Here is a 57,671-nt window from a genome sequence, read left to right as displayed (position 1 = left end):
TCGGTCGATCCGGGGTTGGTGGAAACGGAATTTAGCGAAGTGCGCTTTCATGGGGATACCGAACGCGCCAAAACGGTTTATCAGGGTTTAACGCCGCTGACGGCTCAAGATGTAGCGGAAGTTGTGTTATTCTGCGTCACCCGTCCGGCCCACGTCAATATCAGCGATGTCATTTTAGTCCCAACCGATCAAGCAACAACCACCTTGGTTCATCGCATTACTCAATAATGCGATCGCAGCCTCTGCAATTAGACAGAGAAAGGCGATCGCGCCATCCTGTATCCTGACCTTGGGTAGTAGTACCAATTAAACTAACTTATGGAAACTCCCAAACTTCTCGTTGATTGTCAATGTAAAAATGCTGAAGGTCCCCTTTGGCATCCTCAAGAACAACGTCTCTATTGGAGCGATATTCCCCAAGGTCGTTTATTTCGCTACGATCCAAAAACCCAAACCTCAGAACAAATCTATCAAGGTGAATCGGTCGGTGGATTTACCATTCAGCAAGATGGCTCTTTGTTACTGTTTAAAACGAAAGGAACCATCGAACGCTGGAAAGACGGCAAAATTACCACCTTATTTCCTGAAATTCCTGAAGAACAAGAAACCCGCTTTAATGATGTCATTGCCGATCCAGTCGGTCGCGTCTTTTGCGGTACGATGCCAGCACCCGATCGTTTAGGTCGCCTCTATTGTCTTGACCTCGATGGTCTGCTGACATTGGTTTTAGATGAGTTGAATGTCTCCAATGGGATGGCCTTCTCGCAAGACCGACGCTATCTCTACCATACCGAGTCAGAAGCCCGGATTATCTCTCGGTTAGATTACGAGATTGCAACAGCTAGCCTCAGCAACCGCCAAGTCGTCCTCACCACCCCAGAAGATGAAGGCGTCCCCGATGGGATGACGCTGGATGCAGAAGGTTATATTTGGTCTGCACGTTGGAATGGCGGCCATTTATTCCGCTATGCACCGGATGGGACAGAGGTGATGCGAATTCCCTTTCCTGCAAAGAAAGTAACAAGCGTTACCTTTGGCGGCCCAGAGTATACGGATATGTTTGTCACCACTGCGGGGGCTGACGATCGCGCCAATGAAGGGGAAGGCGCAGGCGCTGTCTTTCACTTAAACCTGGGAATTCAAGGGGTTCCCGAATTCCTCTCGCAGATTTCGGTGTAACGCCTGATTGACTGACAATCACTGCTAAAGTTGGGTGAGCGTTAGCGTCACTCAACAGCAGCCAGGGTTGGGTTGGGTTTCGGATCTCAACCCAACGCGACTATCTTCTACTGGGAGACTAACCGAGACATCGGAATTTCTAAAGCAAACTCAGCCCCTTGTCGGGGGACAGAATGGCAGGTCATTTTTCCCTGATGTCTTTCAACTACAATTTGATAGCTAATCGCTAAACCCAAACCCGTCCCTTTACCCACAGGCTTAGTCGTAAAGAACGGATCGAATAAGCGACTTTGCAGAGATTCGGGGATACCCAAGCCATTATCTGCAATCCGAATTCTAACGTAAGGGGAGCAGTGTTCGGTATCAATGCAAATGCGGGGAGTAAATGAGCGATCGCCTTCTGCTAAATGCTGGTGAAGCTTCTCCTCCAACGAATCAATCGCATTTGAGAGGAGATTCATAAACACCTGATTTAATTGTCCGGCATAACACTCCACCGAGGGCAACGCGCCATAATTTTTCACCACTTCAATCGCAGGGCGATCGCCTTTAGCTTTGGTGCGATTTTGCAGAATCATCAACGTGCTGTCAATCCCCTCATGAATATTCACCGCCTTCAACTCCGCCTCATCCATCCGCGAGAACGTGCGTAACGAAGCCACAATCTTTTGAATGCGTTCGCTACCCACCCGCATCGAGTCTATAAGCCTGGGTAAATCTTCCATCAGAAAATCGAGATCGATATCAGCTTGTCGATCTTGAATGGCTGGCTTGGGGGTCGGGTAATGTTCTTGATAGAGTTGAATTAACGCCAATAGGTCGCGAGTATACTCATCGGCATAGGTGAGATTGCCATAGATAAAATTCACCGGATTATTAATTTCATGGGCAACCCCTGCCACCAATTGTCCCAAACTCGACATTTTTCGCTTTGAATCAGTTGCGACTGCGTGCGCTGTAACTCCTGTAGCGTTTTTTCCAAATTTTCCGCTTGTTGGCGCAAGGCAACTTCTGCTTGCTTGCGGGCGGTAATATCGCGCAAGACCACTAAATATTCTGGGGTTTGTTGCTTCGTGCGCTCAGAAATGACAATTTCCACCGTGCGTTCAGTCGCATCAGATCGTTGCAAGCTTTGTTCGCTGCGGTGTTGCCATTTGCCGGAAAACAGGTTTAAATTCGGCAGTAATTGAGTTAAAGACTGTCTGAGTAGTTTATTTTTCGGAATCCCAAACAGGTGAGCCGCCGCCGCATTCGCTTTTAAGATTTTACCCCCTTCATCCACAACCACAATGGCATCTGAGGCATCTTTAAACAATTGTTCGGCTTGTTCTCGCGCTTGAGCGATCGCATTCACTTGCGGTAAGGTTGTCCAACAGGCGATCGCCACCCCCACCAACACCACCGTCATTAGTAGCAGAATTAAGAGATGAGCATTCGTCCAGCTTCCCATCCCATCCAGGATCGCCCGCACAAACCAACCCACGGCAGTAGCGCTGCAAATCAACACAATCAGCGTGCTGACTTGCCATAAAATCGGATCGGCAATGGGGATAAACGACTGACGGCGGTAGTAGCGCCGCCACCACTCCGGATGAAACAGCGCCCAGCGGATCTTGCGGATCGCCCCATCAACTCCCAAAACTCCCAAGGGAAACGCTAACCCCAACAACAGGCTTTGCCAACTCCACGCCCACCCGCCAACGACTAACACCACCATTTCCACTCCCAAAAAGCCTAGCGCCCAATGCGACCATAACGCCTCTGGCTGACGGCGGTTTAACCACACCCCCCAGTGAACCGCCATCATCGAAATCAGGTAGCCTGTACCCGTAATCATCACCACCTGGCTAAGATTTCCCCATACCAAACACAAGAGATTGAGGCTTAAGGTAAACAGCAAAGCCGGTCCTAAAACGCCTTGGCGGGAAGAGACGCTGAACACGGGGGAGGCGTACCCATCTAGCGCTAGTTGATACAACACGCGCGGGGAATTCGACACGGCTGTCGCCGAACTCATCAGACAACAGGAGGCTAACAGAAAGGTGACAATGGTTCCGGCGGCTTCTCCCCAAAAGGGTTGGGCGGCTGCGGTTAAGTTCAGAAAGGCACTATCGGCAACTTCTGCCCCGGCTGCCATTCGCATCAAAACCCAGGAACCGCCAATATAGACTACGGGTAGCAACCCGGCGGCAAATTTGAGAGATTGCAGCGTTTGTAAGGGGCGACGGCTATCGGCGACAAAGGAGGAGGCGGTTTCGCAACCATAGGCCGCATAAACTGCGACAAAGTACCATTGGCACCAGTCGATGAAAGAGAAGTGAGGCGTTGCTGGGGGCAAAAGGCTAGGGCTGTTGGGAATTAAGGTCAGCCATCCTATACCCTGAAGGCAAAAGGCTAAGATAAAGCACAGGGCCGGTAAGACCAAGAATAGGTGTAGGATGCCCAAAGCCCGCGCCCCGCTGAAGGCAACAATAAAGGGTAAAAGGGTAAAGCCGATGCGTAAGGGCAGATCCGGGGGGTCAAACCCTAAAGGTCGCAAATGGGTATGAATTAAGTCAGTGAGAATAAAGGCATTCATGGGGGGAACGGATACCCACCCCAAAAGATAGCCGATCGCACTATATCGAGCCAGAAAGGGATAATCTTTTAATAAACGAGCCGCGTAGTTGGGAGTCCCGCCAGACATTTGCGGCCAGGCTTCTCCTAAGTGTTTGATTTGAATGTTGAGTAAGATACCTGCGATCGCAGCCGGTATCCAAACCCAAATTGCTTGAGAACCCAAGGCGGCGTGCATGGCGGGTGCAGGTCCTAACCACAGGAAAAGACCGCTTAAACCAAAGCCCCAAGTTTCTAGCAAACTTAAACTCCGAGGCAAGCGAGCAACTGAATTAAACTGGGGAAGCATCTGACTCGACATAGGGCGTTGATCGATAAACTCCCGCAATGGGGATGGAGACAAAAGGTAGCAATACTGAGGGAAAGTACAACCTGAATAATAGATGCACCCCTGATGAACGTCGCCCGGTTGGGTCTTCAATCCTACAATTGGCTTTGAAGAGCAACTGTTCAGCAAAAACTTTGCACGCGCCTTCAAAGTCCCGCCTCACCTGATTGACAAAACTGTTGAAAGCCTGGGTTTCGTATGAAAGCCTGGGTTTCGTACCTACTTTACCGGGTTATTCCCAACTTTGCCATTGAGACACCCAATGTTGAATAAACTGATTAATTTGTTCGCGACGGGTTTCAAAGTTATAGGCAATCCAAATTAAGCTGATGCCAACGGCTAAACCGACAACCCATTTGATAAATGAGTAGTCAAAAATGAGAATGACTAATTGATAGAAGATATGAAGGATAAATGTGAGGGTGCCAACCAAAAGAAAAGCTCGGACTCGCAAACTTAACCCGGCAAAAATCGCGAGTAAACTGAGAATTCCCGGTGTGATTCCTCCTCCGGGTTGAGTGAAGAGGGCGGTGAAACAAATAAGGCTGCTGCCCAAGAGGCGGATAAAGTGACGTAGCGGTCTGTACGTCGGTTGATTCAATAGAGAATCAACTTGGGCAATGTACAAAATACAGCATCCTAACGGGACAATATACCAAATGGGATGGGTTAAGCTCAAGGTTGCAAAATAGCGCCAGGATATCCATAACAACAGTAGGGTGCTGATGTAGGTATAGCGGATTTGTTGGTTATCCCAGGCGAGAAAGAGATAGAAAATGACTGCGATTAACAGGCTGATGGGGTAAAATTGGGCGGGATTTTCGACGATGCCAATTAAGGGAACCAAGGTGGCAGCTAGTTTCCACGGGCGGTTGGACCATCCCCAATTTTGCCAAGGCAGGATATATAAAAAGTAGGCGAATAGAGAGGCGATCGCCACTTTCCAGGGAACTAAGGGGCCGGCTAATAATTGAGCGAGGGGGGTACTCAACCAATAAATTCTCAGCGCTAAGGCTTCTAGAAAGCCGAAATAGACCCAGATTTCGCCCCCTTTGAGGTGGGGATGGTTGCGTCCCTGAAACAGGGCATACTGGACGAGGAATGCCCCTGTCCCAAAGCCGAGCATTAAGGTGGCTTCAATGGGATAAAAGGAGGCGATCCATAGGATTAAGCTACTCCAAATCCAATGGACGTGGGTGGCTGTTCGCAGTTCTGTCTCGGAAAGGGTTAATGCTACCCTGAGCCAAGGGGAGAGAAGGCGATAGAGGTAGAGGATCGTGGTTCCTAAAGCGGCGATCGCGACTAACCCATCTCCGAGGTTTCCTCCCGGTTGTTGGGCAAGCTGATAGAGTAGAAGTTCGTAAGCCCCAATGGATATTCCTACCATTCCCAGGTAGACAAAGGGCTTGAATTTGCGCCGCCGCCGCCCTAAGCTGATGACGATTAGGGCAATTCCCAAGGTGGTGAACCCCGTCCAAGCAGTAATGCTACCCCAACGTAAGATGGCTCCGAGTCCGGCATAAATTAGGGGTAAGATATGCAAGCTGGGAAATAGGGGGTGTTCGGGGTGGCGATGGTACCACCCACTGGCTAAGGCTTGAATCAGCAAACCGAGGATAATATTGGCAATGGCGATCGCTAAAACCGATTGTCCGACAAAACCCAGGATTTGAACGGTTAGCAGTTCTAACGTCCACCCCACACTATAGACGTGCCAAGCGGCGGGCGATCGCCAATATAACAGCATCATACCCACCAACAACAGGGCAAGGGCTGCGATCGTTCTACTGTTGGGCGAGAAGAGATGGGCGAAGACTTCGCTATAAATGCCCCAAGAATGAAGGGTGGCGATCGCCAGTAGCGCAGTTAATAGGGCAATCTGCCAAAGTTGGGCGGCTTTGGCGTAGGCTTGTTGAATGGGGGTGGAATAGCGGATGAGGGATTGATGGATGATACCTAGAATTAGGGTGGCGATCGCGCCGACAATCAACCAATCCCATTGACGCACAAACGGGGCTTCCCAGAGGAGGGTTGCTACAAATCCTAAACTAAACCCTACAGAAAGGGTGGCTGCTAAGGTATTTCTTAAATAGCGCGTCTGGATCGACACGAGTAGGGTAGCGATCGCGAACCCGGCGATCCGCAGGGAAACGGGGAAAAATAGCGGAACTTGCGCCACCCCGCAGACTAAAATACTGGCATAGAGGAATAAGGGCGATCGCGGTAATTGCCAACTGCGATAAGCGGTAATTCCCATTGTCACCATTGCGGCGACTCCCAATAGGGTGGGGTTGATTTCTCCCCATTCGGGAAGCGCTTGTCTGGGTAGAATAATTAACAACGTCAGCAGGCTAGGACAAAGAGCGATCGCCCAACCATCCACCGCGAAAGCATAGATCGATCGGGGAAGGCGTCGGGCGATTTGATAGCCTTGGGCCAGATAGCCATACAATAGCCACAACCCCGTTAGGATAAAGCTCAGAGTCACCATCCAAGCTGAAATCGAACTCACCCAGGCTTCAGCTAAGAATGCACCGAGGAAACCTAAACCTAAGCCAACCGCGATCGCGCCTGCATATAACGCTTGCAGATATTGCGTATTCACCAACATCAACCCAAAACCTAACCCCAAACTGACTAAGCGCAGTCTCGGTTCTTCTAGGGTTAAGAGTTGCGCCAGGATAATCGCGATCGTACTATATTGGCTGGCGGCTTGAGTTCGCAGGCGGTTGAAACTCGCAACCATCGTCAAACCAATCGGCGCTACCCCCCACAACAAGCAATGGGTAAAACTGGCTTCCTGCTGACACAAGGTACTGGTAGACAAATAGGTCAAAACCGCCAAACCTAACCCTAAATGCCATGCACTCGCGCGCCAAACGCCCCCGTCTCCAAACGTGCTAAACGCCCATTCTGCTAGCATTAGCCCCAAAGTGACAATTAACCAGGTTTGACTGGGAAGGCTAGGGAATGCTGCATTAATACCGGAAAACAAAGTAAGCAAACCTGTAATATGCGTCAGGTAAACTAACGTTTCTCCCCGTTGCTGGCGGGCGGGAGAGGTTGGGGTTGCCAGATAGCGTTGGGTGACGCTATATAAAATCAGGGTTGAACCGAACAGATTCATCGCCTGTAGGGTAGCCACCCAGGAACTTACCAGCGTTAATGTCAGACCCAAAATTAGCGTCAACCCTTCCCCAAAGTTAACTAACCGGGTTTGTTGTTGTCGGTCGAGTTGGGCACAACCCCACGCACTTAGGGCAAGATAAGGTAAAAGGGCAATTCCCCATAAAGCTTCAGGATAGCTAGTGAGTTCTATTATCCGGTTTTGGAGCGGATCGGGGAGAATTCGCCACAGGAGGAAACAGGCTTGCAAACCCGTCACCCACAGGAAGAATAAGTCGCGACGCCGCCAAGCCGTAACCAGGCGAGTAGCGAAGAACCAGGCGGCTAAACCGCTGACAGCGATGGCTTGCAGGGGAATATCCCCAACCGTGACAACCCAACCCAGAAAGATGAAGACGCCACCCACGGCTTCCCAATTCCAGATACCGAGATGCGGTAATGGACGTTCGGCGGGAGGTTGACGTTCTACCCGTATTAAGAGAAAGCCGCAAAGGGCGATCGCCAAACCTAGATAGCGGATATCCCATTGGGCAACGAATACCGCCCGCCCTAAGAGGATTAACAGGGCATAAATGACTAAAAATGCTTTTTTAATCGGCAGACGCCCAGAAGCGTTTCTATCGCCATCTACAGGGGTTTCTCGACGGGGAAGAAAGCTGCCTAGGGCAGTTCCGCCCACCCCTAAGTAGACAGCAACTCCGGGCCATTGAGGAATAGCCCATCCCCAATGCAAGAGGCTTAAACCCAGATGACCGAAGGGGATAGGGGGTAAGAGTTGTAGGCTAATTCCGACTAGACTCGCAGAGGCGATCGCGATCGCGCCCCAATTCCAGGGAGACTGCCACAAGCCAAAGGTATCCATCGCCCAGAAATTGACGGGAATCAGTAACAGGGTAGCCAGTCTCAGGGTTTGGGCCGTTAAGCGTAAATTCGCCTGTCGATCTGCCCACAAACTAATTAACCAAAAAACAATCGTATATCCCCACAACACGCCATATTGTCCGACCGCCGGAAACCGTTCCCACTGACTGGCAGCTAAAACGCCGGAGGAGACAACCACGAGAAAAACGCCCAGAAATAACAGCCAGCGAACGCTGAGTTCTGCCATCAACGACTGCACCATCTGCGCTAAGAAGCTGGGTTTGGGTGCAGTCGCCACCGTCGGTTTAACGGGTTTAGACGGGCGCGAACGGGGTGGAGGCGAGACAACCTCAAGGGGTTGGGGTGGGGTAACAACTTCCGGTAGCGGACAAGTGAAATGCTGGCGACACAAGCGCCTGACTTGGAAATCGTCAATTAACCCCAGTTGCAACCAAGCCTCAAGTCCGGTGAGGATTTCGGGACGATCCGCTTGAGTTGCAATCTCAATTTTGATCGAGGGATGGTGAGGAGAGGACATTGGGAATTATCCGATAGGACAACATCGAGGATGAAATTCCGGCTAACGTTGCTTAGGTTTTCTTACAGGCTGTAAGATTTTCAGCATGGCTGGCGAGTTGCCATTGCAATAGCCTGGGTGTGTCACTTTTCCTGAGTGTCCTCGGAAAACCCCAAAACTCTGGAAGCAATCGGATTAATTTAAGCTGCCGAGTGGCCTAGCACTTTATACACTTGGCGCTGTTCAAATAATTCCACCAAATCGGTATTAATTTTATTTTTGCCCGCTTCGGCGCGGAGGATGTTGAGAACGACATCGACGGGGAGACGCCGCTTGTAAGGGCGATCGCTCGCAGTTAGGGCATCATAAATATCAGCAATGGACATAATCTGCGTTTGGATGGGAATCTCATCTTGCACTAAGCCGCGCGGGTAGCCGCTACCGTCGAGTTTCTCATGATGCCCGTAGGCAATGTTGGGGACTTGTTTGAGGTGCTTTGTCCAAGGAATGCGCTTGAGGAATTCGTAGCTGTGGGTAACGTGGGCTTCAATAGCTAGCCGTTCTTGGGGGGTGAGGTTGCCTCGCGGCACCATGAGTTGCGCCATTTCCTCTGGAGTGACTAAGGGTTTGAGTTGCCCGTCGATATCCCGGTAGGTGGATTCGGAAAGGGCGACGAGTTCGGCTAGTGCGGCTTCAGAAAGGGCCTGAAATTCTCGCGTCTGGATGGCTTCGGGTTCGTTGAGGTCGAGTAATAAGTCCCAGTAGCGATTCAGTTGGGTAATGCGAGATTGCAATTGGCTTTCTAAGGCGCTGAGTTTCTGGCAATGCAAGCATTGTTGCGTCTCGGCGGGCGAGTGGATGGAGTTGAAGGGATGCTCGATGAGATACTGGAATTTGCTGTGGGCGCATTCCATTTCGAGGGTGCGTTGGGCTAGGGCAAAGCGATGGCGGATGACATCGAGTTGTTCGGGATAGAGTTTTTTGCGCTTGCCTAGGATGGCTTCGGGGACGCCGATTTTACCGAAGTCGTGCAGGAGGGCGGCGTAGCGAATTTCTTGGATTTGGCGATCGCTAAAATAAATGGATCGTAAGGGGCCCGCGTTGACGCTGGTTGCTTCTAAGCTTAGACCGACGGTTAATTCTGCAACTCGTTCGGAATGACCGTAGGTGGTCGGATCGCGGGCTTCAATGACTTGAATGGAGGCTTTGACAAATCCTTCAAAGAGATTTTCAATACTTTCTTGAAGTTGGTTGCGTTCGATGGAAATGGCGGCTTGGGAAGCCAGCGATCGCACGATGTTTTCTTCCCATGCTGAATAAGCTTTTGTCCGTAATAGGGTATTTTCTTCGGTTAAGGCAACATTGGGTTGAATTTTGCGATTGATCAGTTGCAAAACCCCGGTGATTTCTCCTTCTTGATTTTGCATCGGTAAGACTAACACCGAGCGCGTGCGGTAGGAAAAATCGCGATCGAAGTTACGATCGAGTTGATAGGGGACGGTTTTTGGCAACTCGTAGGCGTCTGAGATATTCAGGCTTTCCCCGGTAATGGCGACGTAGCCTGCCAAGCTAGCTGGCGTTAGCGGCATGGCAAATTCGCGAAAAGAAGCGGCCGGAATGGAGTCATTTTGGGCCGTTTTAAACACCAATTTGGGCGATTCATCGCTGCGATCGACGAGGTAAACACTGCCCGCATCGCTACAGGTAATTTCTCGACTTTTGGACAAAATTAGGTTTAATAATTCTTCCAAGTCATGGCTTCCTGACAAGGCAGCCCCAATTGAGAGAAGTTGCTCAATTAATTCAGCTTGTTCTGCGGATTTTTGGAGAATTTCCTGATGGTGAATTGGCGAGATTGCAGGATGAAGCGCATCCATTTCGGTGTTCCTTCTAGGGTTGTGCTTGCTTTCAAACTCCCTCGGACGGGAATCGATCTCAACCGAGGTTAGGCGCTAGTTCATTTATGACCGATCGCGTCCGTAAAAGTCACGTCTTTTGTTCTATCTTTGAGAAATCTTTGAAATTGCGATCGCCATCGATCGGCAATTTCCCGTAGCGCCACTCGTTCTGGGGAATCAAGTTTTTTAAGAAGGCTTAAAATGAGGGTCATGCGACCTGGAAATTGGGGTTTTTCTAGGTAACGGTTGAGAACGTTCTCAGAGAAAATGCGAAACAGATCGGTCGTTTTCCCTGTGCGATCGCGGAGATGAAAGGTACAATTTTTACAAGATTCGCTCATGCGATTGATGGAGTTGGCAGCCGCCCCATTAGTTTTAGAGGTTCAGATTTCTCTATAGTGGCTATTCTCCCACGTCAATGACGTTGTTGATAAAGCTAGGTTGAGCGCGTCAAGAAAAGCACTACAAGGTTGGGGGAAACTCTTTTTCTTTCTCCCCCTCTTTTGAACTAGAGGGGCGATCGCCAAGTGCGAGTCAAAGGCCCTTCAGCTTGTCTTCAGCGTTATGGCTACAGCTATATCCCAACGGGCTTGCATATTCCTCTACCCCCTGTTAGAACTTTTGTCAAAAATTCAGTATCGTTTGCTACTGTTTTGTGAAGTTATCAAACAGTTTCTTGACTCAGGCGCTCAAAAATTCGTAGTCTTTGTTACAGAAATATTTGTATTTTTGTCCATTTGTACCCTGCTGTTGTTGAGGAACGTCTCGATGAAACTGTATGCAGATCGCGTCACAGACCCAAAGCCTTTATCCTTTGCTGGGGGAATGCGGTTATTTCAGCCTCAATTCACCGCCCGCCCCGAAGTCTCTCCTAACCAGTGGGTGAAGTTAACGCAACCCCTGAGCGACTACAGCGACGATGAAGCGCTTTTGTTGTGCCAGCAGTCTGCAACCGAGTGGGTCGTCTGGATTCCCGGTTATGGGGAAGCGATCGTGCATCAGAGCGAGTTCTGTTAACCCATGCGGTTCTGTGCGTTTGGCGAATCGCCCCCATCGAATTCCTAGGAATGCAAATGCGATTCCCGAAGGGAGCGCTACGCGAATCGCCAACGCTCCAAAGTTCCATAATATTTTCAACCCGATTAGAAAAATTAATTAGCAGAATTACGAAGTATTATCGGTCAGAATGTAGAGAAATGAAGGTTTTTGGGGGGGCGATCGCCGATTATAGTAAACTTTAAAAGTAGCTCAATTGAGATGGAAAATGGCTTCTCAGCAACAAAAACAGACGAATAATCCCGAACGCAAATCCTTACCTTCTCCCACCCACCCCAACCAAGGACTCTCCCTCGCTTCTACTCCAGCGTACCGCTTACCCAACGACAGACCTGTGGCTAGCAATCAAACCGTAGAAGATTCCGACCAACTGATGGGTTATCTCGATTAGTCTTGTCCAAACCGCCTGTTGGTTTGGCCAGCAAAGCTGCGTAAAATAGGGAAGTTTTCCCAAGCTTTCAAGATGTTAGGAGGTGGGCAATGCCCGCAGCAGTTGGCGTGATTCAGACCATTGGGTTTCCTGCTATCTTGGCGGCGGCAGATGCTGCCGTTAAAAATGGACGAGTTACGCTAGTCTATTACGATATTGCGGAGAGCGGTCACTTTTATATTGCCATTCGCGGGAGCATCTCAGAAGTGAAGCCCGCGATCGCAGCCGGAATTGAAGCCGCTGAAAAAACCTTTGGTGGAGAGGTTGTCACCCATTACATTGTGCCCAACCCTCCAGAAAATATTGTTGCGGTTTTACCGATTGAGTATACGGAACAAGTTGAACCGTTTAGAACCTAATTTCATTCCTGCTGAGATAGCTGAAAAGGGAAGTAAGGCTCGTACAATAATGCTTGGGTTTCTCACGCTTAATTAATCAGGAGAAAGGAATGTCCATAGTTGCCGTTGGCTCGATTGAAACAAAGGGGTTTCCGGGGATTCTGGCTGCTGCTGATGCAATGGTCAAAGCCGGTCGAGTCACTTTAGTCGGTTATATTCGGGTCGGGAGCGCTCGCTTTACCGTGATTATCCGGGGCGATGTCTCGGAAGTGAAAACGGCAATGGATGCCGGAATTGCGGCTGTAGAAAAGACCTACGGTGCAACCTTAGAGTCTTGGGTGATTATTCCGCGACCCCACGAAAACGTGGAATGCGTTTTACCTATTGCCTTTAGCGAAAAAGTTGAACCCTTCCGCGAAGCTGTCGAACAGTTCCGCATTCCCGGACGCGGGGCCTAGAATTTGCGGGAGAAATGTCCAATTCTCTCCCGCAAAAATCGGTAAAATATGACGGTTGTATACGGCGACACGAGCGTTGATAGAGCGTTATACTCTGCCCGAAATGGGCGAATTGTGGACAGAAGCCTATAAACTCAAGACTTGGCTGCAAGTCGAGATTGCAGTTTGCGAGGCGCAAGCGGAGTTGGGATATATTCCCGCCGACGCAGTAGAAGAGATTAAGGCAAAGGCGAACTTTGACCCCAAACGGGTTCTAGAGATTGAAGCGGAAGTTCGCCACGATATGATTGCCTTTCTCACGAATGTGAATGAGTATGTGGGGGATGCAGGTCGATACATCCATTTGGGGTTAACCAGTTCGGATGTGTTGGATACGGCTTTGGCGCTTCAGATGGTGGCGAGTTTGGACGTGTTGCTCGGACAACTCGAACAACTGATCCAAGCGATTCGCTACCAAGCGCAGCAACATCGCGATACGGTGATGATTGGGCGATCGCACGGCATCCACGCCGAACCGATTACCTTTGGCTTTAAGCTGGCGGGTTGGCTGGCTGAAGTGTTGCGCCATCGCGATCGCCTTTGTCGCCTGAACTCGCAAATTGCAGTCGGGAAAATTTCCGGCGCGGTGGGTACCTATGCCAATATTGACCCCAGAGTGGAAGCGATCGCCTGTGCCAAGTTGGGGTTAGAACCGGATACGGCCTCGACTCAGGTGGTTTCGCGCGATCGCCATGCCGAGTTTGTCCAAACCCTGGCCTTGCTTGCCGCCTCCATCGAACGGTTTGCTGTGGAGATCCGCAACCTGCAACGCACGGATGTTTTGGAAGTAGAAGAGTATTTTTCTAAAGGTCAAAAAGGATCTTCTGCCATGCCGCACAAGCGCAACCCGATCCGCTCGGAACGCCTAACCGGGATGGCACGGGTGATCCGAGGCCATGCCGTCGCCGCGCTAGAAAATGTTGCCCTCTGGCACGAACGCGATATTTCTCACAGTTCCGTTGAACGGGTGATTCTGCCAGATGCTTGCATTTTAATGCACTTTATGCTGGTAGAAACGGCAGATTTGATTAAGCATCTGCTGGTGTATCCCGAAAACATGAAGCGGAACATGAACCTCTACGGCGGTGTGGTGTTCAGCCAGCGAGTTCTCCTCGCCCTGGTGGAAAAAGGCATGAGTCGCGAAGAGGCTTATCGCGTGGTTCAAGGATGCGCCCATACTGCGTGGAATCAACCGAATGGCAATTTCCAAGCCTCGATCCAGCAAGATCCGCAAGTGACGCAATACCTTTCCCCAGAGGAGATCGAACAATGTTTCGATCCGCAGCATCACTTAAAACACTTAGACGAGATTTACCAGCGTTTAAGCATTTAAGGCTAACGAGAGGCAGGTGTAGCGGGGGCTGCATCTGTCTGTTTTGTTTGGGGCTGAGTTTGACGAGATTGGGGTAAAAACCGATAGTAAAGGAAAAGATCTTTGTAAGGAATGCTAGCAACGTCTGTCTTGAAAAGGCGATCGCAGCTAAACATTCTAGTTCAGTAAATTTACATACCTTAGTATCCGTCATCAGGATAACCGCACATTAAAAAAGTTGCCACTTATTTTTTGTGACCTCCGCAGTCTTGATTTGAGGACAATTCAAAGATCCAAAGGAGGCGAAGTATAAAATAATTAAGAGGCGATTGAGCTAGATTTGGGATTAAAAAGAGTGAATAATCCTGCGAGTATAGGCGAGACGCCTGCATGTTTCTATCTGCGTCTCCGTACATTCTCTTAGAGAAAACTTGTATTAATATCTCAGTAAAATTACGACGATCGCCCTTACGAGGCAGAAGACACTAAATTCATTCTCGATAAAAAGGCCCGCAAGCGATCGCTTTGAGGGTTCGTCAATACCTGACGTGCATTCCCCTGTTCTTCCACTAACCCCTGGTTGAGGAAAATGACCCGATGCGCCACTTCCCTAGCAAACTGCATTTCATGCGTCACCACCACCATCGTCATCCCTTCTTCGGCTAACTGCTTCATCACCATTAGCACTTCCCCGACTAATTCCGGATCGAGGGCGCTGGTGGGTTCGTCAAAGAGGAGGATTTTAGGACTCATACAGAGGCTACGGGCGATCGCAACTCGCTGCTTTTGTCCCCCCGATAATTGTTCTGGGTACGCATTCGCCTTCTGGGATAAACCCACCTTTTCTAGGTAATGATGCGCCAATTGCAAACTCTCGCGGCGGGATTTATTCTGCACCTTCTGGGGTGCTAGCATCAAATTTTCAACGACGCTGAGGTGGGGAAACAGGTTAAACTGCTGAAACACCATGCCAACTTGCGATCGCAATTCCCGCAACTGGTGCGTCTTCAAGTTCGGTCGCGATAAATCAATATTATTGACAATTAACTGACCGCCATTAATCGTTTCCAGACGGTTAAAACAGCGCAGCAACGTACTTTTACCGCATCCAGATGACCCAATCACAGCGACAACCTCGCCAGTGCGAATCGTTCCGCTAACGCCGCGCAGAACCTCTAATTCGCCATAGCTTTTATGCAAATCTGTAAAAATAATGGCAGGGCGGGAATCTTCCATGCTCGAAGTTGGGTAAACCTGTGCTGCTCTAAAAGACTATCCTAGCGGTAATTTGTCAAATCGTATTGGTTGGTACAATTTGTTAACTTTATTTCCCGACACACTAAAAAACAGAGTAGTTTTTTCTTGACTGCCGATTGTCAAAATCCCTTTTATTTGATCGCAACTTGATAAAAAATGCTGAGATTCACTCGTTCGCGCTTTGTACGCCGTCTCGTTCCCGGCTTAGTCGCCCTTTCAATTGTCACAGCTTGCGGAGGGAACCAAACCCAAACCGGACAAGCCGGAGGACAATCCCTCACCGTCGCTACAGAACCCGCCTTTCCTCCCTTTGAGTCGCAGGGGGCGGGCGGCGAACTTGAAGGCTTTGATATTGACTTAATGAACGCTATTGGCGAAGCCGCAGACTTGAATATCCAATTCCAAAGTCTCCCCTTTGATGGGATAGTCCCCGCCTTACAAGCCGGACAGGTGGATGCAGCCATCAGCGCCATGACCATTACCCCCGAACGCCAGCAAACCGTTGATTTCTCCCGACCTTACTTTAAAGCAGGTTTGGCGATCGCCGTTCGCGAAAACAACACCGACATTCAAGGCTTTGACGACCTCAAAAATAGACGCATCGCCGTCCAAATTGGCACCACAGGCGCAAACCAAGCCAAAAACCTCGAAGGGGCAACAATCAGCACCTTTGACTCCGCCCCCCTCGCCCTGCAAGAATTAGCCAACGGGAACGTAGACGCCGTTATTAACGATGCCCCCGTTACCCTATACGCCATTGAAAGCGGCAACCTGCAAGGCTTAAAAGTCGTGGGTCAACTGGTGACAGAAGAATACTATGGAATTGCCCTCCCCAGAAACTCCCCCAACCTCGAACGGGTGAATCAAGGCTTGACCGAAATTAAAAACAATGGCACCTATGCTGAAATTTATCAGAAATGGTTTGGGGTAGAACCGCCCACTCTACCGGAAACTGCACCCACAAACTAACGCTATCCTGAGTTGGGTTGAGTCGCGCCAAGCTGAACCCAACCTCAGCCAGCATCGGGTTTTTGGAGTCAATTTAGGCAATCTACTTTTTCAGCTTAATTTATTAATCGAGATAAAATCGTGTGGGAACCTCTGCAAGTTATTCGCGACGCCTTACCTAACCTGCTGTTAGGAGCAATTGTCACCCTTCAGTTAACCGCTTTCAGCACCGTTTTAGGGATGATTGGCGGGTCTTTAGTCGCTATTGGTCGGTTGTATGGCCCAGTCCCGCTAAAATTATTGATGCGAGTGTATGTAGACTTTTTCCGAGGAACGCCCCTACTCGTTCAGATTTTCATGATCTATTTTGGGCTGCCTTCCCTATTGCGAGAACTGGGTTTGCAATTCACCTTTGACCGTTTTCCCGCTGCGGTTTTAGCCCTAACTTTAAATAGTGCGGCCTATATTTCTGAGATTGTGCGCGGTGGCATCCAATCTATCGAAAAAGGACAATCGGAAGCCTCGCAATCTTTAGGCTTAGGACCAATCCAAACCATGCGCTATGTTATTTTCCCCCAAGCTTTACAACGAATGCTACCGCCCTTGGGAAATGAATTTATCACGTTACTCAAAGATACCAGTTTAGTCGCCATTATCGGCTACGAAGAGTTATTTCGGCGCGGTCAATTAATTGTTGCTAGTAACTACCGTGCTTTTGAAATTTACGCAGCCGTAGCGCTGGTTTATCTCTGTCTAACGTTACTTTCTTCGCAAGTCTTTTCTTTCCTCGAAAAATGGATGAGTCCTACTTACCGCGCCCAACGAAAAGCCCGGTTACAAGTTAACGAGTAGTGTTAGGCTAAAACCTATAAATTGGCTGAAACTCGTTCATTGCGTACGCAAGTTAGGTAAACTGACAATTAGCAGTCGATTGATTACCTCAGACTCTGAAAAAATTGCGCGATCGCTTTCAGCCTTGAGTTTTTCGCGTACCCACAAAAAGGGTTGGGTCAAGACTAGCACGACCCAACCGATAGGAAAGGCTATGCCATTAGTGCAACAGTTGGGCGGATAGCTGGTGATGAACTTCTTGGACTTGTTCGTCTAGATCCTGGCTGGTATCGAGAGAGGTGACGTAGTGGCGTTCCTCGGCGGTGTAGGGTTCTAGGGCAGCCAGTTGCGATTCTAATAGGTCTGCGGTGGCATCGGCAATATCGCCGGTACGCTGTCTGAGACGTTCCCGCAAGACTTCCACAGGGGCGATACAGTTGATGAGGCGGAGGGATAAGCCTTGTTCTTTAGCGCCGGCGATCGCCTTTTCTCGATACGCCACGCGATCGTACTTGGCATCTAAGATCGCGTTAAACCCTTGAGACGCCAGGAGCAAACCCAACTCTAAAAGGCGATTATACGTCTTTTGACTCATTTCTGGCGTATACAGGTCATCGCCTCCCCGTTGGGTGAGGGGAATTCCGGCGAGGTGTTTGCGAACCGCATCAGAACGGAGGTGAATTGCGCCTAATTTTCGGGCGAGTTTCCGCGCTACGGTACTTTTACCGGAACCCGATACGCCCGACATCAGGATAACCTGACCTTGTTTTTGTTGGGTATATTCCCAAGCGAGTTTGTAATACTCCGAGGCGGTTTGGCTGGCTTTGGCTTTTTGGGGTTCGGGAACCGCCGGATCGTCGAGTAAGAAAGAGGTGACTTTTGCCCGAACGTAGGCTTGGCGACTCAGGTACAGGGGGAGGAGTTGCAAACCTTCCCAGTCTCCGGTTTGTTCGATATAGGTATTTAAAAAGGCGTTTCCTAAATCTTGGCGTCCCCGCGCTTCCAAGTCCATAACGGCGAAGGCGACATCGTACATGACATCGACAAAGCGGAAGGGTTCGTTGAATTCAATACAGTCAAATAAGACAATTTTGTCTTGCCACAGGCTAATATTGCGGGCGTGTAAGTCGCCATGACATTCGCGGATGCGATGATTTTGAATGCGAGATGCAAAGAGGTCTTGACGTTCGGCAAAAAAGCGATCGCTATAGTCTTGAGTTTGGTCAAACCATTGTTGCGTCTGCGGGCCGCCAATGTATTTCTGGCTTTGTTCGTAGTTTTGATCGAAGGCTTCGCGAATTTGCGAGACTTGACCAAAGCTGCGGATATAGTCGTTGGTGGCTGATTTCGCATGAAACTCCGCCACGACTTGCCCCAAGCGCTGCATCAATTCTTCGGTGAGTTCATTTCGCTCAAACATCCCGCTGAATAGGGCTTCTTGGGGAAATTGGCGCATTTTCACAGCATATTCAACGACCTCCCCCTCTCCTTCGCCGAGGTAAAAGCGATCGCCATCTTGAGAAATCGCCACCACCTCTAAATACAGATCCGGCGCGCCTCGCTGATTCATCCGCAACTCTTCTTGGCAAAAGTGGCGGCGCAATTCTAGGGTAGAAAAGTCTAGAAAGCCGAAGTTTACAGGTTTTTTCAGTTTATAGGCATACTCGCCCGTCAGCAGAACATAGGAAACGTGGGTTTGTTCTAAATGAATCGGTTCTTGTACCGGATGCGGATAGAAATCCGGTTTCAGCATCTGTTGAATGACGGGGGGAAGGCTGGTTTCTGTCATATCGCAAGGTATTAAGTGAAATGCGCTGAATTCAAGTGCCTCGATTCAGCAGCAGGCTAAGTTGCCAGAAAATAGTACCGTACTTTACAGGCTAAAAAGAAACCAGAGGCGATCGCCCCTGGTTGATGCAAATCTAGAAAAACGCTAGATCTAATTATTCAGCAGCGGTTTCAGTTTCAGTTGTGGCTTCTGCGGTTTCGCCTTCAACTTCACCTTCTGCTTCTAAGCCGTACTGAATCCCTTCAAGCGCATCTTCAGTTTCTGTGGCAGCTTCCGAGACTCGCGGTTGCAGAACGCTAACCACCGCTAAATCGGGATCGCCCAATGCTTGCGCGCCAGAGGGCAGAATGATGTCTTTTAAGTAGAGGGTATCGCCAATATTCATCTCGGAAACATTGATTTCAATTGAATCCGGGATGCTATCGGGGGTACATTCCACTTGCAGTTCAGTCAAGGTGGTATCTAAAACGCCGCCGTCTTGTTTCACGCCCACCGCTTCGCCCACATAGCTGAGGGGAACCACCACTTGCAGGCTATCTTGAGAGGCGATCGCAAAAAAGCTGAGGTGATAGGGGAACCCTTTCCAAGCATGGGTTTGCACTTCCCGCAACAGGGTTATCCCTTGCCAAGGTTCATCGGGAATATTTAAGCGAATCACCGTGTTATTCACCGTTGCTTTTTTGAGCAGCAGTTCAACACTTTTGGCATCAACGGTTAAGTGAATCGCTTCAGTTCCCTTATGTCCGTATAAGTTCGCCGGAATTTGACCTTCGCGGCGCAGGGCATTGGGTTTGCTGCCAGGTTGGCGCTTACGACCTTCGAGTGTAACTTCCATCGTTTAATCTCAAATTCACTGCAAATATGGGCAATTGATTTCGCGTTTTAGACGCCGACGGGCGTTCCATTCGCATCGAGTAGGGCGCGTTTCGGACCGTGAATCGGATCTTCAACGATAATGGTCTGATCGCGGCTTGCCCCAAGCGAGACAATCGCAATCGGAACTTCCATCAGTTCGGCGAGGAACTTCAGATAGTCGAGGGCTTGCTTGGGTAAGTCTTCTAGGGTGCGACAATCGGCTGTCGATTGTTTCCAACCCGGTAGCGTTTTATAAATGGGCTGACACCGGGCGAATTTCCGCGATCCGCTAGGGAAGTCATCGCACCGCGTCCCGTCAATTTCGTAGGCGACGCAGACTTGAATTTCATCGAGTTCGTCGAGAACGTCGAGTTTGGTGATCGCGAGGCAGTCTAGACCATTGATCCGTACGGCATAGCGCCCGATGACAGCATCAAACCAGCCGCAACGCCGCCTCCGTCCGGTGGTGGTGCCAAATTCGGCACCGCGATCGCACAATAATTGTCCCACTTCCCCGTGCAATTCGGTGGGGAATGGGCCTTCGCCGACGCGGGTGGTGTAGGCTTTGGCAACGCCAATCACGCGATCGACTGCGGTAGGACCAATCCCCGTTCCCACGCAAGCGCCCCCGGCTACGGGGTTGGAGGAGGTGACGTAGGGATAGGTGCCATGATCGAGATCCAAAAGCGTCCCTTGCGCCCCTTCAAACAAAATATTGCGCTTTTCTTGAATGGCATCATAAATCCGCAAGGAACTATCTACCACATGCGGGCGCAGGCGTTCGGCGTATGCTAAATACTGGTCGATCACTTCCTCTGGATCGAGAGGGGGCAGATCGTAAAGTTTTTCTAAAATGACATTCTTATAATTAACAGTCCACCGCAGTTGTTTTTTCAGCGCTTCGGGTTCCATCAAATCGATGACGCGAATCCCCGTGCGTTCTGATTTATCGGCGTAGGTTGGTCCAATCCCGCGCTTGGTGGTGCCGATCTTATGGTTGCCTCGCCGTTCTTCGGAGGCTTGATCGATCAGGCGATGATAGGGCATCGTCACGTGGGCGGTTTCCGAAATCATCAGATTTTTCGTGGAAATGCCCAGTTTTTCAAGCTGATCGATTTCTTCAATCAGGACTTGCGGATCGATGACGGTGCCGCAGCCAATAATGCACTCGGTATCGGGATATAAAATTCCAGAGGGAATCAGGTGCAGTTTAAAGGTTTTATCCTTTACGACAACAGTGTGGCCTGCATTGACCCCCCCTTGGTAACGTACAACCACATCTGCTGACTTACTCAGCAAATCTGTTATCTTGCCTTTTCCTTCGTCGCCCCACTGGGCCCCAATTACAATAACGTTAGCCAAGGGTCTCTCGCTCAAGCTTTCACACAAACTACCATTATTACCAGGTTGCGTGCATCTCGTCAACCCGCGCTAGCGCAGTGAAAAATCTGGCTTAATTGGGCATTAAACCCGACCAAGCGCAGAACTTCAAGCTATCGTAGAGAGATATTAGCGTTAATTTTTTGTAACAGATTATTGTTGTTTGACCTCAAGAGGCTTTATGGCTTTATATGCGGAACTTCACCGCCACCTGGGGGGGTCAGTCGTTCCCCGCATTCTTTGGCGGTATTTTCATCGTAGCGATGCAGAACTTGCACAACGTTTTCCAGAATACAATAGTTTTGAGGATTTTTACACGCGACCGCGCAACACCCTGGATGAATATTTAGAGTTGCATACCTTAGTAGAAAGCGTGCAAACCTCGGAAACGCTGCCCTATTTTATTTATCGGTTAATTCGCGGGGCGTATATTTTTGAGAATTTGGCGTATTTGGAGTTGCGTTATACGCCTTATTTGCGAACCCCCGAACACCTGAGTCAGTCGCAGCGGATTGACTTGATGCGCGAGATTGTAGAGATTGTGGGGAAAGCCAGTCAACTCCAGGATTGTCCAACCGTGGCTAGCCAGATCCTGTGTATGCACTCGCGCTTGCCCTATGAGGTGAATCGGGCGATTATCGATCTTGCTGTCGAAAAGCGCGAATATGTCTGTGCGATTGATATTGCAGGGGGCGATGCTCATTATCGCGATCGCCTTGACGACATTATCCAGCTTTACGAGTATGCGCGATCGCGCGGACTCAACACCACCGGACACCTGTACGAAACCCCCGATGGCTGCTATCCCGAACTGTTACCCTATCTCATGCGGATCGGACATGGGATTCAAATTCCACTATTGCACCCCGAATTGTTGCCCGAAGTCGCCCGACGCGGACAATGTTTAGAGGTGTGTCCCACTACCTATCTCAAAACCGGCACCCTAACCGATTTGCATCAACTCAAAGTCGTCTTCGATCGGTGCTTTGAAGCGGGTGTAGATGTCGCCATCTGTACGGATAATGCGGGCTTGCATAACGTGCGTTTGCCGTTTGAGTATGAGAACCTGCTGACCCTTGACGTGATTGGTTTTGAGGAATTACAAGCCTGTCAAGAGGCGTCCTTCCGCCATGCTTTTGCCTGGCCCTATCGCGATCGCCCAGCATCCTTACTCAACGGACTGCTGAAAACAGAAACCTCACCCGCTTTAGCGGCTAGCAGCTAGGGGTTAACATCGAGTGAAGAGATCGCACCGGGTTCTCTTCACTGAGGATTGTTTAAGCGCCCCGTTGCAAAGCAGATTCCACCTGTCTGAACTCTTGTTCTAAGCGCGTTTTCAGTTTTTGAGGAACCGGACGATTCGGATAAGAACTATAGTGACCGGCTAAACCGTTTAGTGCAGTTCGCATTGTCGTAAATGAACTTAAATTAGACACCGCCGGATCGCGACGGTAGCGAGAAGCAAAATCATTAATGCGCTGGCGAGCATCCGCTTGAGCTGCCGCTTTATCTGGCGTATTATCAGGAAGTTCAATCGCAGTTCTCAGACTTTCAATCAAACTCAAGGTATCTTGGCGATAATCGCCCGTTAGCGTACCTGTCTGACCGGAACAGCCGACTAAACCAATAACCGCAACTAAAATAAGAGGCAGGAGGCGCGATAGCAAACGTTTGATAAACATGGTCGAGAAACAACCTTAAATTCAGTATCGAAATCAGGACGATCCTAACCTGGATTGGTAGCCAGAAGATCGACTCACGCCAAGACCCTTATACGCCCTAGCTTTTAAACGCTCTCCAATAAACTTCTCCTCAAAGACTTGTCCGCACTCAAGAGTTGGGGTCGAATTTTCATGGCACAATCTCTGAGGTTGTTAACCTTATCTTTACCCTGAAGCGCTATCGTTCAGAAGGTCTATCAAAATTCCCAGTTTGGCTCAATAGCAGAATCCCTAAATAACAATGCGTTTACGTCTGAACTCCCTCAACCCCACTCGTCTTGCGGCCACATCCTTATCAGCAGTTGCGTTAGCTTTCAGCGTTACCGCTTGTGGTCCCCGTACCGCCGAAACCCCCACACCGGGAACTGCTACCACTCAAGGGGGGGGTAGCGGGCAAACGGTGACTTTGAGTGGTGCCGGTGCGTCCTTCCCTGCTCCTTTATATCAACGCTGGTTTGCGGCTTACAACCAAGATGTCGATCGCAACGTGCAAGTCAGCTATCAATCTGTGGGTAGCGGTGCCGGGTTAGAACAATATATTAATGGCACCGTAGACTTTGGCGCGAGCGACGCACCCATTCAAGGCGATCGCTTAAAATCTTTCCAAGACAAATACAGCGCAGAACCCATCCAAATCCCAATGGCGGCGGGGGCTGTCGTTCTGGCTTACAACCTCCCCGGTTTTGATAACCTCAGACTCTCTCGCGAAGCCTATTGCGGCATTGTAGAAGGTCGCGTCACCCGCTGGAATGACCCCTTAATTGCCCAACAAAACCCCGGACAAAACCTTCCCGACCAACCCATCACCTTTGCTCACCGTTCCGATGGTAGCGGAACCACCTTTATTTTCGTCAACCATATTGATGCTGCTTGTCCCAATTGGCCGGCTGGCGTTGGCACTTCCGTGAACTGGCCGACTGGCGTTGGCGGACAAGGAAACGAAGGGGTTGCGGCTCAAATTCAGCAAAACGAAGGCACCATCGGCTACATCGAGTACGCCTACGCTAAACTGAACAATATTCAAATGGCAGAACTGCAAAACCGTTCCGGGAATTTCATCTTCCCCTCAGCGGAATCTGCGGCTGCCACCTTTGAAGGCGTTGAAATTCCCGAAGACTTTGGTTTAACCGTACCTGACCCAGAAAATGCCCAAGCGTTCCCCATTGCAGGCTTGACTTGGATCATGATTTATCCGCAATATCAAGATGCAGCGAAGTGGAACACCTTACAAAATGTTCTGACTTGGGCGTTGACTGACGGTCGCCCCATTGCTGAAGAACTCGGTTATATCCCCATGCCTGACACCATTGTTCAGCGCATTCAACAAGTAATGAGCGAAGTTCAAACTCAGTCTCAGTAATCAAGTTCAGTTGAGTGGAAGGCAACTGTCTTCCACTACTGACCAGCCTATTGACTTTTCAAGGACAATCATGAGTTCACTGACTGGAGACTCCCTCGCAGATAAGCCGATTTCCCTAGAAAAACGATGGAATGTCACCACTATTGTTGACCAAATTTTTTACTTCCTGACTCTAATCTTGGCGATTGGGGTGGGTTTTGTCTTGACCTGGGTGGCTTATGAAATTGTAGGCTTGGCATTTCCAGCTATTCAAGGCTATGGGTTGAGCTTTCTGACCTCAACGACCTGGGACCCCGTTCGCAACATCTATGGCGTTCTGCCACAGGTTTACGGCACTCTAGTCACCTCATTTATTGCCTTGTTAATTGCCGTTCCCTTTGGGGTCGGCATTGCGATTTTTTTAAGCGAAGACTTTGTACCCGTCTCGATTCGCACCCCCATTGCTTTTGCGATTGAACTGCTGGCGGCGGTGCCTAGCGTCGTTTATGGTTTGTGGGGAATTTTCGTTTTCATTCCCTTTTTAAGACCCTTTTATTTATTCCTGCATAACAACTTTGGCTGGATTCCCTTGTTTTCTACTCCACCGAGAGGCAATAGCCTTCTCACCTTGGGGATTGTCTTGTCAATTATGATTGTGCCCACAATTATTGCTATTTCTCGCAGTACCTTAATTTCTTTGCCTCGCGATTTGCGTCAAGGGGCCCTGGCTTTAGGGGCAACGCGTTGGGAAGCAATTTTGCGCGTGTTGGTGCCTGCTGGCTTTTCGGGAATTGTCGGTTCAATCATGCTGGCTTTGGGTCGGGCTTTGGGCGAAACAATGGCGGCGGCGATGTTAGTCGGCAATGCTAACCGGATTACTCCCTCTTTATTGGCACCTGGGGCAACCATTGCTTCATTGATTGCTTCCCAGTTCGGCGAAGCGGGGCGCGCCCAAGTTGCAGCCCTGATGTATTCCGGGGTGGTTCTAATGGTGATGACGCTTTTGGTCAATATTTCTGCCGAAGTCATCATTAGACGCTTCCAAAACATCGAGTAATTGAACTAATCTGTTATGACTACTCAAAGCCCAGAAATGAGCGATCGCGATCTGTTTGCTCGCAAATCCAATTCACCCCGCAATATCTTTAATGTGGGGATGACTGTTTTAGTCTCTGTCTTTACAGTCGTGATGCTGCTGCCTTTGGGGGCCATTATTTTTGATGTGGCCCGTAAAGGGATTCAATATGTTGGGATTGATTCCTTTACCCGCTTGCCTCCCCCGCCCGGTTTAACAGAAGGGGGATTTGGCAACGCCGTTGTGGGAACCTTAATTGTCCTGAGTATTGCTGCTGCCATTAGCGCCCCGTTTGGCATTTTAGCGGCGGTGTATTTAACCGAGTTTGGACGCGGCAGCCGCATTGCCTATTGGGTGAAGTTTGCCGCCAACGTTCTCAGCGGCGTTCCGGCGATTTTGTGCGGTTTGTTCGCCTATGCGGTGGTCGTACTGACAACGGGTGGTTTCTCGGCCTTTGCGGGTGGGGTGGCGCTGGCGGTGCTGATGTTGCCGATTGTGTTGCGAACCACAGAAGAAGGGTTGTTGCTGGTTCCCAGAGAAGTGCGACAAGCGGCTATCGGCTTGGGGGCAACGAATTTTCAAACGATTACGCGGATTGTGCTGCCAGCAGCTTTACCGGCGATCGCCACTGCGGTTACACTTTCATTAGCCCGTGCGGGTGGGGAAGCTGCACCGTTACTGTTTACCGCCCTGAACAATAACTTTTGGTCTACTGACCCCTCCCAACCCATCGCGACCTTATCGGTACTGATTTATTTCTTTGCGATTATTCCCTACAAGGCACAACAGGATTTGGCTTGGGCCGCAGCATTGGTCTTGCTGGGGATTATTTTGTTGGTGAGTATTACTTCGCGACTCCTGACGCGGCGCAAAGTTTACTGATGCTTTTTGCTTTAAGTCTTAACGTCCGAGTCTAGAACCGTCCTTCATTTATTCTCCTGTCATGAACACCAATACCTCAGACCAGGCTTTTGCTGACAAAGTTGTTGCCCCAGAGACAGCAGTTTTGCGAACAGAGAGCGTTTCGATCTACTATGGCGCATTTATGGCGGTGCGAAAAGTGGCCATGAATATTCCTCGCCATAAAGTAACGGCTTTTATCGGCCCTTCCGGTTGCGGTAAAAGTACGTTGCTGCGATGCTTCAACCGCCTGAATGACTTGATTCCGGGGGCGCGAGTTGAAGGACGCATTACCTATAATGGCATTGACTTGTATGGCCCACAAGTCGATCCAGTGGAAGTCCGCCGTCGCATTGGCATGGTATTCCAAAAGCCGAACCCGTTTCCGAAGTCGATTTATGACAATATTGCCTTTGGGGCGCGGGTGAATGGCATAAAATGCGATATGGATGAGTTGGTAGAGCGATCGCTCCGTCAAGCTGCTCTGTGGGATGAAGTGAAAGATAAACTCAAAGAAAGTGGTTTAGCTTTATCCGGCGGTCAGCAACAGCGTCTGTGTATTGCCCGGACTGTGGCGATTCAACCCGAAGTCATCTTAATGGACGAACCCTGTTCGGCACTAGACCCCATCTCGACCTTACGGATTGAAGACTTAATCCAAGAACTCAAAGAACAATACACAATTGTGATTGTTACCCACAACATGCAACAAGCCTCGCGGGTTGCAGATATGACCGCATTCTTTAACGCAGAAGCAACTGATAAAGGCAACCGCTTCGGCTACTTGGTGGAATACGACAAGACCGAAAAGATTTTCCAAAATCCTCAAGAAGAGTCCACCCAGCAGTATGTTAGCGGTCGTTTCGGTTAAGCGGCTGCCTCAAAGTCTAAGGGTTCAGCGATTCAACGGTCTGAAAACACGGAGTTGAGCTAAGATTCTCGCACCTTGGCTCAATTTTGGCTTTTAAAGCGATCGCCCTCAAGGATCTTGCACCCTTCTCAGTCAGACCTGAGAAACCGAGTTTCTTAAGGAAAAATCAGGGTTTCAACTTGAGCAATTGACAAGAAACCCGGTTTTTGGCACTGGTGCAAGATGTCAGTTGTGCAGACTGGCCTCTAAAACTTGAATAACCCTGTCTCGACCGGAGTCTTGATACAATAACCTATTGCTCGATGGTAGTTGCTAGACTGAGAAGTCTATTGGGGAGAATGACTATGGGAATGACACTGACTGAAAAGATTATCGCGCGGGCTAGCGGACGGTCTGCGGTTACGCCTGGGGAGAATGTTTGGGTGAACGTGGATGTATTAATGACCCATGATGTTTGTGGGCCGGGAACCATTGGCGTTTTTAAGCGGGAATTTGGCGCAGATGCGAAGGTTTGGGATAACGAAAAGATTGTTTTAATTCCCGACCACTATATTTTTACCGCCGATGAACGCGCAAATCGCAATGTAGATATTCTGCGCGAGTTTGCCCAAGAACAACATATTAAATACTTCTACGATATTACCGATCGCGCCGACTTCAAGGCCAACCCCGATTATAAAGGCGTTTGCCATATTGCCTTAGCTCAAGAAGGCCACACCCGTCCGGGAGAAGTCCTGTTTGGGACAGACTCCCATACTTGCAATGCGGGGGCGTTTGGTCAATTTGCCACAGGGATTGGCAATACGGATGCGGCGTTTATCCTGGGGACGGGTAAGCTGTTAATTAAAGTCCCGGCGACGATGCGGTTTGTCTTAGATGGCGAAATGCCGGATTATTTATTGGCCAAAGACCTGATTTTGCAGATTATCGGCGATATTACCGTTGCGGGTGCCAATTATCGGACAATGGAGTTTGCTGGGGAAGCCGTTCAGCACATGACGATGGAAGAACGGATGACCCTGTGTAATATGGCGATTGAAGCCGGGGGCAAAAACGGCGTTGTTGCCCCCGATGAGACCACCTTTGAGTACGTCCGCGCCCGCACAGATAAACCGTTTGAGGCGATGTATACGGATGCGGATGCGACATTTTATAGCGATCGCCGTTATGATGTGTCTCAACTTGAACCTGTGGTTGCTAAACCCCATTCCCCCGACAATCGCGCACTAGCACGAGAATGCAGCGATGTCAAGATTGACCGCGTTTATATTGGCTCTTGCACAGGTGGCAAAATCACCGACTTTATCAACGCCGCCCGCATCCTCAAAGGCAAACAGGTAAAAGTCCCGACCTACATTGTGCCCGCCACGCAAAAAGTCTACGAAGATCTGTTTACTTATAAATACGAGGGCGAAACCCTATCAGAAATTCTCTTAGCGGCGGGTTGTATTGAGCCTGCGGCCCCCTCTTGTGCGGCTTGTTTAGGCGGGCCGAAGGATACTTTTGGACGGATGAACGAGGCGGAAGTCTGCGTTTCCACCACCAATCGGAACTTCCCCGGACGGATGGGCAACAAGCAAGCCCAAATTTACTTAGCCTCGCCTTATACAGCGGCAGCTTCTGCTTTAACGGGTTACGTTACCGATCCTCGTGAATTTCTGTAAGTTCAGCAAGCTTAAAAGAGGGTCTAAACAGACCCTCTCCGTTCATCTTTCTCAACGCTAGCGTTCCGGGGAAACGGTCAAAATTACGGATTTCATTTCCGTAGGGGTAATGCACGATTGGAATAGGCGATCGCCCTCGCTGGAGAAGCTTTTGCGATCGCGTCCCCTCACAGCCGTTACCTATGCCAGAACGCAGCGCTTCATCCAATCTTTATCGGGATTACGTTGAGCTTTCTCCCCATCTGTGTTGCGCGATCGCGCCGGATGGTACCCTACAGGATTTTAACCTTGCTTGCAGCCAGACTCTAGAACGCGACCGAGCAGAACTGCAAGCCATCCCTTGGTGGCATTGGATGCACGCTGAGGATCGTCAGAACGCTCAACAAGCCATGAGTCGCTGTTGCAGTGGCGAACGAGTCGAGATCGTCACTCGCATTCACCCCCCCTCTACGGCAACAATTCGTTGGGTATTGTGGCAACTGATCGCCACCCCTGAAGGACTAATCCTCGCCTGGGGTCAAGATATCACAGCCCAAAAACAAACTGAAGACGAACTCAATCGCCTATTTAATCTACCCGTCGATTTAATCTGCATTGCGGGATTAGATGGTTATTTCAAGCGCCTCAACTCCTCATGGCTGCCGACATTAGGCTACACAGAAAGCGATCTGCTGGCTCAACCGTTCCTCAACTTTGTGCATCCAGAGGATCGCGAATCTACACTAGAGGCAGTTGCTCAATTGGCTGAAGGGAAAAAAGTCATTGACTTTGAAAATCGCTATCTCTGCAAGGATGGAACCTATAAATGGTTGGCTTGGCGTACCACTCCCTTACCTTCAGAACAACTCCTCTATGCCGTTGCTCGCGATATTACCAGCTTTAAAGGCGCGATCGCCAAACGAGAAGCCGCCGAAGCCGCCTTGCAAGAAAGCAAAGCCGAACTGGAATGGCGCGTCAGCGAACGCACCCAAGCGCTTCAACATTCGGAAGCCCAACATTGCAAATTAGCTCGCCGCGAATCTCTGTTAAACCGACTCACCCGCGCGATTCGCAATTCCTTGGATCTCGATACCATTTTGCAAACGGCGGTGGAGGAAATTCGCTCCCTATTGCAAATTAGCAGTTGCACCTTTATCTGGTACCATCCCGGCGAGGCAGAACATCTAGCCTATTGGGATGTGGTGAAAGAAGCTCGCACCCCCGATACGACCAGTTTACTCGGACGCTATGATGCCCTTGCGATTGGCTCCCTAACCCAACAACTCACCGCCAAGCAGATCGTCCGCGTGGATGCCGTTCAAGAGGTTAGCGATCGCACTCAGCATCACTTCTTTAACAGTTTAGGGTTCGCTTCAGTCCTGGCCTTACCCATTGAAACCCATGCTGGCGCGATCGGCGTGGTCTGTTGCACCCACAATCAGCAAAATCGCCCTTGGGATGAGGATGAGGTGGAATTGTTGCAAATGGTGCGCGATACGTTAGCGATCGCCATTAACCAAGCCGAACTCTATTTACAAACCCTGGAAGCCTCTAAACAGGCGCAAGCACAAACTCAACAACTGGCTCAAACGCTCCACGAACTGCAACAAACTCAGACGCAACTCATCCAAAGCGAGAAAATGTCCTCCCTGGGACAACTGGTGGCTGGGGTCGCGCACGAAATTAATAACCCCGTTAACTTTATCTATGGCAACCTGATTCACGCCTCTGAGTATATTGAGGATTTGCTCAGGCTGGTGAAACTCTACGAAAAGCACGAACCGACGGCTCCCCCAGAAATTGAAGCTTACCAACAAGAAATCGATCTCGACTTCTTGCTAGAAGACTTACCCAAGTTGCTTGATTCCATGCGGCTTGGAACCACTCGCATCCGGGAGATTGTTTTAAGTCTGCGGAACTTCTCTCGCTTGGATGAAGCAGAAATGAAGGGGGTCGATCTGCATCAAGGGATTGAAAGCACGTTGATGATCTTGCAACATCGTCTCAAACCCAAAGGTGCGTATCCGGGTATTGAAATTATCAAATCCTACGGCGATCTTCCCCTGGTTGAATGCTATCCGGGTCAGTTGAATCAAGTGTTTATGAATATTTTGGCGAATGCGATTGATGCGTTAGAAGAACGCTACGCCCAGAGCCACTATGTCCCCACCCTTTGGATTCAAACGGCGATCGATGAATCCCAGCAGGCGATCGTTTCTATCCGAGATAATGGGCCGGGTATTGCTCCGGAGGTTCAGCAATGCCTTTTCGATCCTTTCTTTACCACGAAGTCGATCGGTGCTGGAACGGGTTTAGGACTGTCTATTAGCTATCAGATTATTGTTGAAAAACATGGCGGTCAGTTGCAGTGTCTGTCTCAACCCGGTCGGGGGGCTGAGTTTCGCGTTTCTATCCCTCTGCGCCCTCAATCGGCGATTCGCGAAGCCTTGCCTACAAGAATTGCGGGTTCTGCCTCTCCAGTCGCAACAGCCTCGTGATTGTACTGAATTATTGTTGGAATTGATAATAAATTTCAGTAAAATCCCTCAAGACTTTACGCAAGTTTTTGTGAAGTTCAGAGCCAGCGATCGCCCTTTTTTAAAGAAATTAAGGACACATTCTTAAATGTAATAAACTTAATATTTAGCAGCTTGACTCATGCTTGGAATCGCGCCATCATTGAAAAAAGGCTCGTTTTACTTCCATCAGGGGCAATTCCGTAAGACCGTATATTTGGGCAAATTGGCGTTATCTTTCTCACCTATTCTTTGTACAGTAAAACAGTCTTTCCTCGATCGCTAATCTTGTGCAGAGTCTATTAAAAATGAATACATTGAAAGTGATTTCCCTCGGCCCCAGCCTATTGCAACAAGGGGGGATGGCTGCTGTTGAAAATATAATTCTGCGTTACGCGCCCTCTGACGTATCAATTAAACATATTTCTACGCACGAAGAAGGTTCAGGCGTGCAGAAAATTAAGGTTTTCGCCCAAGGTCTACTGAACCTGATAAGCAAATTGTTACGCGGGCGTGCGGACTTATTGCACGTCCATTTCTCCGAGCGAGCTTGCGTTTATCGCACCCTGGCGATTATGGCGATCGCCTCCATCTTTCGCCGTCCGGTCGTCTTGCACGCCCACGGCAGCGAGTTTCGGGAATTCTATGCCAAACTGTCTGCGCCTGCTCAAGGACTGGTTCGCTTCATGCTCGGTCAGTGCAGCCGCTTTGTGGTGCTATCAGCTAGTTGGAAAGATTATTACCAACGCACCCTCAAGCTTACGGACAAACAGGTCGTCGTTCTCGCCAACCCGATCGAATTACCCCCAGCGATCCCCAACCGCCAGCAATCTCAGCCCGTCAAAATCGTTTTTCTCGGTCGTATCGGTCAGCGTAAAGGCACCTTCGATCTGATTCAAGCCTTTGCGGCCATGACGCGCGAACAAAAAGCCAAGGCTCGCCTCATTTTAGCGGGCGATGGGGAAGAAGACGCGGCTCGCAAGCTCATTAAAAGCTTAGACCTAGCAGGAGTGACTAGCCTGCTTGGCTGGATTGACTCTGCCAAACGCAACGAAATTCTTCAATCAGCCGATATCTTCGTTTTACCCTCCTATAACGAAGGTCTGCCAATGGCGATGCTAGAGGCGATGAGTTGGGGACTACCCGCCATTGTCACCCCAGTGGGCGGCATTCCAGAAGTCATCGAACACGGGCGCAACGGTTTATTAGTCAATCCCGGCGATGTAGAACGGCTGACTCAAGGGTTGCAACAACTGATTGAAGACGAAACTTACCGTCTAGAGTTAGGCAAACAAGCCAGAGACAGCGTTACCCCACTCGCGATTGAAAACTATTGGGAAAATCTCCGAAACTTATATGATTCCATGCTGCCTCAATCCAAGGGGGCGATCGCGCCTCCGCTGAATACAGTCCCCCTCACAAAATAACCCCCAGCAGTTCCTAGAGGCATTCAAACGAATGCCTCTATTTATTTTGCCGATCGTTTGGCGGGATTGCTTTCGTGGGAACGCCCAACTCCAAAACCTTTTCAATCTCCTTGAGGTCTGCAATTAACTCAACCCCTGCCACATAATTCGCCAGCCATTGACCTAAAGCTTTAACCGGGCGGCCGATGGTGCGCTGCAAGATTTGCACCACAACCCATCCCAGAACAGCACTCCAAAAAGCAGGCCACATCCCCATCTCCAGAACGGCATTCATCCCCGTCAGGAAGCCGAGAAACGTCCAAATCGAGAGAATAATCGAAATGGGGACCCCCAAATAGGGCAGGGCAATTAAGATACTAAACAATTCTGGTGCGTAGGCTAATCCCAAGACTCGCGCCACGCTGAACACTGAAGCATCTTGCTCAAAAAACAGATAGCAAACCAGCCAAGTGCTTAAACCCCAAAAGATATAGCCAAACGCATACAAGATGGCGGCCAAAAACAGGCTGAGGATGAAGCGAGACGGCTTAACCCGGTTCATAAATAGGATAATTCCCTGACCGATCGCCTGGGATAAACCCGCCAGGAGAACGATTAAAAAGGCTAGCCTGCTGCTGAGGGGAAGAGTATCAATCAGTTGGAAGGCATTGGATTGAAGGGCGATCGCACCCCAAAGAATTTCCCCAAGCCGATCGATTGCTGTTTCGGTCATATCCAGTCCGCGATAACCATCCTGTTTGCATTTTAGGTCTACTTTTCGGCGAGCCGATCGAGGCGTTCTCGCAGGGCCAATTCAATCAGCAGGCGTACCAGCACCAGGAAGAAGAAACCCGACGCGCAGAAAAGGGCGATCGCAATTCCGGGATAGTTCCCCACCAACAAAATCGCCCCCGCAATACAGCTAAATCCGGTTAAACAGCAGTAAATGGTACTTTTCAGGGCAAGGTTCACCCGTTTGAGGGCGCGATCGCTCTCTAGGGAACGCACGCGAATCGTAATTTCTCCCTGTTCGATCCGTTCTTCTAAGCGCCGGATAAATAACTCGGTGGGGTTGGGTTGATGCAGTTTATAACGAATAAAATCCCGCGCCTGTCGGGCCAATTCTCCAACGATTTGCCCCCGACCTCTAGTGGTGGTAATGCTTCTAACAAACGGTTGAGCGGCCGCCACTAGATTATATTCAGGATCGAGAACGCGAGCAATCCCATCTAGGGTAGTCAGCGCTTTAAGGATAAACGTCATTTGCGCGGGCAGCCGAAACGGTTGTTGCTCAAACATGAGATACAGTTCGTTTTTAATCTCGCCAAACGCCCGCACATCAATCGGCTTTTCGGTAAACTTCTCCAACAGAAAGCCAATCATCCGGCGAACTGGGGTTAAATTGCCCACAGGTTCAATCAGACCCATTTGAATCAACGTCCCTAGAACCTCATCGGCATCTTTCCGCAAGACGGCAAAAAAGGTTTTAACCATCTGATCCTTGGCTAAGGCTTTGACTTCCGCCATCATGCCAAAGTCATAGAAAATCAGATTCCCTTCTTGGGTGACAGCCATATTCCCCGGATGGGGGTCTGCTTGAAAAAAGCCATCTACCAACAGTTGCTTGAGGTAGCAACAGATTCCCAGTTGGTTAATTCTTTTCGGATCGATATCGCAGGCTTCTAAGGCGGGTCGATCGTCGATTTTAATTCCCGGCAAATACTCCATCGTCAAGACTTTGGGGGTGCAGTATTCCCAGTAGATTTGGGGAACCAGGATATGCTCGTAACCCAGGAAGTGTTCCCGGAAGCGGTCGGCATTTTTGGCTTCTTGGCGATAGTCAATTTCCTGATACAGGAGGGCAAAAAATTCTTGGTAAATGGCCTCTAGGTTATATTGGCGCGTCCACACCAGAAAGCGATCGCACAATCTCAGCAACAGGTGAACCGTTCTAAAGTCAATATCAAATAACGCCTTTAAACCCGGACGCTGCACCTTAACCACCACTTCTTCCCCCGTATGCAACCGGGCGCGATGGACTTGGCCTAAACTGGCAGAAGCTAGGGGCGTGGTTTCAAACTCTCGATAGAGGGCATAAATGGAGCTACCCAACTCGGACTCCACAACGGCGATCGCTTGGGCGCTATCAAACTGCGGTACCCGATCTTGAAGTTGCGCCAACTCCTCAACATATTCTAGGGGCAGCAGATCGGCACGGGTCGAGAGAGCCTGACCAATTTTAATAAACGTGGGGCCCAAGTTGAGTAACGTCTGAACAAACCAACGGGCGCGACGCCGACGCACTGACGCCGAACGATTCGCCAGCAGCCGATCCCAACCGATGGTAAATAGAAACTGACTGGCAGCCAACAAGACATCAAGTTGACGGGCAAATAACGAGTAATAGGGGCGTTGCCAACGGAAAGACCTCGGTGTCGGCTTAATGAGCATACTGACTTAACTTGCGGATGTCGCACCTCCATTATTTCACTCTCGCTTGCCCTCGCACAGACGCAAAAGGATCGAGCGCTTATAACTGAGGGAAAATTGTTGTAAAACAGGTTTGCCAAATATTCGAGCAAGGGTCTAGAGGCTGACTGGAAACGGCGATCGTGGCTTCTAAATGCTGGATGTGACACTTCACTAAGGCTAAACCTAAACCTGTCCCCGGTAAAGCTTGCTCAATGGCGGCTTTCCCGCGACGGAACTTATCAAAAATATAAGGCTGTTCTGCGGGCGCGATCTCGCTACCCAAGTTAGAGAGGGTGAGGACGATTTGATCGGCTTGTTGCGGATCGATTTGATGGGAGGCGCTGAGAACGACGGTGGTATTGCGATGGGAGTATTTGCCCGCGTTCGCCAGCAATTCTTGGATGATGTAGGTGAGGCTTTCGAGATCGCTTTGCAGTTTGAGCGATCGCTTGGGGAAGTTGACTTGCAGGTTCAATCCCTTGTGATGCCATCGTTCTTCAAATTCTGCGGCCAGTTGCTTAATTAAGAGTTTGAGATCGACGGGTTGGCGATGCAGTTGGGTTTGTTTAGACTCCAGCTTTTGTAATTTGAGCAAGTCGAGGATCAGGTTAATTTCTTGATTGCACTCTTGCTCTAGAATATCGAGGTACCGTTCCCGACGCTCCGGGGAAGAGTCGGCTTCGCGCAGGATGCTAATGGCGACCTTCATCTTGGTTAAGGGCGTCTTGAGTTCGTGCTGCACGGAATTGACAAACTCATCTTTGAGTTGGTTGAGATGGCGCAGTTGATCGATTTGTCGCCGCGTCTGTTCGTAAAGCTTGGCTTGGACTTCTAAGCTGCGCTGAAGTTGGGCGGTGCGTTCGTCTACTAAGGCTTGGACTTGGCGCAGGGTTTGCGACTGCATGATGGCGCTGCTGACTTGGGCGCTAATCAGTTCGGCAAATTCTAACTCAGCGCTTTGCCAAAGCCGGGGTTGTCGGTTTTGCAGGATAATGAATCCTAACGTGGTATTTTGCGTGGCTGCCGTATTGCTAGGGGCGTAGAGGGGCAGACACAGGGAGGTGGAAAAGTCCTGCGTTTTGAAAATAGCGGCGATCGGACTTTGGGGAAGGTTATTGAGCGGGTAAAGCGAGATCTGATTGAGGCGATTAACGGGGGCGATCGCAACGGGTTTGGGGGCTTCGCGCAAGGCAAGCTGGCACAGACTGCAATCCGATCCCCAAAAGGTATAATCCCCAGCAATTTCGCGATCGCCATCTTCAATCGCCATCCACTGCTGCTCTTGCCACTCGCACGCCAGACTGGCGCGGAACTGCGGCATTTGTTTTGTAAAGTCTTTATTGAGCGGATCGCTATATTTGAATAAAATAATCATGGCTCGATCGAGCAGGAAAGACTGGGCGAGTCCTTCTAGAGCAAGCTGAAAAATTCGATTGACTTCTTGGTTGGCTCGAATGGCCATCGTTAACTGACTAACCAGTTTTTGATAGCCGATCCAAGCAGGCATGGCGGTTTGCACTGGAGAAATACAGCGCGGTAAGGGTTTGCGAGAGTAGCATCGGGAAGCCGCAAACGCTTCGTCCTCTCGATAGGGGGGGGTTGGTACTCTCTCAAGTAAGGGTTCTCGGCTTTCTGAGCAGCCGGATAAGCTGTGCATGGCTAACTCTTGGGGGGGAATATTCATAACGGTTGCTGGGTCGTAATCAGTGAGGGAGGGGCGGTTATGCATATCCGATTTGGAGGACGAGAGGTTCTGAGTCCTAGAGAACTCATCCGTTGACAGTCGGACACCCTCAAGCACGCTATCCCTGGCTGGTCGCAGATGGACGCAATCTCACTCAACGCCTCAAATTTGCTTTGGTAATTCATAGAGAGATCCCGATCTGCATCTAGCATTCCCAATCCAGATAGTTTTGACACATGCAATTGTTAAACTTAAGACAAATTGAATGAAAAATCACAAACCCTGGCTTTGAGGACAAAACCCAGCTTGCTATTACTATTACACTGCTGAACTGTTTAGGGTATCCGTAAAATCCTCAAGGCTCAATGATGATTCTGCGGCTTTGAATGAAATTTAGCTCAAACTTATAGAGGGAGATGGGGAGGATAACAAATTGAGTAAATTGAAAGCCAAAGCCTTCAGTTCCCAAATCTCTTGGTTTGGCGAATGGACTGCTTTCCCTAGGTTAAAGGTCAATTTAGGCTCGATCGCTTACTACATCAGTTATTTGAACGATGCTACTAAAAACAGGAGCTGCGATCGCGCTCTCCTGTGGTTACGCTAGTTCGTACTCGTAGCGTTAGACTCTCGATTCATTTCTGGCTACTTCCAAATGTTATGACCGCCCAATCACCCCTTGTTGTCCGCAATATTATTGGTACTGTAAAAGGCCCTGGCGAAACGGGGAACCAGTATGTGTTTATTACCTCAGATAATCGTCAGGTGAGAATTGGTGAATTTGTCTATTATTCGGGGATAGATGGCAATACTTCTCAGGAAATTCTCGGCAAAATCTCTGCCCTAAGATTGATTGACCATTTGCCCGATCGCATGTTCGCCGATCCGGAAATTAGTCCAGAAGCGATCGCGGCTTTTGTGGGTTTCACGTACGAAAATCCCGAACTTTATGAAGTTACGGTTGATATTATCGGCTATTTTCATCCCGCTTTGGGCTTTGTGAATCCGCGCCGCATTCCCGATCCGGGGACAAAGGTCGCCCTCGCTAGCGATGAGAGTTTGCGGCAAATTCTCTGTCGCAAGCAACCGGGCGAAGTCGGTAGCGCCAATATTGGTTCCGTATTATTACGTAAGGGCGGGGCGGTTCCGGTGGTTCTCGACGTTAAAGAAATTGTGAGTACGCATTTGGCGATCTTGGCGGGAACGGGTTCGGGAAAATCCTACACCGCCGGAGTTTTGATTGAAGAGTTGCTTTTACCCCATAACCGCGCCCCGGTGTTGATTTTTGACCCGCATGGCGAATATGGCACGCTAGCCGAAATTCAAGGTCATCCCGCGTTTCAAGCCCAGGATGGCTATGCGCCGCGAGTCAAGGTGCTGACGCCGGATCGCGTTAGGATTCGGATGTCTTCCCTGGATTATTATGATATTCAGACCTTGTTGCCGCAAATGAGCGATCGCCAACAGGCGATTTTGCACAAGGCGTTTATCAGCCTCAAGAAGCGAACCAACCTCGAACACCGCTGGGATATTGAGGATCTGATCCAAGAAGTCCACGACGCAGATCGTCAGGTGGATGAGGAAGGAAACGAAAAACTCGGATCGTCCGCCCCCGCCATTGAGTGGAAGTTAGAGAAACTCAAGCATTCCCCCTATTTCCACGCCCTCCACCACCTTGCGCCTAGAGATTTGTTTGAACCGGGACAAGTGACGGTATTTCAGATGAACGAAATTAGCCAAGAGGAACAGCAAGTCATCTGTGCGGCGATCCTGCGCCAAGCCTACCACGCCCGGATTAATACCCAAAAGGAGAAGATTTCGCCTGGGGATGAAAATTACTTACCCTTCCCCGTGTTTATTTTGCTAGAAGAGGCGCATCGTTTCGCCCCCGCCCACGATCCTTCCCGCTGTAAGGCGGTGTTACGCACGATCCTCAGTGAAGGACGCAAGTTTGGTTTAGGGGTGGGACTAATTACCCAACGTCCCGGAAAGCTAGACTCGGATGTCCTATCGCAATGTATGAGTCAGTTTTTGATGCGGATTATTAACCCTGTCGATCAAGATAGCTTGAAACATGGGGTGGAAGCTGCCGGACGCGACTTATTAAAGGAGTTACCCGCCCTCACGAAGGGACAGGTGATTATTTCTGGGGCTTGCGTAAATACGCCTGTGTTGTGTCAGGTTCGCAAGCGCTTAACTCAGCATGGGGGAGATACGCTAAATGCGCCGATGTTATGGCAGGGTTATTTTCAGACCCATCAGCTAGAACAACGGGAGGCTGAGGCTGCACCGTTAGTCGGGCGGGGGCGATCGCAAACTGTTAACGGTCGCAGTATCGAGTAACGCCTCATCTCGCTAAATAGCACCAGGCGGACGCTAACCTCTGGTGCTATTGAAACCTTATTAAATTTTAGAAATATTCAAGCGGCGTTTAACCAGAGTTCTGCTAAACGGAGGTTGAAGAACTCAAGAATGCCAGCAAGCGCGGGAAACAGACGCAAATTGCCGCACACACCAGGGTCATCACAGCACAATCAAATAAACTCATAGCCATCTCCTTCAAACAATCTGAAAAGTTTTTTGTATATCTTTCCAGTATGAAGGAAAAGAAGCAAAATATGACAACGGAAAGGTTTGAATAACTTTTAGGACTCATAAGTTTCCCTAAAGTTATCCCCGTTTTTTGTAATTTTAATAGGTCTAAATACTTGGCGTGCTTTAGACAAGCGGGTGGGCTATTCTGTTATTTAAGCATATTTTTCCAAAAAAAGGAAGCAACTTCTTCTTTTTACCAAAAAATCTTGCTGGCTTGCCCTCTTAGCAGAAGTGCTAAAATCGGTCTAGGGTTCTTCATCGTACTCTATGGATCATAATATTGCAGCGATTCGAGCTACAGAGATTTATAAAAAATACCTAGCCTCTCAACCGCTCGAAACTTTAAAAGAATATGTAAAGACTGGAGAGCTTCGACTCAAAATCGCCACTCAAATTTTTGAAAACCTAGACTCTATTCTCCAAGAAACCTCTGCTAAGTTTCTGTTGTGCGCCGAGCTTAGTAACAACTTGTACAGTTCTCGGCGTTACAGAGCTTGTATTCGCGCTCTAGAATACTGTTTGCGCTATGCTACCTATGCAATGCTCGCTAATAGTACCTCACTGCTCGATCGAGATGTCCTTAAAGGACGTGAAGAAATCTACTCTTCTCTAGAAATTTCTACTGATGTAATAGTCGGTATGCTGCACAAGATCAAGGAAGCGATCGCGAGTGTAATCGGCTTAGAAGCAGAACAAGAAATCGCTATTTATATTGACTATATTATTAAAAGCTTGCAAAATGACATCGCCTTGCGAGAGTCGGAATTTATAGCAGCTATGCAGGCTTTTGAAAAAACTCGTAAAAATTATCGTAATGCATTGCGAGAACTCGCTCAATGAAACAGCCGCACTGAGTACCAGAAGCAGCAGTCATTGAAATACATCGCCAATTAATTACAGAACATGGGGGAACCGCTGGAATTAGAGATTCAGGACTACTTTCAGCGAGTTTAGCTAGACCCAAAAACTTATTTGTGTATGCTAAGACGGTTAGTTTATTTGACTTAGCAGCAGCTTATGCGTATGGTTTGGCAAAGAATCATGCATTCGTTGATGGTAATAAGCGCATCGCCTTGGCTATCATAGATGTTTTTCTACGTCTCAATGGATATGAGTTAATTGCACCAGAATCAGAGGCAGTAATTAAAATTATCAATTTAGTAGAGGGAATCGATAATCAGGAGTCTATCTGTGATTGGATTCAATCTAATTCTCAAAAGTTAACTTAAGCATCCACCCTAACACACTCCTAGCTAAAGCCATCCTCAGACAATAATCGGACAGTTTCTCCAAAGGGAAATGCTTCTAGTGCTAACCCGCCAGGTGTGACAACCCAGAGAACAGGAATTTCTGGGGGGGTTAGGGGAAAAGCACCATAACCATCGGTGAGATAAACGCAGATTTGGGTAGAATGCCAGTCTAGTTGGGCGTTGACTTTTTCAAAGAAGGGAATAAAGGAGGTTCCGCCGCCGCCAACAGGTTGAGGAATTGTGGTTTCGCCTTCTAGAGAATAAGGGCCATAAGCTTCGGCATCTGCATAGTAGAGTTCGCATTTCAGGTGAGGATAGGACTGGAGAATACCGCGAACTTCACTTAAAAATAGTTGCATTTGAGCGTCGCAAATTGAGCCGCTAGTATCCACTGCAACAAATACTTGCACGGTTTCGCCTTCTAATGCTTCTAAATATAAGCCTCTGCCAATAAAACGACGGTCAAACCCCATAAAATCATTCGGCGTTTTCACCAGATAGCGCCAGAGGTAGGAACGCCAGTCGAGTTGGGCTTGGGTGAGGCTTCCGAGTTCTCGCCACAAGCCTGCGGGGATGTTACCCTGTTGTTGGCTAGCACGAGCGATCGCGATCGCTCTCTGGACTGCATTTCGCCAGTAAGTTTCCAGAACCTGTCGGCTAGACTCGCTGAGGCTATCCCCAGGCGGCATATCGAGTAAGTCACAAGCGCCTTCATCGAGAACATAGCGTTCGGCGTGGGGGAGTAAAATTTCGTAGACTTCTTCAACGCTGAGATGCTCTAATTCAGGATCGCGGATAGTTCCTTCTGGCAATTCAAAACACTGCTGTTCGGCGATTGCACCATTGACCACAATATCCGCAGCAATATTCCATAATAGGGGTTCCCGCGTGCCTCGGCGCAACCCATGCAGTAAAGCGGCGTGCAAAACTTCGTGAAGTAACACCCCATCCACCTGCGGAGAAGACAGGGAACCCATAAACTCAGGATTGAAATAAATATTCTTCCCATCCGTCGCGGCTGTGGGGTGAGTGTGGGTAGTGTGGAAATTGGTAAATAGGGCTAAGGTGGCAAAAAAAGGACACCTCATCCGCACCCGCAACACCGATGCGCTGAGAATCTTTTCAATATCCGCTGTCAAACTCATAGCGCCACTAAGCCTTGAAAATCCTTGAGGAAACCTTGCAGGCGGGTATCTTTTTGAACCAGTTGCGCCAATGCACCCATTTGCCCTTTGGTTCGCAGGCTGCGGAATAAATCAACCGCAAACAGTTGTATCCATTCAGCAGTTGCTACATCACTCAACCAGGTAAAGGCATTGTAGCCTTGGGTGGCATCTTCGGCGCGAACCGCCAGTCCAATAGTAGTGGCGTAACGCACGGAAGGTTCTTCAGGGAAGGGAAGAGAACGATCCAAACCTTTGAGAATGCGTCCTAGATCCGGTAAGTTTTCATACAGTTGAATATAGGCGGTAAATTCGGCGGTGGTTTCTTCGCCAATAGCCGGGGCAATCTCTAAACCAGCATAGTGCAAATGGCTGGCCATTTCCCAGGAGCGGGGAGAAGGCCAAGCGGGTTGTTGGGGGTCGAGTTTGTGCAATAGGGTGGTGCGATAGGAGAGAAAGGCGATAATTTGTTCGTGAATTTTGGTGGTGAGGGCGTAGGTTTTGAAGCTGTCAAAGTCGGGGATAACTTGCAGGTGTAAAAAGCGGTTCGCCAGGGGAGAGGGCATATCAAACACGGCGGCGCGGTCTTCTTTGCGGTTTCCGGCGGCCCACACAAACCAATCGGGCGGGACTTCGTAACTACCCACTTTCCGGTCTAAAATCAGTTGTTGCGCCATTCCCTGCATGGCGGGGGGTGCCATATTCAATTCATCGAGAAACAGGATACCTTGACCCGTGCGGGGGAGAAATTCTGGCGGATACCATTTAGAAATCCCTTCCTCAGCTACCGGGAGTCCGCGCAAGTCTGTGGGGGCGAGTTGGGAGAGGCGCACGTCGATAAAGTCCATTTGATGGCGGCGGGCAATTTGTGCCACGATGCTCGATTTTCCAATCCCCGGAGGCCCCCAAATCATGGTGCTGATTTTGAGGTTTTTGCTCACCAGGTTATTCAGATAGGTTTTTAAGGCGGTGGGGGTCATGGGGTGCTGAAATTAGGCTTGTTCTATGCGTTTATTTAAGTTTGTTTGGGCTGCTTTGCAAATATAAGGATCGCGATCGCTCTCTAAACTTTTGAGAATATTCACGGGAGTGTTTCGGTTGCCTGCGATCGCCCGTCGAACCCATTTGTTTGGATCTTGTGCTAAGTGTTCAAGCCCTTGCATTGGGATGTTTGGGTTAGCTGCGATCGCCTCTCGAACTCCTGACTCTGAATCTTGTGCTAACTTTTCAAGCCGATGAACTGGTGTATTTGGGTTGCGTGCGCTCCCCCGTCGAACCCATTTGTCTGAATCTTGTGCTAACTTTTCGAGCCAATGAACTGGTGTATTTGAGTTTTCTGCGATCGCCTCTCGAACCCCTGGCTCTGAATCTTGTGCTAACCGTTCGAGCCATTGCACTGGGGTATTTAGGTTTTCTGCGATCGCCCATCGAACCTCTGGATTTGGATCTTGTGCTAAGAGTTCAAGCAGATGAACTGGAGCGTTTAGGTGCTTTGCGATCGCCACTCGAACCTGAACTTGTGCGTAAATTAAACCTTGTTTTAAATAATCCGGTACTGTCTCTAAGTTAAATAGACAGATTAATGTCTCTATCGGAATTACATCAACCAAATTCAAATTTTCGAGACATAACAGCGCTAAGACAGGATTTTCTAGAAGTTGTGCGGGAAACTCTTTCCCTAACTCCCATAACACCTCAGTTGGCGTATTGGGGTTCGCAACAACTAACTGACGAATGGCGACATCCTCACAAGCTGCTAATTCTCGCAGTTGTTCGGGTGGCGTATTTGGGTTGCTGGCTTGCTGTAGCAGTTGGGAATCTATCGCCATCTTTGCACCTATGCTAGTTCAGGAAATCGTTCTTTCAATTTAACCTGGGCTGCTTTGCGAACGTCAGGATCGCGATCGCTCTCAAAAGTATAGAGAGAGTTGCTTGCTGCCCGTCGAACTCTCCTCTCTGGATCTTGTGCTAACTGTTTGAGGTAACGTACTGGCGTTTTTGGAATCTTTGCGATCGCCCATCGAACCTCTTTGTCTGAATCTTGTGCTAACTGTTCGAGGCAATGGATTGGGGTGTTTGAACTTTTTGCGATCGCTGCTCGAACCCCGATGTCTGGATCGGGTGCTAAGAGTTCCAGCCCATGTACTGGGGTGTTTGGGTTAAGGGCGATCGCTCGTCGAACCCCAGTTTCTCGATCGGGTGCTAAGAGTTCAAGACAATGCCCTGGCGTATTTGGGTTAAGGGCGATCGCTTGTCGAACGTTCAGTTTTGCCTGGGTTAATCTTTGGTATAAATAATCTGGCACTGTCTCTAATTCAAATAGGCGTACCAAAGTCTCGTCAGGGATTTGAGCGATTAAATTCGGATTTTCTAGAAACAACAGCGGTAAAAGTGGATTTTCTAGGAGTTGGGCGGGAAACAGTTTTCCTAAGCGCCATAACACCTCAGTTGGTGTATTGGGGTTAGCAACAACCAACTGACGAATGGCGATATCTTCACAAGTTGCCAGCTCTCGCAGTTTCTCCGGTGGCGTGTTGGGGTTGCTAGCAAGTTGCTCTAAGAGTGCGATCGCCATTTCTCACCTATCTGGAAGCTGAAATTACCGACTTGCTCTCTAGTTATGGCTCAAATCTTTACCCCTGTGCAAGTTCGAGCAATCGTTTGTTTAATTCAACTTGGGCTATATGGCAAATATCAGGATCGCGATCGCTCCCTAAACTCTGGAGAAGATCGAGTGGCGTGTTTGGGTTGAGTGCGATCGCGCATCTAACTCCTGGCTCTGGATCTTGTGCTAACTTTTCAAGGCAATGGACTGGTGTGTTTGGGTTACAGGCGATCGCCCCTCGAACCCCGGCGTCTGGATCTTGCGCTAAGTATTCAAGCCAAGGTACAGGGGTATTTGGGTTGTCTGCTATTGCCCATCGAACGTCTAAGTCTGGATCTTGAGCTAAGTGTTCGAGCCAAGGCACAGGAGTGTTAAGATTTTTGGCGATCGCTCGTCGAACGTTCAGTTTTGCCTGGGTTAATCTTTGGTATAAACAATCTGGCACTGTCTCTAATTCAAATAGGCGTACCAAAGTCTCGTCAGGGATTTGAACAATTAAATTCGGATTTTCCAGAAACAACAGCGGTAAGAGTGGATTTTCTAGGAGTTGGGCGGGAAACAGTTTTCCTAAGCGCCATAACACCTCAGTAGGTGTATTGGGGTTAGCGACAACCAACTGACGAATGGCGACATCCTCACAAGTTGCCAGTTCTCGCAGTTGTTCGGGTGGCGTATTCGGGTTGCTGGCTTGCTGTAGCAGTTGGGAATCTATCGCCATTTTTGCACCTATGCCAGTTCAGGAAATCGTTCTTTCAATTTAACCTCGGCTGCTTTGCGAACGTCAGGATCGCGATCGCTCTCTAAACGTTTGAGAGTATTAAGTGGGGTATTTGGGTTTTCTGTGACTCCGAATCGAACCACTAGGTCTGGATCTTGAGCTAAGAGTTCGAGCAGATGAACGGGTGTATTTGGGTTGAGTGCGATCGTCGATCGAACCTGTGGATCTTGAGCTAAGAGTTCGAGCAGATGAATGGGTGTATTGGGGTTAACTGCGATCGCTCGTCGAACCTGTGGATCTTGAGCTAAAAGTTCGAGCAGATAAACGGGTGTATTTGGGTTTTCTGCGAGTGTCCGTCGAATTCTTAGCTCTGGATTTAGATCTAAGAGTTCAGACCAATAAGTCCTTGACCTTGGGTTAGCTGGAAGCACGTATCTAACCTGTGATTCTGGCTCTTGTACTAGAGATGCAAGAATATCCACGGAGGTGTTAGGGTTTTGTGCGATCGCCACTTTCACCTCAACTTGTGCCTTGAGTAATCCTTGTTGTAAATAATCTGGCGCTGTCTCTATTTCAAACAGGCGGATTAAAATTTTTTGGGGAATTTCCTGAATTAAATTTATATTTTCGAGAAACAACAGCGGTAATACAGGATTTTCTAGGAGTTGTGTGGGAAACTCTTCTCCTAACTCCCATAACACCTCAGTTGGCGTATTGGGGTTCGCAACAACTAACTGACGAATGGCGACATCCTCACAAGCTGCTAATTCTCGCAGTTGTTCGGGTGGCGTGTTCGGGTTGCTGGCTTGCTGTCGCACTTGGGAATCTATCGCCATTTTTCACCTATGCCAGTTCGGGAAATCGTTCTTTCAATTTAACCTCGGCGGCTTCGCGAACGTCAGGATCGCGATCGCTCTCTAAATGTTTGAGCCAATAAACTGGGGTGTTTGGGTTGAGTGCGATTGCTCGTCGAACGTCTGGTTCTGGATCTTGTGCTAAGTGTTCGAGCCAATAAACTGGGGTATTCGGGTTGAGTGCGATCGTCCGTCGAACCCATTTTTCTGGATCTTGAGCTAAGTGTTCGAGCCAATATACAGGGGTATTTGGGTTGAGCGCGATCGCCTGTCTCACCCAGAATTCTGTATTTTGTGCTAAAAGTTCCAGAATATGCACTGGGGTGTTTGGGTTTTCTGCGATTCTCCGTCGAACTCCTGGCTCTGGATCGGGTGCTAAGAGTTCAAGCAGATGAACGGGTGTATTGGGGTTAACTGCGATCGCCCGTCGAACCTCTGGCTCTGAATCTTGTGCTAACGTTTCGAGCAGATGAACGGGTGTATTGGGGTTAGCTGCGATCGCGCCTCGAACGTCTAAGTCTGGATCTTGGGCTAAGAGTTCGAGCCAAAGTACGGAGGTGTTGGAATTTTCGGCGATCGCCAATCGACCTCCCGGTCTTGCCTGGGTTAATCTTTGTTGTAAATAATCGGGTAATGTGTCTAATTCAAATAGGCGCAATAGCGTCTCTTCAGGAATCTCATCAATCAAATTCAGATTTTCGAGAAACAACAGTGGTAAGAGCGGGTTTTCTAAAAGTTGTGCGGGAAACTCTTCTCCTAACTCCCATAACATCTCGGTTGGCGTATTGGGGTTAGCAGCCACTAACTGACGAATAGCGACATCCTCACAAGTTGCGAGTTCTCGCAGTTGTTCCGGTGGCGTGTTGGGGTTGCTGGCTTGCTGTCGCACCTGAGTATCTATCGCCATTTTTCACTTACCTTGCTAGAAATCCCAATCTTTGCGCCGATAACTATTAGGAAATAGTTTTTCCAATTTAGCCTGGGCGCATCTGCTAACCGAGTGTTCCCAATTCCCTGCTAAACGTTGAAGTATATCCACTGGGGTGTTTGGGTTGGATACAATCGCTACTCGAACCCCTGAATCGCTATCTTGTGCTAACTGTTTGAGCCAATCCGTTGGTGTTGTTTGGGTTGCGATGCGATCGCTACTCGAACCCCTGGATCGCTATCTTGTGCTAGTTTTTCCAGTAAAGGCTTAGGGCTGTTTAGGTTGCGTGCGATCGCTACTCGAACAGTTGTGTCTGTATCTTGTGCTAATCGTTCAAGCCAATGCGTTGTAGTATTGGGTTGGTATGCAATCGCCCGTCGAACAGTTGCGTCTGCATCTTGTGCTAGTCGCTCAAGCCAATGTACTGGGAGGTTTCGGTTGAGGGCGATCGCTCCTCGAACCTTGACATCGGAATCTTGAACCAACTGTTCAAGAACCTGCACGGGGGTGTTACGGTTGCCTGCGATCGCCCGTCGTACCCCTGCATCGGGATCTTGTGCGAACCGTTCGAGCCAGCGTACTGGGGTACTGGGTTTACCGGCGATCGCCCCTCGAACCTCTGGATCGCTATCTTGGGCTAACCGTTCGAGAAGACTGACAGGTGTCTTAGAGTGAAGTCCAATTGCGCGTCGAACCCCTGAATCGCTATCTTTGGCTAACTGCTCGATCGTGCTGAGAGGTATATATGGATTCTGGGCGATCGCCCATCTCACTAAGGGTTCTGAACTTTGTGCCAGCCACTCAAAAAAGCTAACAGGCATATTAGGGTTTTGGGCAATGGTTTGTTGAAGTTCTACATTTTGCCTCAAAAAGGCTTGTTTTAAATAACAGGGGACTCTCTCTAATTGAAATAGACTGACTAAGGTATCTGAAGGAATAAAAAGGCTCGGATTTTCCAAAAACAACAGCGGTAAGAGCGGGTTTTCTAGGAGTTGTGCGGGAAACTCTTTCCCTAACTTCCATAACACCTCAGTTGGCGTATTGGGGTTAGCAGCCACTAACTGACGAATAGCGACATCCTCACAAGTTGCGAGTTCTCGCAGTTGTTCCGGTGGCGTGTTGGGGTTGCTGGCTTGCTGTCGCATCTGAGGATCTATCGCCATCTCTTTCTTCCCTTCAGGGATAGGGATCGAATTGAATCGTTATCGGAATACTATTTTCTAACTTTCGCGCTAACGGTTCAATGAGACGATCCGGGAGATTGCGGTTATTGAGTAGTGCTTGTTGAATGGCGCGATCGCCTTCGTTGGCGAACTGTTCCAGAATAGAGATCGGCGTGCGAGGGTTTAGCGCGATCGCTCTTTTCACCTCCCCTTCTGGATCGGTGGCTAATTGTAAGAGCGTACTGATAGGTGTATGGGGATGATTAGCGATCGCAATTCTTACATCAATATCTGGATCGCAGGCTAACTGCAAGAGCGTAGCAACAGAAGTCTGCTCGTGACGCGCAACCGCCCATCGGATTTGTTGGTGCGGATCGCTTGCTAACTGTTGCAAAGCACTAGCGGGAGAATTGGGGTTACGCGCCACGCCTTCTCGTACCTGCATCACTGGATCGGCGGCTAACTGCAAGAGCGTATTTATAGGTGTATTTTTATGATGCGCGATCGCCTCTCGCACCCATTCATCGCCATGCAATGCTAACCCCTCCAAAACAGAAGCCGCCGTTTGAGGCTGGCTGGCAATATCCCCTTGAAGCATAGAATCTGCTTGCATTAAGGCCTGTTTTAAATAATCTGGCACTGTCTCAAACTCAAACAGGCGGATTAAAGTGCTGAGAGGAATCCAATAAATTAAATTTGGCTCTTCGAGAAGCAAAAGGCGCAATCTATGATTTGCGAAAAGTTGTTCGGGAAACTCTTCTCCTAACGCCCACAATGCTTGAGGAGGCGTGCTGAAATTAGCAGCGACAAGCTGACGGATCTTAGCATCGGTATGGGTTGCCAGTTCCAGCAGTTGTTCGGGTGGCGTGTTGGGGCTGCTGGCGAGGTCAAAAAGCGAGTCTGGTGTCATGGCTTAATCTAAAGATGGATGTTTGGCGATCGCTTCTCGCACATAATCATCGGCATCATCACGCAATTGGGCAAGGGTTGCAGCAGGGGTATTTAAGTTACAGGCGATCGCCCAACGCACAAACCCATCCTCATCCGCTGCCAGTTGCCTCAAAATCGATGCGGGTGTAACGGGATTTTGCCCGACAATATAACGAACCAGCGGATCGCTATCTTGAGCAAGTTTGGCAAGCACCTGCACTGAAGTATTGGCGTGTTTCCCCACCAAAAACCGCAGATCGGCATCGGTTTCCTCTGCTAACCAAGCCAACAAATTCGGGGGTAAATTCTCCTGTTTTGCCACAATGCGCTTAAACCCAAAATTTACCTGTTTGAGGGAAGCTTGCAGAAACTCCGGTACCGCCTCCAGATACGAGAAACTGCATAGCGTTTCCATTGGCATCTGCATGACAAACTCTGGGTTTTCTAAAAAGCACAAGGGCAGAATCGGATTTTGAGCCACTTCTTGGGGAAATTCAACCCCCAATTTCCATAACACTGTAACGGGCGTATTGGGGTTAGCTGCTAGCTGTCGGCGAACCGTTGCATCTGGGCTATTGGCAAGTTCTTGAAGTTGGGCAGGGGGCGTAGAAGGATTGCTCGCTAGTTCGCACGCTGGTAAAGTCATCATCTCGATAAGCCGTCACTTCGCTATCAACAGATCCAACATATCCAGTCAATTTCCAGTTAAAAGTTAAAAATTTGCCCTAGCCAGGAGGTATCCCCCAGCTAAGGCGCAGTTCTCAAAATCCTGAATTTATCTAATTAGAGGCGTACCATTGTTGTTTCCATTGCTGCATTTGAGCAATTTCTTGTTCTTGGGCAGCAATAATTTCTTGGGATAATTGACGAATCTCCGGGCGTTGCGTCTTGGCTAGGGCATCTTGTGCCATCACCACAGCCCCTTCATGGTGGGGAATCATTGCTTGCATAAAGCGGCGATCGAATTCGGCATCCGCAGGGCCTAAATCCATGCTCATCATCATACTTTGCCGCTGCTCTTCCGTCATCGGCATCGAATGACCCATTTCCGGATTGTAAGCAATGGGAGTCTCGTCTGCATCAGGATACCAAGTTTGCCGCCATTGTCTTAACTGAGCAATTTCCTGTTCTTGGGCGGCGATAATTTCTTGGGAAAGTTGCTGAATTTCTGGGCGTTGCGATTTTTCTTGGGCTTCTTGCGCCATCGCGATCGCGCCCTCATGATGGGGAATCATCGCATCAATAAAGCGCAGATCGTATTCTGCATCCGCAGGACCCAGATCCATTGCACTATGATCCATTCCCCCATGATGCATTTCCCCATGTCCATCATGTCCCCCACTCCTAGCCGTTTCCTGCATTCCAGGATTTTGACCCGCATCCGGCTGGCGGGCGGTAGGATCGGAACAAGCCGCTAGAATTCCCCCCGTGACTGAAGCTAAAGCCGCCACCGTTAAAACTAGCGTGTAATTTCTGAGTAATTTGAATAGCATAAGATCGCCTAAAATTAACCCGACTCCTCTATTTTTAACTCTCCAGTCAGCTAGAGGGTCAAGGCTAATCGACATGAGTGCCACATTCTCCCATCGGGAGAGGGGAAAGATAGTCGCGTAGGTTGGGTTGAGGTACGAAACCCAACACAACCCCGGCTGCTGTTAGGTTACGCTAACGCTAACCCAATCTACGACTTTTAAGCCCGAACCGCATCCGCAAAGCGAATTTTCAGATAATCATCTTCCATCTTCGCCCCAGAAGGGTTCAATGCTGCCAACGCTTGGGGTAACACCAAGTTGCGGCGATGGTTGCCAATGCGAATATTGAGTTCGTCACCCGTTTTATTCAGTTGAATTTGCTCTTTGGGGATACCGGGTAAATACAGTTCTAAGCTGTATTGATTTTTCTCTTGAATCACCCGAATCGTGTTTTCCTTGTAATAGACTTGTGATGGATCTTCATCGGCATACAAGGTTTCTTTCAGGCGTTCTAGCGCTGCTAACCCACACATTTCCTCAGAATAAAGAGGCACCTCTTTAACGGGAAGAGGGGTAAAGTTATCGTGAATTTCTTGGCGATACTGCTTTTGATTTTCCTTCCAGCGTTGGAAAAACGGATCGGTCACTTCTTCGGGGATAATCCGATTGGCAACCACTAAATCCGTAGAAACATTGTACAAGCTTAGATAAGCATGGGCGCGTAAGGATTCCTTAATCACCATTTTCTCTGGGTTGGTGATTAAGCGAACTGAAGTTTGGGTATTGTCGGTTAAGACCTTTTCTAGCGCTTCAATTTGTTCGTAAAACTCATACGGCGCATCCATCACTTCCTTATCGGGTAAGGAAAAGCCAGCAATGGGACGAAATAGGGGTTCTACCAGGGGACGCAACGCTACAGACATCCCTTGTAAGGGTTTGTAGAAGCGGCGCATATACCAACCCCCCACTTCCGGAATGCTGAGGAGACGCAACGCCGTTCCTGTGGGGGCCGAGTCGATAATTAAAACATCATATTCGCCTTCGTCATAGTGGCGCTTCATCCGTACTAACCCGAAGATTTCGTCCATCCCTGGTAAAATTGCCAGTTCTTCGGCTTGGACGCCTTCTAAACCTCGCGCTTGCAAAACTTGGGTAATATAGCGTTTAACTGCACCCCAGTTCCCTTCGAGTTCCATTAGCGCATCGAGTTCTGCACCCCAAAGATTAGGGCGAATTTGGCGTGCTTCATGACTTAACTCTAGATCGAAACTGTCGGCGAGGGAATGGGCGGGGTCTGTGCTGAGAACTAATGTCCGATAGCCGAGTTCGGCGCAACGCAAGCCTGTTGCTGCGGCGACGGAGGTTTTCCCAACACCGCCTTTCCCGGTCATGAGAATTACACGCATAAATCGTTAATGTCCTAACTGAAAAGCTTTTATATTTCTTTAACTCTATCGGGTTTTCTTGACGAAGTGTTGTTTCACCACGTCTAAGCGCGAGCAATTCCAGTAATCTACATGGGAGGTAATGGTGTCGCTGTCGCTGAGTTTGAGTTCGGTACGACCGGGAATGGAGATGCGGGGTTTCCAGGGAAGGGGGGTATTCCAGCTTAATGTCCAGGTGTAGTGGATGGTATCGCCTTGGCGCTGGATGTCGTGCAAGTCCATTTGGGGGTTGATGAAGAAGGTGTCGATGAACTGAATCATCTTTTTGAAGCGTTCAACTCCCCGAAATTCGTTTAGCGGGTCTTTGAAGTATACGTCTTTGGCGTAAACGCTGTAGGTTTGGTCTTTGGGAAATCGCTGGTAGTCTTGTTTGAGGATGTCGAGGATGTCCATAGGTCTATGAGGGTTCGGGGGATGAGCGCGATCGCCCCGATTGGAAGATAATCAATTAATCCAACCCTATCGTTGTTATCTCGGCTTTGCCATGCCGCTTAGGGTTAGTTCCGGGTTCTTTTGATATGTTCCATAATTCGCTGTTTGCGCTGTTCTTTCTCGGCGGGGGATACCTCGTTAGAAAGCTTGGTGGTGCGCTTAACATGATCCATAATCCGTTGTTTGCGTTCGTCTGAGTTCGCCATATCGAAAGAACCTGAGAGAGGTTAACTTCTATAGCTTAATAGAACTTTACATTTTTGACAGACGGTTCGCGCAAATGGGTCTACTTGGTCCCAAAAAGGCGATCGCCTGCATCGCCCAAACCGGGGATAATATACCCATGCTCGTCTAGCTTGTCATCAATCGCTGCCGTATAGATGGGGACATCGGGATGTTCTTGTTGAAAATGCTCAATTCCTTCCGGCGCAGCCAATAGACAGACAAACTTAATCGATCTAGGATTGGTTTCTTTAAGGCGATACACCGCCGCCACCGCAGAATTCCCCGTCGCCAGCATCGGATCGACTACGAGCATATCTCGATCTTCGACATCCTGGGGAACTTTAAAGTAGTATTCCACGGGGATGAGGGTATGCGGATCGCGATACAATCCCACATGACCCACCCGCGCTGAAGGCATGAGTTCCAACATCCCATCTAGAATGCCCTGTCCCGCCCGCATAATAGAGACAATCACCAGCTTTTTATCTGGCGCTAATACAGGCGCGTTCATGGTGGCGAGTGGCGTTTCAATGGTTTCGTATTTTAACGGTAAATCTCGCGTTACTTCATAGGCCATTAATAGGCTGACTTCTTTTAATAAGGCCCGAAACTTTGCCGTACTGGTTTCTTGACGGCGCATTAGGGTCAATTTATGCAGTAATAGCGGATGATCGATGAGCGTTACTTGGCTAGTCATAGGGGATGGAGGAGACTAAAATATCTCAAAATACTGTACCATCGCTGTCAATTTGGATCGGGGGAATTCCACCAGGTCTGAGTTCTGCGGCGATTTTTCGTCCGGCTGTCCAAGTTCCGCCTTGTAGGACTTTTACTAAGGGTAATTCAGTTTCGCTCAGTTGCAGTTTTTCGCGGATAACTTGAGCGATTTTATCTAAGAGGATAACTGTTAAAGCCCGCCATTCGACAATCACTTCTGAATCGACTTGATGCGCTTGTTCTAAAATTCGATTGGATTTAGGTTGCAGCAATCCCAAATCTAGACATAATCCGCCGTTGCGATATTCCGGTAATCCAGTCAGTGCATTTAATTGGGTAATTTCTAAGCCTATTTCTTGTAAGGGTTCCAACAGAGAATAGGTCAACCATTGGGAAAGCTTGTGAAAGGGAATATAACCCGCATCAAGTAAGGCGGAATGCTGCCAAACATCCCCTAAATTAACGCCATCTAAGGTTAATCTTCCCGGCCAAATTTCTCCTAAACCTGTTAAAATAGTTGTAAAAATAAAACTTGCTGAAATTTGTTTGTTCTCGGCTTGGCTTAAGAAGTAACTGACTAAATTACCGGATCGGGGATAGTCTGAACAAAAATAATCGGGATAATGGGTTAAAGATTGACCCAATTTTTGTAGCAGTTGCAAGCGACCCGAAAGACCTACTAAAGGATTATCAGAACTGACTTGAAATCCTGCGGCTAAACGACTTTCCGTTAAAGATTTTAACCCTTCTGCATCGGCTTGTAAGGGGTTTTGAGCAGAACTCGAAAACAACCCCCTTTCAAACATCCGCAGGCTAGCGACGGCTAACCCTTCCGAACGTTGATAGGTTCCCCCAGTTTCTGCTTCTTGATATTTCCAAGCTGCACCCGCGCCAGCATCGAGTAAGACGCTAACAATGGCTAAATCGTATTTTGCTTTAGCTTGCTCAATGGGGGGTAAACTGGCAAGTTGAGCATTGAGTTGAGCAATCCGCGAAATTCCGCCCACTTCAAAATGCTGCCAGCGAGAATGAAAGGGAATATCTAAATTGGGGTAATGTTCCCGAATGACTTGCAGAACATAGTCTGCGGTGGTTTCCAGTTGGGATAAGTCAACGCGGAAATGTTGCAGTTTATCCTGACAGGCGAGTTCATATAAGATGTTACAGCGATCGCGAATAGCTTGGGGCGATCGCAGGTAGGCTAACGTCATCGCAGTTTTCTAGTAAAGTAAAGTAATGTTATTGTACTCACAAGCTGCGATCTACAGGTTTCTAGAGAGGGATTTTAGCAATTCGATCGATCCATTCTTCTGGAGTAGATACCGACCAGATGAGAACAAGATCGGCAACAACTGCTTCAACTGTCAGCTTTTTGGATACAATGAGAACGCCTGCACTTTTTTGATGAAGCGAAATAAATTCAGCAAAGTACATGGGCATGGTTTTGCGATCGTGGGTAACAAGAATACGTCCTTGTTGTGCTGTTAATGCTAGCACTTCCAAATCGTTTAAACCCTGCAATCCAGCACCCGAAGCAGTTTAAAAATCAATAGTTGGCTCTTATCGCAAAGTTGCTGTTACAATTAATTGATTTAAATCGGCATCAGCTTGGTAACGAATGCTCACTCCCTAGGTTCTCCTGCTGTGCCTTAAAAGACATGAGCTTGCGATATAAGATTGGTTGATCTGTTTGTAAGGGCTGAGGCATGGCATCAAAGGCGGCCTCTTCTTCTAGAATGTAGAGATCGATGGTATGACGATGAGCCAGGTAAAAAGCGATCGCACCATACACTTGTTCTAGGGTTAGCAATGGGAAAGATTGAACGATGCTTTCTGGTGAAAGACCCTTACGAAAAGCATACACCACTGAGTCGAGCGAGATTCGCGAATTTGCAATCCAGTAACTGCCACTCCGATACTCTACATAGACCTTAGATTCTACAACTGACATAGGTTTGCTTAGGGAAGTCTAATCCTGATTGTATGCGATCGCGAATAGCTTGGGGCGATCGCAGGTAGGCTAACGTCATCGCAGTTCTCTAGCAAAGTAATGTATATTCAGCAGATTTTAACAACTGTCAAACAAGCGCGATCGCAACAATTTGTGCCAAACGCGATTGTAGAATGGGCTAGCACAGCGCCACCCATATCAGTATTAAGTCTCCCGCTTTTAACTCCATCTAGAAATTATTACTAATCGCTTAAACCGCGTCCAATCACCTGAGTCAGCGCAATCTCATCGGGGACATCCCCGTCGGTATAATAGCCTGCGGCCTTTTTGGCTTCAATTTCCACTTGAGCATCAGCCGGAATCAGTTCTGGGGGAATGGGAACCCGTTCAATGACCTTAATCCCAGAATTGACAATAGCGTTATACTTCAGATTGCTCATCGACACCAAACGGTCAATCTGAGTCACCCCAAGCCAGTGGAGGACATCTGGCATAAACTCTTGGAAGCGCATATCTTGAACGCCAGCGACGCATTCAGTTCGCTCAAAATAGGCCGCAGCGCGATCGCCCCCTTCTTGTCGCTTGCGAGCATTGTAAACCAAAAACTTAGTCACCTCGCCCAAGGCCCGGCCTTCCTTGCGGAAATAGACAATAATTCCCACCCCTCCCTGTTGCGCCGTGCGAATGCATTCCTCTATTCCATGAACCAAATAGGGACGACAGGTGCAAATATCCGAACCAAACACATCCGAACCATTGCATTCATCGTGAACCCGCACTGCCACCGGAGAATTCGGATCGGTAATAGCTGCAATCTCCCCAAGAATATAAACGGTAACGCCTCCAATTGGTGGGAGAAACAGCGACAAATCCGGACGCGTCACCAACTCCGGGAACATTCCCCCGGTTTGTTCAAACAACGCGTGGCGCAACTCGCTTTCTGCAATTCCTAGGCGTTTGGCAATTCCCGGTAAATACCAAACGGGTTCAATAGCGGCTTTTGTCACCACCAAATCGCCCCCCGCCTTCATAATCTTGCCATCAATCTGCAAGCGACCCTTCGCCACCGCATCGAGCAGTTCCGGCATATTAATATGGGCTTTGGTAATCGCGATCGTGGGGCGAATATCGTATCCTTGCTCGTAGAAAGAGGTATAAACCTCACCCACCATTGCACCAAAGGGATCGAGAGAGATAATCTTATCGGGATCGAACCAACTCGGATGCGGCCCAATTTGTTCCACAGGTGAGGTATTCGTTAAGTCAGCGCGATGATCCGCTTGCAGTGTTTTACGCGCTACCGCCAACGCTCGATAAATTGCATACGATCCAGAATGCGTCCCAATCACGTTCCGATGAGCCGGAGTTGTCACCGTCGCCACAATCGGGCCTCGCTTCAGAGGATCGCATTCCCCCCAATGAATTGCAACTGCTTTGGAACCAACATTGCGCGGGTGAGAGGTCAGGACAATATGCTTATGCTTAGACCGACTGGGCTTTTCTAACATAGGAAGAAGAGAATTGGATAGTTGAGGCTTCGGCGAACTGAGCGATGCTCAGAAAAATCGGAGTTGGCGAACCATAAATTAAGAATTCTAGCAACAAGTTTCGGCTTGGCAAGTAGCCTAGAAGTCAGACCCATTGACATTCCACCGTTTATAGGCGCTTTATGAGTCAATCCCCATTCGTGCATCAACTTTCTGCTCAAGAGGCGAGCAAACAGAACTTTCAAGCTTACGGTCAGTTAATTAAACCTGTTGATGACGGCAAGCTTTACGATACAGAGGATGCTCAGTTAATCCTCAATCGCGGTATTCCTCGGTTTTACATCATGCGTCTGACTGCCAATGGACGCCAGTTTAAAAGAATTACTCGCCATCTCCAATGTACGCAATGTTTAGGCGCTTTGGGGGGCAAATCCTGGTGGATAGCCGTTGCGCCTCCAGCAGAGAGTCCTCACCCTCGACTCGAAGATATCCAAGCCTTTAAGATTCCAGGCGATTGTTTTATTAAACTCCACTTGGGAACCTGGCACGCGGGCCCCTATTTTGAAACAGAGTACATCGATTTCTACAACCTGGAACTCAGCGACACTAATATTACTGACCGCGATACTTGCAATTTGCAATCTATCTACGGTGTAGCGTGCGAGATTCTCTAGAAGGGAGATGGGGAGATGGGGGGAAGAAGAAGGGAGTTGGGAGTTGGGAGTTGGGGAAGAAGAGAGTGAGGAGAACGAAGGTAAATCAGCAATTGTTCTTGATACCTACTCAGAATTCGCTACTCTCTTCCCCACTCGGAACTCGGAACTCGGCAAACTCGAAAGATGGGCAGGAAACTACGTTCTAACCTCGGTTCCTTTGCCTTTAACTCTCCTAACG

General features: G+C 49.0%; 50 protein-coding genes and 2 pseudogenes (1 of these 52 running past the window's edge). 21 read left to right on the top strand and 31 right to left on the bottom strand.

The window, feature by feature from the left end; translation table 11 throughout:
* Together QQ055_RS06850 and QQ055_RS06845 are read left to right on the top strand one after the other, a co-directional pair.
* Positions 1–228: the 3' end of an SDR family oxidoreductase gene (locus tag QQ055_RS06850; protein WP_284474200.1), read on the top strand. Its footprint begins 549 nt before the window's first position; only the last 228 of its 777 coding nucleotides appear in the window; the start codon falls outside the window, past its left edge; it ends in the stop codon at positions 226–228.
* Between the two features lie 90 nt (positions 229–318).
* Positions 319–1,179, top strand: a complete 861-nt coding sequence (locus tag QQ055_RS06845; protein WP_069966235.1) for an SMP-30/gluconolactonase/LRE family protein — start codon at positions 319–321, stop codon at positions 1,177–1,179.
* Positions 1,180–1,286: 107 nt separating this feature from the next.
* On the opposite strand, the pseudogene QQ055_RS06840 reads toward QQ055_RS06845, so the two are convergent.
* From QQ055_RS06840 to QQ055_RS06825, 4 genes and pseudogenes are all read right to left on the bottom strand, one after another.
* Positions 1,287–4,096 (bottom strand): annotated as a pseudogene (locus QQ055_RS06840) (ATP-binding protein).
* 259 nt (positions 4,097–4,355) lie between these two features.
* Positions 4,356–8,648 (bottom strand): DUF2157 domain-containing protein, encoded by a 4,293-nt coding sequence (locus QQ055_RS06835; protein WP_284474197.1) that lies wholly within the window; start codon positions 8,646–8,648, stop codon positions 4,356–4,358.
* A 179-nt stretch (positions 8,649–8,827) separates the two neighbouring features.
* The gene (locus tag QQ055_RS06830) at positions 8,828–10,504 is read right to left on the bottom strand and encodes an HD domain-containing phosphohydrolase (RefSeq protein ID WP_284474196.1); all 1,677 of its coding nucleotides are present in this window, start codon (positions 10,502–10,504) and stop codon (positions 8,828–8,830) included.
* A gap of 80 nt (positions 10,505–10,584) precedes the next feature.
* Entirely contained in the window at positions 10,585–10,866 is a 282-nt protein-coding gene (locus QQ055_RS06825) for a hypothetical protein (RefSeq protein WP_283357903.1), read from the bottom strand.
* 427 nt (positions 10,867–11,293) lie between these two features.
* On the opposite strand from QQ055_RS06825, the gene QQ055_RS06820 reads away from it, so the two are divergent.
* The 5 genes from QQ055_RS06820 (at position 11,294) to purB (ending at position 14,179) form a co-directional block, all read left to right on the top strand.
* A complete protein-coding gene (locus QQ055_RS06820) occupies positions 11,294–11,542 on the top strand; it encodes a hypothetical protein (protein WP_283357902.1) in 249 nt (82 codons plus the stop codon).
* A 247-nt stretch (positions 11,543–11,789) separates the two neighbouring features.
* Entirely contained in the window at positions 11,790–11,972 is a 183-nt protein-coding gene (locus QQ055_RS06815; protein ID WP_069966229.1) for a hypothetical protein, read from the top strand.
* Between the two features lie 89 nt (positions 11,973–12,061).
* Entirely contained in the window at positions 12,062–12,370 is a 309-nt protein-coding gene (locus QQ055_RS06810; protein ID WP_069966228.1) for a BMC domain-containing protein, read from the top strand.
* An 89-nt stretch (positions 12,371–12,459) separates the two neighbouring features.
* Positions 12,460–12,807, top strand: a complete 348-nt coding sequence (locus QQ055_RS06805; protein ID WP_069966227.1) for a carbon dioxide-concentrating mechanism protein CcmK — start codon at positions 12,460–12,462, stop codon at positions 12,805–12,807.
* 76 nt (positions 12,808–12,883) lie between these two features.
* On the top strand, positions 12,884–14,179 hold the full coding sequence (gene purB, locus QQ055_RS06800) for an adenylosuccinate lyase (protein ID WP_069966226.1): 1,296 nt from the start codon (positions 12,884–12,886) through the stop codon (positions 14,177–14,179).
* Positions 14,180–14,626: 447 nt separating this feature from the next.
* On the opposite strand, the gene QQ055_RS06795 is transcribed toward purB, so the two are convergent.
* Entirely contained in the window at positions 14,627–15,394 is a 768-nt protein-coding gene (locus QQ055_RS06795; protein WP_069966225.1) for an amino acid ABC transporter ATP-binding protein, read from the bottom strand.
* Between the two features lie 177 nt (positions 15,395–15,571).
* On the opposite strand from QQ055_RS06795, the pseudogene QQ055_RS10820 reads away from it, so the two are divergent.
* Positions 15,572–17,215, top strand: a pseudogene (locus QQ055_RS10820) (ABC transporter permease subunit).
* Positions 17,216–17,414: 199 nt separating this feature from the next.
* Here QQ055_RS10820 and QQ055_RS06780 read toward each other — a convergent pair.
* From QQ055_RS06780 to QQ055_RS06770, 3 genes are all read right to left on the bottom strand, one after another.
* Complete coding sequence (locus tag QQ055_RS06780) at positions 17,415–18,983, bottom strand: bifunctional aminoglycoside phosphotransferase/ATP-binding protein (RefSeq protein WP_284474194.1); 1,569 nt, start codon at positions 18,981–18,983, stop codon at positions 17,415–17,417.
* 154 nt (positions 18,984–19,137) lie between these two features.
* Positions 19,138–19,818, bottom strand: a complete 681-nt coding sequence (locus QQ055_RS06775) for a 50S ribosomal protein L25/general stress protein Ctc (protein ID WP_283357895.1) — start codon at positions 19,816–19,818, stop codon at positions 19,138–19,140.
* Positions 19,819–19,865: 47 nt separating this feature from the next.
* Complete coding sequence (locus QQ055_RS06770) at positions 19,866–21,200, bottom strand: adenylosuccinate synthase (RefSeq protein ID WP_286004410.1); 1,335 nt, start codon at positions 21,198–21,200, stop codon at positions 19,866–19,868.
* 199 nt (positions 21,201–21,399) lie between these two features.
* On the opposite strand from QQ055_RS06770, the gene QQ055_RS06765 reads away from it, so the two are divergent.
* Positions 21,400–22,443: an adenosine deaminase gene (locus tag QQ055_RS06765; protein ID WP_284474193.1), complete on the top strand. Its 1,044-nt coding sequence runs from the start codon at positions 21,400–21,402 to the stop codon at positions 22,441–22,443.
* A gap of 52 nt (positions 22,444–22,495) precedes the next feature.
* Here QQ055_RS06765 and psb27 read toward each other — a convergent pair whose 3' ends face one another.
* Entirely contained in the window at positions 22,496–22,894 is a 399-nt protein-coding gene (gene psb27, locus QQ055_RS06760) for a photosystem II protein Psb27 (RefSeq protein WP_069966356.1), read from the bottom strand.
* Positions 22,895–23,180: 286 nt separating this feature from the next.
* Between psb27 and pstS the strand changes: the two genes are divergently transcribed.
* The 7 genes from pstS to QQ055_RS06725 all read left to right on the top strand — a co-directional run bounded on the left by pstS (position 23,181) and on the right by QQ055_RS06725 (position 32,710).
* Positions 23,181–24,299 (top strand): phosphate ABC transporter substrate-binding protein PstS, encoded by a 1,119-nt coding sequence (gene pstS, locus QQ055_RS06755; RefSeq protein ID WP_286004409.1) that lies wholly within the window; start codon positions 23,181–23,183, stop codon positions 24,297–24,299.
* 70 nt (positions 24,300–24,369) lie between these two features.
* A complete protein-coding gene (gene pstC, locus QQ055_RS06750; protein WP_283357892.1) occupies positions 24,370–25,335 on the top strand; it encodes a phosphate ABC transporter permease subunit PstC in 966 nt (321 codons plus the stop codon).
* A gap of 15 nt (positions 25,336–25,350) precedes the next feature.
* Positions 25,351–26,235, top strand: a complete 885-nt coding sequence (gene pstA, locus QQ055_RS06745; RefSeq protein ID WP_069966214.1) for a phosphate ABC transporter permease PstA — start codon at positions 25,351–25,353, stop codon at positions 26,233–26,235.
* A 61-nt stretch (positions 26,236–26,296) separates the two neighbouring features.
* Positions 26,297–27,124 carry a phosphate ABC transporter ATP-binding protein PstB gene (gene pstB, locus QQ055_RS06740; protein ID WP_283357891.1) on the top strand — a complete coding sequence of 276 codons (828 nt, stop codon included), beginning with the start codon at positions 26,297–26,299 and terminating at the stop codon, positions 27,122–27,124.
* Positions 27,125–27,468: 344 nt separating this feature from the next.
* A complete protein-coding gene (locus tag QQ055_RS06735) occupies positions 27,469–28,788 on the top strand; it encodes a 3-isopropylmalate dehydratase large subunit (RefSeq protein WP_069966212.1) in 1,320 nt (439 codons plus the stop codon).
* 182 nt (positions 28,789–28,970) lie between these two features.
* Positions 28,971–31,265 carry an ATP-binding protein gene (locus tag QQ055_RS06730; RefSeq protein ID WP_284474191.1) on the top strand — a complete coding sequence of 765 codons (2,295 nt, stop codon included), beginning with the start codon at positions 28,971–28,973 and terminating at the stop codon, positions 31,263–31,265.
* A 326-nt stretch (positions 31,266–31,591) separates the two neighbouring features.
* Complete coding sequence (locus tag QQ055_RS06725; RefSeq protein ID WP_284474190.1) at positions 31,592–32,710, top strand: glycosyltransferase family 4 protein; 1,119 nt, start codon at positions 31,592–31,594, stop codon at positions 32,708–32,710.
* Between the two features lie 37 nt (positions 32,711–32,747).
* Here the strand turns inward: QQ055_RS06725 and QQ055_RS06720 are convergent, their stop codons facing one another.
* The 3 genes from QQ055_RS06720 to QQ055_RS06710 form a co-directional block, all read right to left on the bottom strand.
* Positions 32,748–33,422: a hypothetical protein gene (locus tag QQ055_RS06720; protein ID WP_284474189.1), complete on the bottom strand. Its 675-nt coding sequence runs from the start codon at positions 33,420–33,422 to the stop codon at positions 32,748–32,750.
* A gap of 38 nt (positions 33,423–33,460) precedes the next feature.
* The gene (locus QQ055_RS06715; RefSeq protein ID WP_283357887.1) at positions 33,461–35,140 is read right to left on the bottom strand and encodes an ABC1 kinase family protein; all 1,680 of its coding nucleotides are present in this window, start codon (positions 35,138–35,140) and stop codon (positions 33,461–33,463) included.
* A gap of 79 nt (positions 35,141–35,219) precedes the next feature.
* Complete coding sequence (locus QQ055_RS06710) at positions 35,220–36,845, bottom strand: GAF domain-containing sensor histidine kinase (RefSeq protein WP_286004408.1); 1,626 nt, start codon at positions 36,843–36,845, stop codon at positions 35,220–35,222.
* 657 nt (positions 36,846–37,502) lie between these two features.
* Here QQ055_RS06710 and QQ055_RS06705 point away from each other — a divergent pair.
* The 3 genes from QQ055_RS06705 (at position 37,503) to QQ055_RS06695 (ending at position 40,666) form a co-directional block, all read left to right on the top strand.
* Complete coding sequence (locus tag QQ055_RS06705) at positions 37,503–39,185, top strand: ATP-binding protein (RefSeq protein WP_283357885.1); 1,683 nt, start codon at positions 37,503–37,505, stop codon at positions 39,183–39,185.
* A 519-nt stretch (positions 39,186–39,704) separates the two neighbouring features.
* Complete coding sequence (locus QQ055_RS06700) at positions 39,705–40,277, top strand: globin family protein (RefSeq protein ID WP_284474187.1); 573 nt, start codon at positions 39,705–39,707, stop codon at positions 40,275–40,277.
* Positions 40,278–40,309: 32 nt separating this feature from the next.
* The gene (locus tag QQ055_RS06695) at positions 40,310–40,666 is read left to right on the top strand and encodes a type II toxin-antitoxin system death-on-curing family toxin (protein ID WP_284474221.1); all 357 of its coding nucleotides are present in this window, start codon (positions 40,310–40,312) and stop codon (positions 40,664–40,666) included.
* Between the two features lie 20 nt (positions 40,667–40,686).
* Here QQ055_RS06695 and QQ055_RS06690 read toward each other — a convergent pair whose 3' ends face one another.
* From QQ055_RS06690 to QQ055_RS06600, 19 genes are all read right to left on the bottom strand, one after another.
* Positions 40,687–41,832: a vWA domain-containing protein gene (locus QQ055_RS06690; RefSeq protein WP_286004407.1), complete on the bottom strand. Its 1,146-nt coding sequence runs from the start codon at positions 41,830–41,832 to the stop codon at positions 40,687–40,689.
* Positions 41,829–42,830, bottom strand: coding sequence for an ATP-binding protein (locus QQ055_RS06685; protein WP_284474185.1), 1,002 nt, complete (start codon positions 42,828–42,830; stop codon positions 41,829–41,831). The genes QQ055_RS06690 and QQ055_RS06685 overlap by 4 nt, the downstream gene beginning before the upstream one ends.
* A gap of 12 nt (positions 42,831–42,842) precedes the next feature.
* Positions 42,843–43,679: a HEAT repeat domain-containing protein gene (locus QQ055_RS06680; protein WP_284474184.1), complete on the bottom strand. Its 837-nt coding sequence runs from the start codon at positions 43,677–43,679 to the stop codon at positions 42,843–42,845.
* Positions 43,680–43,687: 8 nt separating this feature from the next.
* On the bottom strand, positions 43,688–44,425 hold the full coding sequence (locus QQ055_RS06675; RefSeq protein ID WP_284474183.1) for a HEAT repeat domain-containing protein: 738 nt from the start codon (positions 44,423–44,425) through the stop codon (positions 43,688–43,690).
* Between the two features lie 58 nt (positions 44,426–44,483).
* Positions 44,484–45,173 (bottom strand): HEAT repeat domain-containing protein, encoded by a 690-nt coding sequence (locus QQ055_RS06670; protein ID WP_286004406.1) that lies wholly within the window; start codon positions 45,171–45,173, stop codon positions 44,484–44,486.
* Between the two features lie 8 nt (positions 45,174–45,181).
* A complete protein-coding gene (locus tag QQ055_RS06665) occupies positions 45,182–46,009 on the bottom strand; it encodes a hypothetical protein (protein ID WP_284474181.1) in 828 nt (275 codons plus the stop codon).
* Positions 46,010–46,016: 7 nt separating this feature from the next.
* Complete coding sequence (locus QQ055_RS06660) at positions 46,017–46,934, bottom strand: HEAT repeat domain-containing protein (protein ID WP_284474180.1); 918 nt, start codon at positions 46,932–46,934, stop codon at positions 46,017–46,019.
* A gap of 188 nt (positions 46,935–47,122) precedes the next feature.
* Positions 47,123–48,118, bottom strand: coding sequence for a HEAT repeat domain-containing protein (locus tag QQ055_RS06655; RefSeq protein WP_286004405.1), 996 nt, complete (start codon positions 48,116–48,118; stop codon positions 47,123–47,125).
* Positions 48,119–48,131: 13 nt separating this feature from the next.
* Entirely contained in the window at positions 48,132–49,028 is an 897-nt protein-coding gene (locus tag QQ055_RS06650; protein WP_284474178.1) for a HEAT repeat domain-containing protein, read from the bottom strand.
* A gap of 3 nt (positions 49,029–49,031) precedes the next feature.
* On the bottom strand, positions 49,032–49,697 hold the full coding sequence (locus QQ055_RS06645; RefSeq protein ID WP_284474177.1) for a HEAT repeat domain-containing protein: 666 nt from the start codon (positions 49,695–49,697) through the stop codon (positions 49,032–49,034).
* A gap of 130 nt (positions 49,698–49,827) precedes the next feature.
* Entirely contained in the window at positions 49,828–50,541 is a 714-nt protein-coding gene (locus tag QQ055_RS06640) for a DUF305 domain-containing protein (RefSeq protein ID WP_284474176.1), read from the bottom strand.
* A gap of 197 nt (positions 50,542–50,738) precedes the next feature.
* Positions 50,739–51,926 (bottom strand): TRC40/GET3/ArsA family transport-energizing ATPase, encoded by a 1,188-nt coding sequence (locus QQ055_RS06635; protein ID WP_284474175.1) that lies wholly within the window; start codon positions 51,924–51,926, stop codon positions 50,739–50,741.
* A gap of 45 nt (positions 51,927–51,971) precedes the next feature.
* The gene (locus QQ055_RS06630) at positions 51,972–52,358 is read right to left on the bottom strand and encodes a C6orf136 family protein (RefSeq protein ID WP_284474174.1); all 387 of its coding nucleotides are present in this window, start codon (positions 52,356–52,358) and stop codon (positions 51,972–51,974) included.
* 104 nt (positions 52,359–52,462) lie between these two features.
* Positions 52,463–52,603: a hypothetical protein gene (locus tag QQ055_RS06625; RefSeq protein WP_284474173.1), complete on the bottom strand. Its 141-nt coding sequence runs from the start codon at positions 52,601–52,603 to the stop codon at positions 52,463–52,465.
* A gap of 80 nt (positions 52,604–52,683) precedes the next feature.
* Complete coding sequence (gene upp, locus QQ055_RS06620; protein ID WP_284474172.1) at positions 52,684–53,319, bottom strand: uracil phosphoribosyltransferase; 636 nt, start codon at positions 53,317–53,319, stop codon at positions 52,684–52,686.
* 25 nt (positions 53,320–53,344) lie between these two features.
* Entirely contained in the window at positions 53,345–54,550 is a 1,206-nt protein-coding gene (locus QQ055_RS06615; RefSeq protein WP_284474171.1) for a URC4/urg3 family protein, read from the bottom strand.
* 61 nt (positions 54,551–54,611) lie between these two features.
* Positions 54,612–54,842 (bottom strand): hypothetical protein, encoded by a 231-nt coding sequence (locus tag QQ055_RS06610; RefSeq protein WP_284474170.1) that lies wholly within the window; start codon positions 54,840–54,842, stop codon positions 54,612–54,614.
* 100 nt (positions 54,843–54,942) lie between these two features.
* Positions 54,943–55,290: a DUF433 domain-containing protein gene (locus tag QQ055_RS06605; RefSeq protein WP_284474169.1), complete on the bottom strand. Its 348-nt coding sequence runs from the start codon at positions 55,288–55,290 to the stop codon at positions 54,943–54,945.
* A 242-nt stretch (positions 55,291–55,532) separates the two neighbouring features.
* A complete protein-coding gene (locus QQ055_RS06600) occupies positions 55,533–56,798 on the bottom strand; it encodes a GTP cyclohydrolase II (protein ID WP_284474168.1) in 1,266 nt (421 codons plus the stop codon).
* A 161-nt stretch (positions 56,799–56,959) separates the two neighbouring features.
* Between QQ055_RS06600 and QQ055_RS06595 the strand changes: the two genes are divergently transcribed.
* Positions 56,960–57,451, top strand: a complete 492-nt coding sequence (locus tag QQ055_RS06595; RefSeq protein ID WP_284474167.1) for an ureidoglycolate lyase — start codon at positions 56,960–56,962, stop codon at positions 57,449–57,451.
* A 7-nt stretch (positions 57,452–57,458) separates the two neighbouring features.
* On the top strand, positions 57,459–57,671 hold a 213-nt coding region (locus tag QQ055_RS06590; RefSeq protein WP_286004404.1), incomplete at its 3' end, for a hypothetical protein.

This window comes from Geitlerinema calcuttense NRMC-F 0142, from assembly GCF_030285425.1.
The sequence above is the reverse complement of the archived record's forward strand: the minus strand, read 5'-3'. Positions and strand labels throughout refer to the sequence as shown.

What these genes read in the sequence shown, in the direction of transcription:
- QQ055_RS06845 (WP_069966235.1), top strand. Translation starts at nt 319, where the DNA reads ATGGAAACTCCCAAACTTCTCGTTGATTGTCAATGTAAAAATGCTGAA.
- QQ055_RS06835 (WP_284474197.1), bottom strand. Translation starts at nt 8,648, where the DNA reads ATGTCCTCTCCTCACCATCCCTCGATCAAAATTGAGATTGCAACTCAA.
- QQ055_RS06830 (WP_284474196.1), bottom strand. Translation starts at nt 10,504, where the DNA reads ATGGATGCGCTTCATCCTGCAATCTCGCCAATTCACCATCAGGAAATT.
- QQ055_RS06825 (WP_283357903.1), bottom strand. Translation starts at nt 10,866, where the DNA reads ATGAGCGAATCTTGTAAAAATTGTACCTTTCATCTCCGCGATCGCACA.
- QQ055_RS06820 (WP_283357902.1), top strand. Translation starts at nt 11,294, where the DNA reads ATGAAACTGTATGCAGATCGCGTCACAGACCCAAAGCCTTTATCCTTT.
- QQ055_RS06815 (WP_069966229.1), top strand. Translation starts at nt 11,790, where the DNA reads ATGGCTTCTCAGCAACAAAAACAGACGAATAATCCCGAACGCAAATCC.
- QQ055_RS06810 (WP_069966228.1), top strand. Translation starts at nt 12,062, where the DNA reads ATGCCCGCAGCAGTTGGCGTGATTCAGACCATTGGGTTTCCTGCTATC.
- QQ055_RS06805 (WP_069966227.1), top strand. Translation starts at nt 12,460, where the DNA reads ATGTCCATAGTTGCCGTTGGCTCGATTGAAACAAAGGGGTTTCCGGGG.
- QQ055_RS06795 (WP_069966225.1), bottom strand. Translation starts at nt 15,394, where the DNA reads ATGGAAGATTCCCGCCCTGCCATTATTTTTACAGATTTGCATAAAAGC.
- QQ055_RS06780 (WP_284474194.1), bottom strand. Translation starts at nt 18,983, where the DNA reads ATGACAGAAACCAGCCTTCCCCCCGTCATTCAACAGATGCTGAAACCG.
- QQ055_RS06775 (WP_283357895.1), bottom strand. Translation starts at nt 19,818, where the DNA reads ATGGAAGTTACACTCGAAGGTCGTAAGCGCCAACCTGGCAGCAAACCC.
- QQ055_RS06765 (WP_284474193.1), top strand. Translation starts at nt 21,400, where the DNA reads ATGGCTTTATATGCGGAACTTCACCGCCACCTGGGGGGGTCAGTCGTT.
- pstS (WP_286004409.1), top strand. Translation starts at nt 23,181, where the DNA reads ATGCGTTTACGTCTGAACTCCCTCAACCCCACTCGTCTTGCGGCCACA.
- pstC (WP_283357892.1), top strand. Translation starts at nt 24,370, where the DNA reads ATGAGTTCACTGACTGGAGACTCCCTCGCAGATAAGCCGATTTCCCTA.
- pstA (WP_069966214.1), top strand. Translation starts at nt 25,351, where the DNA reads ATGACTACTCAAAGCCCAGAAATGAGCGATCGCGATCTGTTTGCTCGC.
- pstB (WP_283357891.1), top strand. Translation starts at nt 26,297, where the DNA reads ATGAACACCAATACCTCAGACCAGGCTTTTGCTGACAAAGTTGTTGCC.
- QQ055_RS06735 (WP_069966212.1), top strand. Translation starts at nt 27,469, where the DNA reads ATGGGAATGACACTGACTGAAAAGATTATCGCGCGGGCTAGCGGACGG.
- QQ055_RS06730 (WP_284474191.1), top strand. Translation starts at nt 28,971, where the DNA reads ATGCCAGAACGCAGCGCTTCATCCAATCTTTATCGGGATTACGTTGAG.
- QQ055_RS06725 (WP_284474190.1), top strand. Translation starts at nt 31,592, where the DNA reads ATGAATACATTGAAAGTGATTTCCCTCGGCCCCAGCCTATTGCAACAA.
- QQ055_RS06720 (WP_284474189.1), bottom strand. Translation starts at nt 33,422, where the DNA reads ATGACCGAAACAGCAATCGATCGGCTTGGGGAAATTCTTTGGGGTGCG.
- QQ055_RS06715 (WP_283357887.1), bottom strand. Translation starts at nt 35,140, where the DNA reads ATGCTCATTAAGCCGACACCGAGGTCTTTCCGTTGGCAACGCCCCTAT.
- QQ055_RS06710 (WP_286004408.1), bottom strand. Translation starts at nt 36,845, where the DNA reads ATGAATATTCCCCCCCAAGAGTTAGCCATGCACAGCTTATCCGGCTGC.
- QQ055_RS06705 (WP_283357885.1), top strand. Translation starts at nt 37,503, where the DNA reads ATGACCGCCCAATCACCCCTTGTTGTCCGCAATATTATTGGTACTGTA.
- QQ055_RS06700 (WP_284474187.1), top strand. Translation starts at nt 39,705, where the DNA reads ATGGATCATAATATTGCAGCGATTCGAGCTACAGAGATTTATAAAAAA.
- QQ055_RS06690 (WP_286004407.1), bottom strand. Translation starts at nt 41,832, where the DNA reads ATGAGTTTGACAGCGGATATTGAAAAGATTCTCAGCGCATCGGTGTTG.
- QQ055_RS06685 (WP_284474185.1), bottom strand. Translation starts at nt 42,830, where the DNA reads ATGACCCCCACCGCCTTAAAAACCTATCTGAATAACCTGGTGAGCAAA.
- QQ055_RS06680 (WP_284474184.1), bottom strand. Translation starts at nt 43,679, where the DNA reads ATGGCGATAGATTCCCAACTGCTACAGCAAGCCAGCAACCCAAATACG.
- QQ055_RS06675 (WP_284474183.1), bottom strand. Translation starts at nt 44,425, where the DNA reads ATGGCGATCGCACTCTTAGAGCAACTTGCTAGCAACCCCAACACGCCA.
- QQ055_RS06670 (WP_286004406.1), bottom strand. Translation starts at nt 45,173, where the DNA reads ATGGCGATAGATTCCCAACTGCTACAGCAAGCCAGCAACCCGAATACG.
- QQ055_RS06665 (WP_284474181.1), bottom strand. Translation starts at nt 46,009, where the DNA reads ATGGCGATAGATTCCCAAGTGCGACAGCAAGCCAGCAACCCGAACACG.
- QQ055_RS06660 (WP_284474180.1), bottom strand. Translation starts at nt 46,934, where the DNA reads ATGGCGATAGATACTCAGGTGCGACAGCAAGCCAGCAACCCCAACACG.
- QQ055_RS06655 (WP_286004405.1), bottom strand. Translation starts at nt 48,118, where the DNA reads ATGGCGATAGATCCTCAGATGCGACAGCAAGCCAGCAACCCCAACACG.
- QQ055_RS06650 (WP_284474178.1), bottom strand. Translation starts at nt 49,028, where the DNA reads ATGACACCAGACTCGCTTTTTGACCTCGCCAGCAGCCCCAACACGCCA.
- QQ055_RS06645 (WP_284474177.1), bottom strand. Translation starts at nt 49,697, where the DNA reads ATGATGACTTTACCAGCGTGCGAACTAGCGAGCAATCCTTCTACGCCC.
- QQ055_RS06640 (WP_284474176.1), bottom strand. Translation starts at nt 50,541, where the DNA reads ATGCTATTCAAATTACTCAGAAATTACACGCTAGTTTTAACGGTGGCG.
- QQ055_RS06635 (WP_284474175.1), bottom strand. Translation starts at nt 51,926, where the DNA reads ATGCGTGTAATTCTCATGACCGGGAAAGGCGGTGTTGGGAAAACCTCC.
- QQ055_RS06630 (WP_284474174.1), bottom strand. Translation starts at nt 52,358, where the DNA reads ATGGACATCCTCGACATCCTCAAACAAGACTACCAGCGATTTCCCAAA.
- QQ055_RS06625 (WP_284474173.1), bottom strand. Translation starts at nt 52,603, where the DNA reads ATGGCGAACTCAGACGAACGCAAACAACGGATTATGGATCATGTTAAG.
- upp (WP_284474172.1), bottom strand. Translation starts at nt 53,319, where the DNA reads ATGACTAGCCAAGTAACGCTCATCGATCATCCGCTATTACTGCATAAA.
- QQ055_RS06615 (WP_284474171.1), bottom strand. Translation starts at nt 54,550, where the DNA reads ATGACGTTAGCCTACCTGCGATCGCCCCAAGCTATTCGCGATCGCTGT.
- QQ055_RS06605 (WP_284474169.1), bottom strand. Translation starts at nt 55,290, where the DNA reads ATGTCAGTTGTAGAATCTAAGGTCTATGTAGAGTATCGGAGTGGCAGT.
- QQ055_RS06600 (WP_284474168.1), bottom strand. Translation starts at nt 56,798, where the DNA reads ATGTTAGAAAAGCCCAGTCGGTCTAAGCATAAGCATATTGTCCTGACC.
- QQ055_RS06595 (WP_284474167.1), top strand. Translation starts at nt 56,960, where the DNA reads ATGAGTCAATCCCCATTCGTGCATCAACTTTCTGCTCAAGAGGCGAGC.